Source organism: Altericroceibacterium spongiae (assembly GCF_003610805.1).
Taxonomy (GTDB): Bacteria; Pseudomonadota; Alphaproteobacteria; order Sphingomonadales; family Sphingomonadaceae; genus Altericroceibacterium; species Altericroceibacterium spongiae.
Genome location: NZ_RAPF01000008.1, coordinates 57,672 through 102,702 on the forward strand (window position 1 = coordinate 57,672; position 45,031 = coordinate 102,702).

At 58.5% G+C, this 45,031-nt stretch carries 39 protein-coding genes and 3 pseudogenes (1 of these 42 running past the window's edge); 31 read left to right on the forward strand and 11 right to left on the reverse strand.

Annotation, left to right across the window (positions count from 1 at the left end; genetic code table 11):
• Window positions 1-656, forward strand: partial view of an acid phosphatase gene (gene acpA, locus D6851_RS14170; protein ID WP_120325560.1) — the 3' end only. The gene continues 1,039 nt to the left of window position 1, outside the view; the window shows 656 of its 1,695 coding nt (coding positions 1,040-1,695); the start codon falls outside the window, past its left edge; its stop codon occupies window positions 654-656.
• The gene (locus D6851_RS14175; protein ID WP_120325561.1) at window positions 656-1,666 is read left to right on the forward strand and encodes an NAD-dependent epimerase/dehydratase family protein; all 1,011 of its coding nucleotides are present in this window, start codon (window positions 656-658) and stop codon (window positions 1,664-1,666) included. Before acpA ends, D6851_RS14175 begins: the two co-directional genes overlap by 1 nt.
• Window positions 1,667-1,706: 40 nt before the next feature.
• Here D6851_RS14175 and D6851_RS14180 read toward each other — a convergent pair whose 3' ends face one another.
• Together D6851_RS14180 and D6851_RS14185 are read right to left on the reverse strand one after the other, a co-directional pair.
• Window positions 1,707-2,960, reverse strand: a complete 1,254-nt coding sequence (locus tag D6851_RS14180; protein WP_210210362.1) for a dicarboxylate/amino acid:cation symporter — start codon at window positions 2,958-2,960, stop codon at window positions 1,707-1,709.
• A 124-nt stretch (window positions 2,961-3,084) separates the two neighbouring features.
• Window positions 3,085-4,023 carry a LysR family transcriptional regulator gene (locus tag D6851_RS14185; RefSeq protein ID WP_120325563.1) on the reverse strand — a complete coding sequence of 313 codons (939 nt, stop codon included), beginning with the start codon at window positions 4,021-4,023 and terminating at the stop codon, window positions 3,085-3,087.
• A gap of 247 nt (window positions 4,024-4,270) precedes the next feature.
• Between D6851_RS14185 and D6851_RS14190 the strand changes: the two genes are divergently transcribed.
• The 12 genes from D6851_RS14190 (at window position 4,271) to D6851_RS14240 (ending at window position 21,093) form a co-directional block, all read left to right on the forward strand.
• Entirely contained in the window at window positions 4,271-7,267 is a 2,997-nt protein-coding gene (locus D6851_RS14190; protein ID WP_238474119.1) for a TonB-dependent receptor domain-containing protein, read from the forward strand.
• A gap of 174 nt (window positions 7,268-7,441) precedes the next feature.
• The gene (locus D6851_RS14195; protein WP_120325564.1) at window positions 7,442-9,037 is read left to right on the forward strand and encodes an N-acyl-D-amino-acid deacylase family protein; all 1,596 of its coding nucleotides are present in this window, start codon (window positions 7,442-7,444) and stop codon (window positions 9,035-9,037) included.
• A complete protein-coding gene (locus D6851_RS14200) occupies window positions 9,034-10,461 on the forward strand; it encodes a serine hydrolase domain-containing protein (protein ID WP_120325565.1) in 1,428 nt (475 codons plus the stop codon). The genes D6851_RS14195 and D6851_RS14200 overlap by 4 nt, the downstream gene beginning before the upstream one ends.
• Before the next feature lie 378 nt (window positions 10,462-10,839).
• Window positions 10,840-11,361 (forward strand): RNA polymerase sigma factor, encoded by a 522-nt coding sequence (locus D6851_RS14205; RefSeq protein WP_238474120.1) that lies wholly within the window; start codon window positions 10,840-10,842, stop codon window positions 11,359-11,361.
• Window positions 11,362-11,406: 45 nt separating this feature from the next.
• Window positions 11,407-12,363, forward strand: a complete 957-nt coding sequence (locus D6851_RS14210) for a FecR family protein (RefSeq protein WP_120325566.1) — start codon at window positions 11,407-11,409, stop codon at window positions 12,361-12,363.
• 1 nt (window position 12,364) lies between these two features.
• Window positions 12,365-14,722: a TonB-dependent receptor gene (locus D6851_RS14215; RefSeq protein WP_120325567.1), complete on the forward strand. Its 2,358-nt coding sequence runs from the start codon at window positions 12,365-12,367 to the stop codon at window positions 14,720-14,722.
• A 204-nt stretch (window positions 14,723-14,926) separates the two neighbouring features.
• Complete coding sequence (locus tag D6851_RS14220; protein WP_120325568.1) at window positions 14,927-17,065, forward strand: TonB-dependent siderophore receptor; 2,139 nt, start codon at window positions 14,927-14,929, stop codon at window positions 17,063-17,065.
• 11 nt (window positions 17,066-17,076) lie between these two features.
• Window positions 17,077-18,537, forward strand: coding sequence for a tetratricopeptide repeat-containing sulfotransferase family protein (locus D6851_RS14225; RefSeq protein WP_183030110.1), 1,461 nt, complete (start codon window positions 17,077-17,079; stop codon window positions 18,535-18,537).
• Complete coding sequence (locus tag D6851_RS17810; RefSeq protein WP_183030111.1) at window positions 18,530-18,880, forward strand: iron transporter; 351 nt, start codon at window positions 18,530-18,532, stop codon at window positions 18,878-18,880. The genes D6851_RS14225 and D6851_RS17810 overlap by 8 nt, the downstream gene beginning before the upstream one ends.
• Window positions 18,877-20,424, forward strand: coding sequence for a PepSY-associated TM helix domain-containing protein (locus D6851_RS14230; RefSeq protein ID WP_183030112.1), 1,548 nt, complete (start codon window positions 18,877-18,879; stop codon window positions 20,422-20,424). The genes D6851_RS17810 and D6851_RS14230 overlap by 4 nt, the downstream gene beginning before the upstream one ends.
• Window positions 20,425-20,428: 4 nt before the next feature.
• Window positions 20,429-20,758: a DUF3325 domain-containing protein gene (locus D6851_RS14235; RefSeq protein WP_120325571.1), complete on the forward strand. Its 330-nt coding sequence runs from the start codon at window positions 20,429-20,431 to the stop codon at window positions 20,756-20,758.
• A 5-nt stretch (window positions 20,759-20,763) separates the two neighbouring features.
• Window positions 20,764-21,093: a hypothetical protein gene (locus D6851_RS14240; protein ID WP_120325572.1), complete on the forward strand. Its 330-nt coding sequence runs from the start codon at window positions 20,764-20,766 to the stop codon at window positions 21,091-21,093.
• A gap of 11 nt (window positions 21,094-21,104) precedes the next feature.
• Here the strand turns inward: D6851_RS14240 and D6851_RS17930 are convergent, their stop codons facing one another.
• Window positions 21,105-21,374, reverse strand: coding sequence for a hypothetical protein (locus D6851_RS17930; protein WP_210210370.1), 270 nt, complete (start codon window positions 21,372-21,374; stop codon window positions 21,105-21,107).
• Here D6851_RS17930 and D6851_RS14250 point away from each other — a divergent pair.
• The 4 genes and pseudogenes from D6851_RS14250 to D6851_RS18380 form a co-directional block, all read left to right on the forward strand.
• Window positions 21,342-21,671 carry a type II toxin-antitoxin system RelE/ParE family toxin gene (locus D6851_RS14250; RefSeq protein WP_238474122.1) on the forward strand — a complete coding sequence of 110 codons (330 nt, stop codon included), beginning with the start codon at window positions 21,342-21,344 and terminating at the stop codon, window positions 21,669-21,671. The two genes, D6851_RS17930 and D6851_RS14250, sit on opposite strands and share 33 nt — an antisense overlap.
• Window positions 21,658-21,987: a helix-turn-helix domain-containing protein gene (locus D6851_RS14255; RefSeq protein WP_120325574.1), complete on the forward strand. Its 330-nt coding sequence runs from the start codon at window positions 21,658-21,660 to the stop codon at window positions 21,985-21,987. Before D6851_RS14250 ends, D6851_RS14255 begins: the two co-directional genes overlap by 14 nt.
• Window positions 21,988-22,448: 461 nt before the next feature.
• Window positions 22,449-22,526: pseudogene (locus tag D6851_RS18375) on the forward strand (FitA-like ribbon-helix-helix domain-containing protein); the annotation flags it as partial.
• A gap of 35 nt (window positions 22,527-22,561) precedes the next feature.
• Window positions 22,562-22,756, forward strand: a pseudogene (locus tag D6851_RS18380) (single-stranded DNA-binding protein); the annotation flags it as partial.
• Between the two features lie 308 nt (window positions 22,757-23,064).
• Here D6851_RS18380 and D6851_RS14265 read toward each other — a convergent pair.
• Window positions 23,065-23,310: a hypothetical protein gene (locus D6851_RS14265; RefSeq protein ID WP_120325576.1), complete on the reverse strand. Its 246-nt coding sequence runs from the start codon at window positions 23,308-23,310 to the stop codon at window positions 23,065-23,067.
• A gap of 655 nt (window positions 23,311-23,965) precedes the next feature.
• On the opposite strand from D6851_RS14265, the gene D6851_RS14270 reads away from it, so the two are divergent.
• The 8 genes from D6851_RS14270 to D6851_RS14305 all read left to right on the forward strand — a co-directional run bounded on the left by D6851_RS14270 (window position 23,966) and on the right by D6851_RS14305 (window position 35,686).
• Entirely contained in the window at window positions 23,966-24,259 is a 294-nt protein-coding gene (locus tag D6851_RS14270) for a ribbon-helix-helix protein, CopG family (RefSeq protein WP_183030113.1), read from the forward strand.
• A gap of 243 nt (window positions 24,260-24,502) precedes the next feature.
• Complete coding sequence (locus D6851_RS17575; RefSeq protein WP_147395491.1) at window positions 24,503-24,688, forward strand: hypothetical protein; 186 nt, start codon at window positions 24,503-24,505, stop codon at window positions 24,686-24,688.
• 494 nt (window positions 24,689-25,182) lie between these two features.
• Complete coding sequence (locus tag D6851_RS14280) at window positions 25,183-26,631, forward strand: efflux transporter outer membrane subunit (RefSeq protein WP_120325603.1); 1,449 nt, start codon at window positions 25,183-25,185, stop codon at window positions 26,629-26,631.
• Window positions 26,628-27,704, forward strand: coding sequence for an HlyD family secretion protein (locus D6851_RS14285; protein ID WP_120325579.1), 1,077 nt, complete (start codon window positions 26,628-26,630; stop codon window positions 27,702-27,704). The genes D6851_RS14280 and D6851_RS14285 overlap by 4 nt, the downstream gene beginning before the upstream one ends.
• A 3-nt stretch (window positions 27,705-27,707) precedes the next feature.
• Entirely contained in the window at window positions 27,708-30,467 is a 2,760-nt protein-coding gene (rbbA, locus tag D6851_RS14290; protein ID WP_120325580.1) for a ribosome-associated ATPase/putative transporter RbbA, read from the forward strand.
• Between the two features lies 1 nt (window position 30,468).
• Entirely contained in the window at window positions 30,469-31,596 is a 1,128-nt protein-coding gene (locus tag D6851_RS14295; protein WP_120325581.1) for an ABC transporter permease, read from the forward strand.
• A gap of 57 nt (window positions 31,597-31,653) precedes the next feature.
• Window positions 31,654-32,373, forward strand: coding sequence for an SIMPL domain-containing protein (locus D6851_RS14300; protein WP_120325582.1), 720 nt, complete (start codon window positions 31,654-31,656; stop codon window positions 32,371-32,373).
• A 142-nt stretch (window positions 32,374-32,515) separates the two neighbouring features.
• On the forward strand, window positions 32,516-35,686 hold the full coding sequence (locus D6851_RS14305; protein ID WP_120325583.1) for an autotransporter domain-containing protein: 3,171 nt from the start codon (window positions 32,516-32,518) through the stop codon (window positions 35,684-35,686).
• A gap of 206 nt (window positions 35,687-35,892) precedes the next feature.
• On the opposite strand, the gene D6851_RS14310 is transcribed toward D6851_RS14305, so the two are convergent.
• The 4 genes from D6851_RS14310 to D6851_RS14325 form a co-directional block, all read right to left on the reverse strand.
• Window positions 35,893-36,705, reverse strand: coding sequence for a universal stress protein (locus tag D6851_RS14310; RefSeq protein ID WP_183030114.1), 813 nt, complete (start codon window positions 36,703-36,705; stop codon window positions 35,893-35,895).
• A gap of 197 nt (window positions 36,706-36,902) precedes the next feature.
• Window positions 36,903-37,337 carry a hypothetical protein gene (locus tag D6851_RS14315; protein ID WP_147395492.1) on the reverse strand — a complete coding sequence of 145 codons (435 nt, stop codon included), beginning with the start codon at window positions 37,335-37,337 and terminating at the stop codon, window positions 36,903-36,905.
• A 71-nt stretch (window positions 37,338-37,408) separates the two neighbouring features.
• Window positions 37,409-37,978 (reverse strand): hypothetical protein, encoded by a 570-nt coding sequence (locus D6851_RS14320; protein ID WP_147395493.1) that lies wholly within the window; start codon window positions 37,976-37,978, stop codon window positions 37,409-37,411.
• Window positions 37,971-39,017 carry a MotA/TolQ/ExbB proton channel family protein gene (locus tag D6851_RS14325; RefSeq protein WP_120325587.1) on the reverse strand — a complete coding sequence of 349 codons (1,047 nt, stop codon included), beginning with the start codon at window positions 39,015-39,017 and terminating at the stop codon, window positions 37,971-37,973. The genes D6851_RS14320 and D6851_RS14325 overlap by 8 nt, the downstream gene beginning before the upstream one ends.
• A 317-nt stretch (window positions 39,018-39,334) precedes the next feature.
• On the opposite strand from D6851_RS14325, the gene D6851_RS14330 reads away from it, so the two are divergent.
• The gene (locus D6851_RS14330) at window positions 39,335-39,808 is read left to right on the forward strand and encodes an ATP-dependent zinc protease family protein (protein ID WP_120325588.1); all 474 of its coding nucleotides are present in this window, start codon (window positions 39,335-39,337) and stop codon (window positions 39,806-39,808) included.
• Complete coding sequence (gene rimK / locus D6851_RS14335) at window positions 39,805-40,710, forward strand: 30S ribosomal protein S6--L-glutamate ligase (RefSeq protein WP_120325589.1); 906 nt, start codon at window positions 39,805-39,807, stop codon at window positions 40,708-40,710. The genes D6851_RS14330 and rimK overlap by 4 nt, the downstream gene beginning before the upstream one ends.
• A 94-nt stretch (window positions 40,711-40,804) precedes the next feature.
• Here the strand turns inward: rimK and D6851_RS14340 are convergent, their stop codons facing one another.
• On the reverse strand, window positions 40,805-41,041 hold the full coding sequence (locus D6851_RS14340; protein ID WP_120325590.1) for a hypothetical protein: 237 nt from the start codon (window positions 41,039-41,041) through the stop codon (window positions 40,805-40,807).
• 162 nt (window positions 41,042-41,203) lie between these two features.
• On the opposite strand from D6851_RS14340, the gene D6851_RS14345 reads away from it, so the two are divergent.
• Together D6851_RS14345 and D6851_RS14350 are read left to right on the forward strand one after the other, a co-directional pair.
• Window positions 41,204-41,590 carry an MbcA/ParS/Xre antitoxin family protein gene (locus tag D6851_RS14345; RefSeq protein WP_120325591.1) on the forward strand — a complete coding sequence of 129 codons (387 nt, stop codon included), beginning with the start codon at window positions 41,204-41,206 and terminating at the stop codon, window positions 41,588-41,590.
• On the forward strand, window positions 41,590-42,282 hold the full coding sequence (locus D6851_RS14350; RefSeq protein ID WP_120325592.1) for an RES family NAD+ phosphorylase: 693 nt from the start codon (window positions 41,590-41,592) through the stop codon (window positions 42,280-42,282). The genes D6851_RS14345 and D6851_RS14350 overlap by 1 nt, the downstream gene beginning before the upstream one ends.
• A gap of 6 nt (window positions 42,283-42,288) precedes the next feature.
• On the opposite strand, the gene D6851_RS14355 is transcribed toward D6851_RS14350, so the two are convergent.
• On the reverse strand, window positions 42,289-43,782 hold the full coding sequence (locus tag D6851_RS14355; protein ID WP_120325593.1) for a tryptophan halogenase family protein: 1,494 nt from the start codon (window positions 43,780-43,782) through the stop codon (window positions 42,289-42,291).
• A gap of 124 nt (window positions 43,783-43,906) precedes the next feature.
• Window positions 43,907-44,740 (reverse strand): TonB-dependent receptor domain-containing protein, encoded by an 834-nt coding sequence (locus tag D6851_RS14360; RefSeq protein WP_120325594.1) that lies wholly within the window; start codon window positions 44,738-44,740, stop codon window positions 43,907-43,909.
• 82 nt (window positions 44,741-44,822) lie between these two features.
• Here D6851_RS14360 and D6851_RS14365 point away from each other — a divergent pair.
• Window positions 44,823-45,031 (forward strand): annotated as a pseudogene (locus D6851_RS14365) (transposase); the annotation flags it as partial.

Below are 45,031 nucleotides of genomic sequence, written 5' to 3' on the forward strand. Positions count from 1 at the left end.
GTGCCAAAGGCATCGACTGGGCATGGTATGCCGGTGGCTGGACGGCCGCACTGGAGGGGCATGGCACAAGCGGGGATTTCCCCTCGCGCCCCAATTTTCAGCCCCATCATCAGCCGTTCAACTATTATGCTCGCTTCGCGCCCGGCACCGCGGCGCGTACAAAGCATCTGCGCGACGGCGGAACGGGCGATACAGCACGTACCAACAGTTTCCTGAGGGACGCAGAAGACGGGACACTGCCTGCTGTGAGCTACTATAAGCCGCAGGGAAATCTGAACATGCATGCCGGCTATTCGGATGTGGATTCCGGCGATCGGCATATCGCTGCCGTGGTCGATGCTTTGCGGGACAGCCCGCAATGGGAACGGATGCTGATCGTCATTACCTTCGATGAAAATGGCGGATGGTGGGACCATGTCGCGCCACCGAAAGGCGATCGCTGGGGGCCGGGTACGCGCATTCCGGCGATCATCGTTTCCCCGCATGCCAGACGGGATCATGTCGATCACACGATCTATGACACTGGCTCGATCGCTCGCTTTATCACGCGACGTTTCGGACTCGAAAAACTGCCGGGCCTGATCGAGCGGGAGGAAGCGATGAAAGCAGCCGGTGGTTCGCCACCGGGCGATCTGACCGCCGCGCTGGATATCTGATGCCCACAGCTCTCGTCACCGGCGCCGCTGGCTTTATCGGTTCCTATGTGTGCCGAACATTGCTGGAGGAAGGCTGGCGTGTCATCGGGCTCGACTGCATGTCCGACTATTATGAGGTGGCCTTGAAGGAGCGGCGCGAAGCGACGCTGCAGGCCTATGACGATTACCGATCCGTCCATGACAAGGTTGAGACGCCCGGCCTGCTGATGAGGCTTTTCGCAGATGAAAAGCCCGATGTGGTGGTGCATCTCGCTGCGCAGGCAGGGGTACGTTATTCGATTGAAAATCCGCGCTCTTATCTCGAAAGCAACATTGTCGGCACATTCGAACTGCTTGAAGCGGCGCGCGCTTATCCGCCGCGTCATATGCTGCTGGCTTCCACCTCGTCAGCCTATGGTGCGAATGATGAGATGCCCTATCGTGAAACCGACCGGGCGGACCATCAGATGTCCTTTTATGCCGCGACCAAGAAATCTACTGAGAGCATGGCACATAGCTATGCGCATTTGTTCGATCTGCCGGTCACCATGTTCCGGTTCTTTACCGTCTATGGTCCGTGGGGCCGGCCTGACATGGCGCTGTTCAAATTCACCAAAGCGATTCTCGAAGATAAGCCGATCGATGTTTACAATCATGGCGATATGAAGCGGGACTTCACCTATGTGGACGATCTGGTTCACGCGATCAGGTTGTTGATCGATGCGGTGCCGGTGCGTCCCGAAGACGGGGAGGTGCCGGATAATGACAGTCTGTCGCCTGTCGCCCCTTTCCGCGTGGTCAATATCGGCAATTCGGATGCGGTGCAGCTCACAGATTTCATCGAAGCGATCGAGAAGGCCATCGGCAAAAAGGCGGAACGCAATCTGATGCCGATGCAGCCGGGCGATGTGCCTGCTACCTGGGCGGATGCGACGCTGCTAAAGAATCTCACCGATTATGCGCCGAAAACATCGGTGCCCGAAGGCGTGGCTAAATTCGTCCGCTGGTATCGCCAATATTACGGCGTCTGAGATGAGAAGAGCCCCGATTTGATCGGGGCTCTTTCCGCGACTACTCCACAGCGTCCGTATAATAGACATCCACGTCGATTTCGTCCTCGAGCCGCGCGACCGTAGTCGCGACGGCAAGATCGCCTGTGACGTTGACCACCGTCCGCATCATATCCAGCACACGGTCGAAGGGGAAAATGAAGCCGACGATCAGAGCGGTCTGTTCATTGGTGACGCCGATCGTGCCAAGCACAACCGTCAGCAGAAACAGCGAGGCGGATGGAACCGATGCAGTGCCGACTGACACCAGCGTGGTGGTGAGCGCGATCATGGCATAATCGATCAGATGCAGATCGATGCCGAAAATCTGTGCCGCGAAAATCGTCACCGAGGCCACATAAAGCGCTGTGCCATCCATATTGACCGTGGCGCCGAGAGGCAGGATCGAGGATGCGACCGGTCCCTTCACGCCAAGATTATGCTCGGCGCAGGACAGGCTAACCGGCAAAGTTCCTGAACTGGAAGAGGTCGAATAGGCGACCAGCTGGGCGTCCACGATTCCCTTGAAAAAGGGCACGATCTTCAACCGGCCGATCAGGCGTACCAGCGGCCCATGCACCAGCAGGATATGCAGGAAACAGCCGAGATAGACCGTAACGGCAAGCAGGAAAATATTGACGAAAGTAGAGAAACCGGCGGTTCCCATCACTACGGCGATCAGAGCGAAAACCCCGAACGGGGCGCATTCCATCACGATATGTGTGATCTTGAGCATCACTTCCGCAGCATCTTCGAACAATGTGCCGAGCGTTTTGGCTCTTTCGCCTGCCATCAATATGCCCGCGCCCACCAGAATGGCGAAGAAGATGATGGCCAGAACGTCGCCTTGCGCAAAAGCGGCAAAGGGATTGTCCGGCACAATGGAAAGCAGCCTTTCTGTGAGGCTGACTTCGCCTTCGAATCCTTTGGGATCGACCCCGATCAGTTCCACGCCGATGCCGGGCCGGATCAGCGATGTGACAACGATGCCGATGATGATCGCGAAGAGCGTGGTCATCAGGTAAAGCGCAAAAGCCTTGATCCCGATGGAGCCAAGCCGTTTGGGATCGTCCATGGCGACAACGCCCGCTACCAGCGTGACGAAGACCAGCGGCACCACCAGCATTTTGATGAGTCTGATGAAGAGATCGCCGATCCACTGGATCGACGTGATCGAATCACCGGCCACTGCGCCGACAACCGCCCCCAGCACCAGCGCAGCCGCAATGCGCTTCCACAAGGTAATGGCGAACCATTTCTGCATTATGCTCGTCACGATATTCCCCCGGGAATGTCAGCCTGCGGGGCTGCATTCCGTATGATGTGATCATTCCGGCCTTGGGTCAGGCAAGCCTGCACGCAGGGACAGAACGGATAGTTACGAAAGGCATAGATCATGGCTATGCCATCTCCTGACCGGTGAAGCGGGAAGCGGCCAGAGACGGGTGCAGGGCGCCGCTCTCCTCGTCCAGCACCTTGCGGAATGTGGCGATGAAGCGCCGCACCTGACTGGCAGGGCCGCTATCTTCCAGCATCATACCGGTGACCGGAAAGCGGATCGGATTGGCCAGTGAATAGATCTGCACATCCTCGCCGCGAAAAAAACGTGCCGTAAATTCGTCTACCACCGCCACACCGACACCCTCTTTCACCAAAGCAAGAGCGATATAATAGGTGCGGGCCGTTACCACTTCATGCGGTGCAATGCCGTGGCGGGTAAATTCGGCATCGAGCAGATCGCCCGAGGGGCCGCTATCGCGCAAACCGATGAAATCGATCCCGTCCAGAGCGGTCACGGGCAGGCTGGTTTCCGATCCGAATCGGCCGCGCGGAGCGACGATCTGCAACTCGCCGGTCCCGAATGTGATGGGCGTCAGCCGGGGCAGGGCGGCCCCGCTATACCCTATGGTGAGATCGCATTCGCGTTCGTAAAGCGCGCGGGCCACATCCTTTGAATGCAATGTGGTGATCTCGAACGACATGTTCGGTTCGATTTTACGAAAGGCGGCAATGGCGCGCGGGGCAACGGACAGACCCAGCGAAGGGAGCACGGCAAGCCGCAAATGGCCGCCTTTGCGCGCTGAAATATTGCGTGCCGTGCGGCTTAGCGTTCCCATACGCGAATAGACTTCGGCGGCGTCGGTAAACAGTTCATGCGCTGCTTCCGTGGCGACAAGGCGGCCTTTTACGCGCAAAAACAAAGGGTAGCCGAGCTGATCCTCGGCATGGCGCAGCACTTTGCTGACCGAGGGCTGGGATACATTGAGCGCACGTGCAGCGGCACTGATCGAACCGTGCACATAAACGGCGTGAAAGACTTCAACATGGCGCAGACGCATGGGTTACTCTAACTATACCACAAAGAAGACGTGTCCAGTGCAACCTGCCTCACTCCGTCAATTTTCACCACTCTGTATCCAGAGGCTATAACGCAAGGTTATGGATGCAAGAACAACGGGAAATTGATCGTATGTAACGGATGCCGAATAGTTTCCGTGACAAAATGAGGTCAATGGCGATGGGGGCTATTGACCGGGTGCCGCCGATGATGCGGTGGCACTCACAAGAGAGCAAGGGGTTAGCATTATGGTGCATGGCACATGCAGCAAGGGATTCAGGTTCACATTATTTCTTTCGGCCAGCATGGGTGCGATGGGCGTCGCCCATGCGCAGGAGGCCGTGACCGGGGCCGATGAGGACGGGCAGGACGCCATTGTCGTCATCGGTTCGCAGATCAAGAATTCCGCCGTGGCGGGGACGCTGCCTGTGTCGGTTGTGGGGCAGGACGATATCGATGCGATTGCACCCAGTTCGGTCGCCGATCTGATGCAGGCCCTGCCAGCCAATGGCACGATGAATTTCAATGGTACCGATACGGTGGGCGGCGGGGTTCACTCGGCGCGCGGTGACGTGGCTTCGGTCAATCTGCGTTCCATTGGATCGGGCAATACGCTGGTTTTACTGAATGGCCGCCGTCTGGTGCAGCATCCCGGTTTCCAGACCGAGGATTCGGTGCCGGTCACCACGGTCAATATGAATGCTGTCCCGATTACGGGAATCGAGCGGGTAGAAGTGCTGCATGACGGTGCCGCCGCTCTTTACGGGTCCGACGCGGTCGCAGGTGTCGTGAATACGGTTCTGGACGATAAATATGAAGGCATGGAGCTGGGCGGTGAATTCGGTTTCGCCGAAAATACCAGCAAAGAGCGCTATCGTCTCAATTTTCAGGGTGGCTGGGGCTTCAATGAAGGCCGCAGCCATGTGACGCTGGCTCTGTCTTATTATAAGGCGACCATGCTGGAAGCCACAGAGCTTCCCTATGCTGCCAATGCGGATCGGCGCCCTCTCGTAGAAGATACCGAGTTTGCCGGCGATACGAGTTTCGACAATCGGTCGATCAGCACGCCCTGGGCGCAGCTGGTCGCTTCGCAGGCAGTGGACGGTCTGACCAGTTCGGGCGGCGCATTCCACTTTCAACCGGTCGGCATGTCGGGTTGTACCAGCGGCAATCTGGGTAACGATAGCTGTATTGCCAGCGGCACGGTGCAGCGGGATCTGCGGTATAATGTGAATCAGTCGCGTACCATGTCGCCCGGTGTCGAGCGCGGCAATGCCTTTGCCACTTTCACCCATGATTTGGGCGGGGCGGAATTCTATGCCGAAGGCGGCTATTATCGCGCCCGGACCAAGGAACACCGCGCCGAAAGTTCCAAACTGACCTCGGCCAATTTCACCGTCTCCAGAGACGCATACTGGAATCCCTTCGGCGCGGTGGGCAATCCCAACCGTATTTCCGGATTCGATATTCCTGCGGAAGGTCTCGATCTCACTCTGGAACGCTATCGTGTGATCGATGCCGGTTTCCGCGACATTCAGGTGGATAATGAAAGCTTCCGGATGCTCGGTGGTTTCCGCGGAGATCTGGGGGACTGGAGCTGGGATACGGCAGCGCTGTATTCCGAGGCGACGACCAAGGACATCACTTTCGATCGGGTGAGCAATTCGCTCTTTTCTCAGGCGATCAATCGCACCGATGACAGTGCTTATAACATCTTCAATGGCGGCGATCCTGACAGCCCCAACTGGGGCGATGCGACGCCCAATCCGCAAAGCGCGATCGATTCCTTCCTTGTCGATGTGAAACGTAAGGACAAAACATCGCTGGCTCTGGCCGATTTCAAAGTGTCCAATGGCACTTTGCTGGCTTTGCCGGGCGGCGATCTGGGTGTTGCGGCCGGTGTCGAATGGCGTCGCACATCCTATTCGGACGATTATGATGACCGGCTCGACGGTACAATCAACTTCATCGATTCGGTCACCGGCGAACTGGGCAATGTGTCCGATGTCATGGGATCCAGCTCTCAGCCCGATTCCAGCGGCAGCCGCAATGTCCTGTCAGCCTTTGCCGAACTGGCCGTGCCGATCGTCAGCCCCGATATGAATGTGCCGCTGATGCAGAGCCTCAATCTGCAGGTGGCCGGGCGTTTCGAACATTATTCGGATGTCGGCGATGTGTTCAAACCCAAATTCGCGGCTAGCTGGGAAGTGGTCGATGCCCTGAAATTGCGTGCTTCTTATGCGGAAGGCTTCCGCGCCCCCAATCTCGAACAGCTTCACAATCCACTATCAACCCGCGTATCGACCGTGATCGACTATTATCGCTGTCAGGCAGCGGTGAATAAGGGCGATATTCCGACGCTGGCGGGCTGTTCGGGCAATGACAGTGTGGAAGAGCTGCGTTACGGCAATAGTGAGCTGAAGCCGGAAACCAACACCTCCTACAGCTTCGGGGCCGTGTTCACACCGCTGCGCAATCTCACTTTCACGGCCGATTACTGGCATATCGAACAGCGCAATCTGGTCGGTCTGTTCGGTGCAGAAAACCATGCCGCGCTCGATTATGCGATGCTGGCTTCGGGTGAAGGCCCCAATCCTAATATCATTCGTGCCGATGTGACGGCCGACGATATCGCCTATTATGCCGGTAGCGGGCTCGATCCGCTGGGCGGCATCGTGCAGGTGACCGATCTGTTTACCAATCTCGACAGCCGGGTGACCGAAGGGCTCGATCTTGGCCTGTATTATGCGCTGCCCGATACGGGAATCGGACGGTTCGATTTCAAGCTGAACGGCTCCTATCTCATCAAGGCCAATCAGGGCCTGTCCGCGCAGGCTGAACAGATCGTCGATGTGCTGGGCGATGCGGTCAATCTCGAAGCCGTGGGCGATCTGATGGAGCTCAATGGCCGCCCTGAATGGCAGGCTTCGGGCACAGTGACATGGCGCAGCGGTAATGGCTGGGGCGCTGGCCTGTTCGGGCGCTATGTCGGGAAATATTACGACACCAGCGTCACGCAGAACGAGACCGGCGCTTTCTGGCCGGTCGATGACTGGTTCACTATGAATGCCTATGTCCAGTATCAGTTGCAGGATGGTGCACTGGAAGGTTCACGCGTGCGCCTCGGTGTGCGTAATTTGCTGGACAGCGATCCGCCGCTCGTCGATGCAACCTATGGCTATGATGCCAGCATGCACAGTGCGGAAGGGCGCTTCTTCTACGCGTCGCTTCTCGCGAAGTTCTGATGCAATCGTGCCCGGAAGGATGCCGCTCCCCTCATTGGCATCTCTTCCGGGCCAACCCATTCGGGTCTGGCATGCTGTCGCGTCTCTTTGCATGCCGGTCCGGTCCCAGGGGCCGCATCGTTGCCCGGCGGTGCGGCCTTTCCCTTTTGTCGATTATTGAGGAACCGCGCCGCCATGATGAAATGTCACCGCCTTGCCGGGCTTTCGCTTCTTGCTCTTGCTATGGCGGGATGCAGCGGCGAGAACGCAAAGGAAGTCGATCTCGTTATTCGCGGCAATCAGATCATTACAGGCGCTGAGGACAGCGACACACCCCAAAAAGGTGTGCTGGTGGTCGATGACGGCATCATTCTTTATGCCGGGGCGGAACTGCCCGATGAATATGATCCGCAGCGCGAAGTGGATGCAGGCGACGATATTGTCGCGCCCGGCTTTATCGATGCACATACCCACGCCTGTGACGATTTCGGGGCAGACAATTCCAATCTCAACTATCTGACACAGGGTGTAACCACAGTGTTCTGCGGCAATGATGGCGGCGGACCGACCGCTATCGAAGATACGCTGGCAGGCTATGAGCAGACCGGGCTCGGCAGCAATGTCGCTTTGTTCGTCGGCCATGGCACGGTGCGTCGTGCGGTAATGGGTGAGGAAGATCGCGCCCCTACGCCCGATGAGCTGATCCGGATGGAAAAGCTTGTCAGCGATGGAATGAAAGAGGGCGCTCTGGGCCTGTCCACGGGCCTTTATTATGCGCCGGGCGCCTTTGCCAAAACCGATGAGGTGATTGCCCTGTCACGCGTGGCGGCGGCATATGGTGGGGTGTATGACAGCCATATCCGCGATGAAGCGAGCTATGGGGACGGGCTGATCGCCTCGATCGAGGAAGTGATAGATATTGGCAAGGGCGCCGATATCCCGGTCCATATCGCGCATATCAAGGCGCTCGGCACCGATGTTTGGGGCAAGAGCGCCGATATCGTGGCGATGGTGGAAAAAGCCCGTCAACAAGGGGTGGACATCACAGCCGATCAATATCCCTGGAAAGCATCGGGGACATCGGTAGGCGGTGCGTTGTCGCCGCGCTGGGTGCTCGCCGGCGGGGAAGAGGAGTATCACGCAAGGTTGCGCGATCCTGCCCAATTGCCACGCATTAAGCGCGAAATGACCGATAATCTGCGCCGGCGGGGCGGGGCAGCAAGCCTGCTTATCACCGATCCCAAACGCCCTGAACTGCGCGGCAAGACGCTGGCCGACATCGCGAAAGAACGCGGCACACCCCCTGTCGAGACGGCTATCAATATCATCCTGACCGGTAATGCCAGGGTGGCGAGCTTCAATATGGATGAAGCGGATATGGAACGGTTCGCGCAGCAGCCCTGGGTGATGACATCGTCGGACGGAAGCACTGGCCATCCGCGCAAATTCGCCACATTCCCGAAGAAATATCGTGACTGGGTTGCGCGCAAGCCAGTCCTGACGCTGGGCGAGTTCGTGCATCGCAGCAGCGGGCTGACCGCCCAATGGTTCGGCCTGACCGATCGCGGTACGCTCGAACAGGGCAAAGCTGCCGATATCGTGATATTCAACCCTGAAACCTATGCTCCGCAAGCCACTTATTTGGAGCCGAAGAAGCTCAGCACCGGCGTTGACTGGCTGGTGGTGAACGGTCGCCTTGCTATCGATGAAGGCGAACCTGCCGATCTCAAAGCAGGGCAGGGGCTGCGCAAATCGGTCAGGGGAGAGAATGACGGGGAGGTGCCTTCATGACACAGCCTGTCTTTATTCGGCTGATTTTGGGGGCAGCGCTCATGCTGCCGCAGGTCGCCGCGGCACAGACACCGGAACAGCATGACACTGCTATCCAGCGGATTGTCGGCGATCCTGAGGATATGACGCAACCGGGTTGTGCGGCGGGGGTTTTCTCCCATGGTGAGCCGGTCTGGATGGGGGCTGGCGGCGCAGCTGATCTGGCAACAGGAGAAGCGCTGACGATCGATAGTCGCTTTTATGCCGGATCGCTGTCCAAACAGTTCACTGCGCTGGGCATTATGAAGCTGGTCGAGGCGGGTAAAGTCGATCTGGATGCCGAGGTGCAGACCTATATCCCGGATTTTCCGCATTACGATGCGCCGGTCACGGTGCGTATGCTGCTCCATCATATTTCCGGTATGCGCGATGCTTTGGGCCTGATGCGTATGGCCGGTGTGCCGGACCTGTCCAAGAGCGATCTGCGAACGGCGCTGCAATTGCTGCATCGCCAGAAAGCGCCCGATTTCACGCCCGGCACGCACTATTCCTACAGCAATGGCGGCTATCTCTTGCTGGCGGATATTATCCAGCGCGCTTCTGATATGCCCTATCAGGATTATATGCGCGAAACCGTGCTCGATCCCTTGGGCATGACGCGCAGTTTCTTCCTCGCCGCTCCGCCGCCACCCGGTACGATGGTGCATGGCTATAAGGCGAAAAACGGAAAATACGTAGTGCAGGACGATTTCCCGAGCTTTAGCGGATCGGGCGGGCTGGTCACCTCGATCCGCGATCTGGCCCGTTATGAGGCCGATCTGGCGGGTGGAAATATTGTCTGGATCGCGCAAACCCGGCAATTGATGCTGGCGCCCGCCTATTTCACCAATGGCGATATCGTGCGCGAACAGCACGGCCTCGTCTATGCCTCGGGCATTAAGCTGGGCAAGCGGCAGGGCCGTGACTGGATGATGCATACGGGCGCCTCGTCGACCTTCAAATCCGCCTATGGCCGATTGCCTGAGGAAGGGCTTGCTATCATGCTGATGTGTAATCGCAGCGATGGCGCCCCTTCCGATCGTATGGATGCGATAGCCGATCTGCTCGCTGGTCCGCCACCTGCACCCACGACAACCGAAAGCGATAAGAAGGGTAGCGAAAACAACGCGATACCATTTCAGGCCGGGCTGCCTGAAGACGGGCGCTATCATTCGGATGAGCTGAATGTCGATTACCTGCTGCACCGCAGGGGTGAGGGCGTGGATGTGCAGATCCTGTCCGCCTGGCCGGGCCATGAAGATCCCGCGGCAATTCATCATTTTCTACCCGATGAGCACGGTATTCTGCGCGAGGGCAGTATGAGCATTGTCCCGGCGGAAAACGGCGCGGGGTTCGTTGCCGGGCGCGGCAAGATCCATGGGATTAGGTTTCTGCCGAAGGATTGATGTGTCGCGTTTCACCGTCGGGCAAGTGATTTTTCGTAAGACAAAATGACCGAGGGTTTTCGCTTTCGAGCTATGATGCAAAATGTTGCGCAGGCCTGAAACCAAGAAATTCTGCGGGTTAGCGAGATTTTACGCACACATAATGTTGCAAAAAACACAACATGAAGTGCATTTTTCTCGTTTGTTGTCCGGCGCTGTCTGCTCCATATGGAACGGGCCTTTCAGGCATCCTCTCCCAAAACTATTCAGCCCGGTCTTTTGGCCGGGCTTTCTTTTTGCCCGCTTGCTTTTGCGAGCGAATAGCAATCGAATGGGTTCCTTCTTGCCCCGGAGAAATCTATCTGAGGGGAAGGGAGCAACCGAATCCGGTTTTTGAAAGTGTCTGAGAAAATCCCTTCGCAAGGTCTTGAAAGCGCCTTTCTGGCCAGTCGGGAGCGTTTACTGCGCTTCCTTGTCGCGCGCGGGGCGGGCGATTCGGCGGAGGATCTGTTGCAGGAATTGTGGATCAGGGTTTCCAATGCGCGCAGCGGGCCGGTGGCGGCCCCGGAAAGCTACCTTTTCGCCATGGCTAACCGCCTGATGATCGACCGCTACCGTACTGTAAAACAAGCGGAAAAGCGCGATCGCGATTATAGCGAAGCGAGCGGAGGCACGGTGCCCGGCATTTCCGATGCCCCCTCTGCAGAGCGGCAGCTTATGGCGCGGCAGGAGGCGATACTGGTGGCGCGGGAACTCGAAAAACTGGGTGAAAGGCCAGCGGCGATTTTCCGCAGACACCGGGTTGACGGGCTCCCGCAAAAGCAGATTGCGGCGGAATTCGGGGTCAGTATCAGTACGGTGGAGAGTGACCTCAGAAGAGCCTATCGGGCGCTGAGCGCACTCAAGGAGAGCCTGAAATGAGGCTGGCGGTGGTTGGCTCCGTCTTACGGTCAGGAGGCCCGTATTATGGCGCATGACAATTCGATTCGCGAAGAGGCGATTGGCTGGGCCGTGCGCACGGGCGATCCGGCTTTTGCCGATTGGGACGATTTCACCGAATGGCTCGAGCGTAATCCGGCCCATGCCGCAATTTACGATTCGGTGATGGCGCAAATGGATGAGGCGGCGGAGGCGCTGCCCGCTCTTCCGGCCCAGGCCGATAATGATGAAATTGCGCTGCCCCGGCAGAACGGCGATCCCGCCGCGCCAGCCACCACCCGGCGGCGCTGGCTGGGCGGGGGCATCGCGCTGGCGCTGGTCGCGGCGCTGGGCAGCGTTGGCCTGTGGCAGATGCAAAGCGGGCCGCGCGTGATCGAGACCGGGCCGGGTGAAATCCGCATGGTCGATATTGACGATGGCAGCCGCATTGCGCTGGCGGGCGACAGTGCGATCCGCCTCGATGCCGATCATCCGCGCCAGGTCACGCTGGAGCGCGGACAGGCACTGTTCACCGTAAGGCATGATGCAAGCCGCCCCTTCGAAGTCGCGGTCGGAGCAGACCGGCTGCGCGATCTGGGCACCGTTTTCGATGTCCGGCTTGTCGATGGCACTTTACGTGTGGCGGTTTCCGAAGGCGCGGTGATGTTCAATCCGGACGAACAGAAAGTGCCGCTCTCGCCCGGCCAGCAACTGACCAGTGAGAGCGGTTCGGCCGCCTATCGTGTGGCCTCTATCCCGCTCGCGCAGGTGGGTGAATGGCGCGAAGGGCGGCTGACTTTCAGCGATGCCCCGCTGCGCGATGTCGCCGCCGATCTGTCGCGCGCAACCGGCCAGACTTTCACTGTCACCCGCAATATGGCCGGGCGACGCATTTCGGGCAGCGTGCTGATCGATCCTGTGCGGGAGGACCCGGAAAGCCTCGGGCCGTTGCTGGGCGTAAAAATCGTGCCCGCCGTTCAGGGATGGAGCATTCAGGCACCCTGACATGCGCTTTTTCCCCGCTGCCCCTTTTTGTTGTCTGGCCGTGGCGGTTGCCACGCCTGCCTTTGCGCAGAGCCATGCAGTGAATGTTCCGGCGGGCACGGGCAGCGCGGCGGCGATGGCTCTGGCGCGCCAGACCGGCACCAGCATCGTGCTGGCCGACCCTTCGCTGGCGCAGAAGAATGTGCCTGCCATTCGCGGAACGCTGTCGGCCGATGCGGCGGTGAAGCGTCTGGCGGCGCTGCTCGGGGCAAAGCCGCTGCGTGCCGGGCCTGCCGGATGGCGGCTCGTGCCCGCACCGCGCCGGATCGCCCGGCCCGGCAGAGCGGCCCCGATTGCTGCGCCGCCCCCGGCCAGAGCCGCGCCGCTGCCGCCTGCGCCCGATATTATCGTGCTGGGCAGCAAGAGCGACCGGCAGCTGAAGGATTATCCGGGGCAGGTGGCGATTATCTCGGGCGATGCGCTGCGTTTCGGCGGCGTGGGCGGGACCGAGAAGATCATGCAGCGCGTGGCCAGCATTTCGTCCACCCATCTCGGTTCGGGCCGCAACAAGCTGTTTATTCGCGGCATTGCCGATAGCAGCTTTACCGGGCCGACACAGGCCACGGTGGGGCAGTATTTCGGCGATTTGCGGCTGAGCTATAATGCCCCCGATCCCGATCTGCGCCTGTCCGATCTGGAGCGGGTCGAAGTGCTCGAAGGGCCGCAGGGCACGCTATACGGGGCAGGCTCGCTCGGCGGGATCATCCGTCTGGTGCCCCATCCGCCGCAAATGGGCGCTGTCAGCGGATCGGCCATGGCGGGCGGATCGCTCACCCAGCATGGTGCACCGGGCGGCGATGCCAGCCTGACCGCCAATCTGCCGCTTAATGACGACACGCTGGCCTTGCGCCTCACTGCCGATGCGGCGAGCGAAGGCGGCTATATCGACAAGCCTGTGCTGGGCCGCAGCAATGTCAATCGCACCGATATTCTCGGTGGCCGGGCCAATCTGCGCCTTGCCGCGGGCGATGGCTGGACGGTGGATCTGATCGGGCTGGGCCAGACGACCGAGGGGCGCGATAGCCAGTATGCCGACCGCCATGGCCCGCCGCTGACGCGCGGCGCGCGCGTGACCGAAGGTTTCGATGCCGATTATGCGCAGGGTCAGATCGTCATTTCCGGCCATCTGGGGGACTGGCAGCTCCGATCCTCCACCGGCATCACCCGCCAGACGCTGGAAGAGCGCTACGATGCGACCGAGCCGGAGAGCGATCCGCGTCTGTTCACCCAGTCCAACCACACCGATATGGTCGCCAATGAAACCCGGCTATGGAAGCCGCTGGGTGAGCGCTGGGGCGCAGTGGCGGGCTTCAGCTACACGCATAACACCACAGAACTGACTCGCCTGCTCGGCACGCCCGGCGCCGAAGAGGCGGTGACCGGGGTGGAGAACGGGCTGGAGGAAGTGACTCTCTACGGCGAGGCGAGCATCCGTCTGGCACAAGGGCTGGTGGCCAGTGGCGGCGGGCGCTTCACCCGCTCACGCCTGACCGGCGAAGGCGAGGATGTCGATCCGAAAATGGCATTGATGATGGCCGCCATCACCGAAAAGCGGCATCAGACAGCCTTTCTGCCCTCCGCGGCGCTCAGCGCCCATGTGCTGCCCCAAACCACGCTCTATCTGCGCTATCAGGAAGGGTTTCGCCCCGCCGGTCTCGCTATTTCAGGCAATTTCGTCGGCCGCTTCCGCTCCGATCATGTGAGCACGCTGGAGCTGGGGGCCCGCCATGGCGGGCCGGGGCGCCCGGTCGAGCTGGGGGCGAGCCTTTCCTATACGGACTGGGACAATATCCAGGCCGACTATCTCGACAATGCCGGGCTGCCGAGTACCGCCAATATCGGGGATGGCACAATCTGGTCGGCCACGCTGGATGCCGCACTGGCGCTGGCCCCGCGCTGGCGGGTGGAGCTGGGCCTGTCTTATAATGACAGCCGGGTGAGCGAACCGGCGCCGCTGCTCTCCGCCGCAAGGCTGACACAGGTGCCCAATATCGCCAATATATCGGGGCGGATCGGCATGGATTACAGCCATATTTTCGCCAATGGGACGGTCCTTACGGCAAGAGGCTGGGCCAGCTATGTCGGCCATTCGCGGCTCGGCGTGGGGCCGGAGCTGGGCGGCAAACAAGGCGATTATCTCGATACCGGCCTTACTGTCAGGCTGGGCCGCGGCCCTTACGGTGTGACGCTGGGCCTGACCAATCTGCTCGATGAGGAAGGCAATCGCTTTGCCCTCGGCACGCCCTTCACGATCGGCCGTGAACAGATCACTCCCCTGCGCCCGCGCACCCTGCGGATCGGTTTCGACGCGGCATTTTGACCGGACCCGATCCTTTCTGGCGAGATGGAAACAGAAAGGGGCGGAAATAGCGTCACTGACGGCCAGCACTTTTCCAACATAATCAGGTGGATGAGAGCGGTAAGGGCACGCATGATCCACGAAGGTATACTTATATATTGCAAATGACTCTCAGTATACTTATCCAGCCCTCTTCATGGAGGCGGTTCAAAAGGGGGAGTTTGCATGAGCGGAAATCGCACAGCGGCAAGAAATACGGCATTGATGAGCATGACGGCCATGGCGAGTATGTCTGCGCCAGTCATGGCTCAATCGGTGTCATCCGCCGAAGATGAGAGAGAAATCATTGTCAGTGGCGATCGTTTTCAGAACTCGCTGATTAACCGGTTGCCGATCGAGCCGCAGGAACTGCCGTTCTCGCTGGACATCGTGGACAAAACCAAAATGGATGAGCGGGGTTTTATCAACCCGCTGGACATTCTGGAAACGCTGCCGAATGTCGTGCGCAGGCAAACCCAGAACCTGCCGACCGGCGGTTCCTATTTCATCCGCGGCCTCTATGCCACGGTTCTGACCAATAATCGCCCCGAGAACGATAGCCGGGGAGCGGGGCGGCGCGATGCGTCGCAGATCGAACGCTTCGAAGTGGTCAAAGGCCCCGCTTCGATCCTGCTGGGCCCCGTCATTCCGGGCGGCGCGATCAATCAGGTCACCAAATCCCCGCAGAATGACGATTTTCTCAATATTACCGCGCGGGGCGGCAGCTATGGCACCTATCGTCTGGAAGGCGATGCCAATGCGGGGGCGCTGCTGGGATCGGATGTTCTGAGCGGCCGGATCACGCTCGCTTACGAGGACCAGCAGACACCGCAAAAGCCCGAAAAGACCGAGACTTTCTCGGTACGGCCCGTAATCGAAGCCCATTTCAGTGACCGGACCCGTGCGCAGGCCTCGGTCGCTTATACGAGACGGGACAGTGTCCCCGGTTCGTCATTTCCCGTGAATGCGGATGGCAGCGTTCCCGATGTCTTCGATGCCAGGACCTTTCTCGGTGTTCCTGCAGAGCAGCTCGGCGAGGATATTTATGTCGACGCCGAGTTTCAGCACGAATTTCTGGACGATCTGAAGCTTGTCATGCGCGGCAGTTATCAGGATTCGGATTTCGACTATCAGACGAGTCAGGGTGCTGAGAATTACGTCGGCGGTCGCGGTTTCGGCCCGGACGATACGATGGCCTATGTCTATTATTCGCACGGCTATCGGGACACGGAGGTCCTGTTCGGCGATATTCAGCTTGTCGGCGGTTTCGACGCCTTCGGGCAGCGTCAGGATCTGGTGATCGGAGCCTCCGCACAACGGACCGAATTCGACAGCCAATGGGCTTTTGGCGGCCAGCTGGGCGTTGTCGACATCAATGATATCGATGGCGCGGTTTATGGCGTACCCGACTATAGTACACCATTATCCCCTTACAGCGACCGGAAGGACCGTCTCTATTCGGTTTATGCCGAAACGAATCTCCGCCCTGCAGACCATCTGACGATTGTGGCCGGCATTCGCTATGACGATTACGAGGTCACCAGTTTCGTCACGGATGTCTCGACACCGACCGACGATGTTACTTTCCGCATCGGGGCAAGCTATGAATTGCTCGACGGTCTCAATGCCTATGCCAGCTATGCGGAAAGCTTCATCCCGCAGAGCGGAACGACGCGCAATGGCGATGCCATCGAGCCGGAAAGCGCGACGAATTATGAAATCGGCCTGAAAGGGGCGGTATGGGACAACCGGCTGACCTTCACGGCAGCGGTTTTCTCCCTGACCCGCCAGAATGTGGCGACGGCCGATCCGAACAATGTTCCGGGGCAGCCTGCTTATGTCGTCCCCACAGGCGAGCAGAAACATGAAGGCTTCGAGATCAGTGCCGGCCTGAAAGTGACACCGGCGCTGAAACTGGAGATTTCCTACGGCTATGTCGATGCGGAAGTGACCGAGGTCATCAATGCGAATACCGGCCAGGATGTCGGCGATCCGGTCGCTCTCGTCCCCTCGCATACATTCAGCGCCTTCGGGTCCTATACCGTACAGGAAGGAGCGCTTCAGGGCTTGCAACTGGGCCTCGGCGCGCGGGGCATATCCCGGCGGCCCGCGCCGCGCTTCGGTCTGGAATATGGGGGATACACGCTGGTCGATGCGCTGATCTCTTATCCGGTATCGGACAGGATGGACCTGCAACTGAACGCGCTGAATCTTCTGGATAAGAAATACAGGGAAAGCGTGGGCTATGCGAATGGCACGCCAGCGACCGGGCACCGCTTCGGCAATCCCCGGACAGCCTATGTCACGGCGCGCCTGCGGTTCTAGCCGCCATGCCTGTGGCCGGCCGCGATCTGTATGAGAAAGGCGTCGCCTGCGAAAAAGCAGGCGACGTTTCCGGCGCGTTCGAGGCTTATCGCCGCTCGGCAAAGGCCAGCCCGCGCGTTGCGGCGCCTTATGTGGGGCTGGCGCGCATTCTCAGCGACAACCATCAGCGCGGTGAAGCCATCGCCTGCCTCCACCGCGCCGTCGCCTGCGAGCCGGAGAGCGCAAAGATCCGCATCCTTCTGGGGCGCATGCTCACTCAGGACGGCAGGCTCGACGAGGCCCGGGAGCAGTTCGCCCATGCGCTCCGCCTCGATGAGCAGGCCGAAGGCGCGGCGGTCGGGCTTGCCGGAATCTTCGAATATCTTGGAGACCGCATGGCAGCCGCCGGGATATATCGCCATCTGCTGGATGCGGTGCCTTGCCATGCCGAAGCGCTGGCCGGTCTTCTCGGCGTTGCAGAAGGCGACGCGCTGGAAGCGGCGCTGACCACCGCCCATGAATGTTTGCGCATGGCGTCCGATGCCGATGCCGCGCTTATCGGCTATGCGCTGGGCAAGGCGCTGGCCGGGCTTCACCGGCATGACGAAGCTTTCGCCGCATGGGCCGCCGCCAATGCCGCGCGCCGGCGAGAGGCGGGGGCGTTCGATCGTGCAGGGTTCGACGCGCGGATCGACAGGCTGATCGGGATTTTTTCAAAGGATTTCTTTGCGGCGCGCCGGGGCTGGGGCGATTCCTCCGCCCGTCCAGTGTTTATCGTCGGCCTGCCACGCTCCGGAACGACCCTTACCGAGCAGGTCCTGGCCGGCCACGCGCAGATTCATGGGGCGGGCGAGCTCGATCTGCTGACCGATATGGCCACCGGCACGCCCGACCGCCTCGGCCGGCCCGACCCGGCCTGGCCGGAAACGGCGCCGGAGCTGGAGCTGCATCATATCGCCGCCATTGCGCACGATCATCTGGAGCGGCTCGATGCTCTGGCTCCAGCAGAAGCGCTGCGGGTGATCGATAAGCAGCCGCTCAATTTCTGGCATCTGGGGCTGGTGATGCTGGCCTTTCCCAATGCCCGCATCATCCACTGCAGGCGCGATATCAGGGATAATGGCCTGTCCATTTTCGCCGAGGACTTCACGCCCGAGCAGCGCTGGGCGACAGACCTTGGCGATATCGTCCATTACTGGCGCGGTTACCGGCGGCTGATGGATCATTGGGCTGCGGCAGGCGATTTGCGGCTTATCGATATGCGCTACGAGGATCTGGTCCGCGATCTCGAAGGGCAATCGCGGCATCTGCTCGATTTTCTCGGGCTCGACTGGGACCGTTCGGTCCTGCATTTCCATGAGAAGGATCGGGCCGTGCAGACACCGAGCCGCTGGCAGGTGCGCAAGCCGCTCTATAATTCATCGAGCGGTCGCTGGCGGGCTTATGAAGGCCAGCTCGGTCCGCTCATCGCCGCAGCGGATGACCATGGTTAGGGCCATAAGTCGCCTGCGTATCGCCGCTCGCGTGCTGGCTGCGATCTTCGGTGCCTATGCGGTGACGGCGGGCATGACAGCGCTCATCGCGGTGCTGCTGGTTCGGATCACCGGTGTTTCGCGCCCGGATGCGCTGATGGCTGGCAGCATGATCGGCTATTTGCTGTTCGCCCTCCTGATGCTCTGGTGCTTTGCCGAGCGGCGTCTGGCGCGTGTGTGGCTCGTGCTGCTGGGGGCGGCTCTGGCAAGCCACCTCCTCGCCATGTGGACCGAACCCACCTTACCGGTGAGCGGGCCAGTGGACGGGCCAGCGGATGGGCCGGTGACAGGAAGCGCATCTTGACCGCGCCTGCCAGCCCTGACGATCCCGGCGGCCTGCGTCTGGCGCTTAACTGGTTCCACACCTGGTTCGGCCTCTTCGCCGGTGGATTGCTGTTCCTGATTTTCTGGACCGGTACGCTCGCTGTATTCGACCGTGAGATCGACCGCTGGATGATGCCGGATACCCGCAAGGCGCAAGCGCCGGAGATTTCCGCCGACAAGCTTGTACCCATCGCGCAGCAACTCGCGCCCGATGCGCGCAACTGGACGATCACCCTGCCCGATGAACGCATCCCGGTTGCGCAGATCATGGCGACGCCTGCCGATGGCGCGCCGGTTAGCCGCTATGTCGATCCTGAAAAGCTGGAACTGCTGCCGGATCAGGGCACGCTGGGCGGAGAGCGCTTTTTCTATCCCTATCATTTCAGCCTGCACATTCATGCCTTCGGGACCGGGCTGATCCTCTGCGCGCTGGCGGCGGTCATCATGGTGGCGCTGTGCATCTCGGGCGTTGTCATTCACCGGAAGATCTTCGCCGATTTCTTTACTCTGCGCATCGTCCGCAAGCCACAGCGCACCACGCTCGACCTGCATAATCTCTCGGGCGTGCTGGCACTGCCTTTCCATCTGATGATCGCCTTTACGGGCATCGCGATTTTCACCTATACTTACCTGCCCAGCGCGCAGATGATCGTCTTCGCCAGCGACCCGGCTGCGGCAAGCGGTGGCTGGTTCGGCCGGCCGGCGGCGGGCGAACCGGATGGGCCGCTCGTCCCGCTCGACATGCTGCGCGACAAGGCGGCGGCGCGCTGGGGGGGTGACCGTCCCAAGGTGCTGCGCGTGTTCCATCCGGGTGACGCCAATGCTTATGTGGAAGTTCAGCGACCAAGCGCGCGCACCATTTCCTACCGCAGTGGCACACGGGCGTGGTTCGATGGTGCCAGCGGAGAGTTTCTCGCCGCGACGCCCTATACCGGGACCATAGCGGCCTATGAGTTTCTCTACGGCATTCATGCCATTCAGTTCGATCACTGGACACTGCGCTGGCTCTACTTCCTGTCCGGCCTTGCCGGTTGCCTTCTGATCGCCACCGGCATGCTGTTCTGGGCTCAGTCGCGGTGCAAGCGGCATGAGAAACAGGGGCAGCGAAGTGCCCGCATGGTCGAGGCGCTGTGCGCGGGTCTGACATCGGGCCTGCTGATAGCAACACTTGCCTTTTTCATTGCCAACCGTCTGCTGCCGCTTGATATGGAAGGACGGGCGGCAATGGAGGCCTGGATATTCCACATTGTCTGGACAGGGGCGGCTCTTCACGCATTCATTCGCCGCGAAACAGTCTGGGCCGAGCAGGCATGGGCAGTGGCGGGAGGATGCCTGCTGGCCCTGTTCCTCAATGCCGTGACCACCGGCGATGCCTTGCCCCTGGCGATCATGCACGGGCTCTGGTCCACGGCAGGCGTCGATCTGGTGCTGTTGGCCAGTGCCGCAATAGCCGTTTGGGCTGCGCTCAAACTTGGCAGACGTCACGCCCGGAAGTGCAAGCCTGCAATGCGAGCGACAGGATAGAAGGATGCAAGATACACTGCTGCTCTTTGCTGCTTTTGTGCTGGCGACACTGGGATTTGCATTGCTGGCCTTGAGCCAGAAACAGCATTGGCGGCGGCTGCGCCCTCATATTTCGACAGGGCCGCCGAGATGGTTGCGCCCGGCAGGCTGGGTCTTGCCGGGTCTGGCCGCTGTCCCGGTGCTGATCCGAGACGGATTGGCCTTTGGCTTACTGCTTTGGGCCGGTCTGCTCACTGTCTCGGCAATACTGATTGTCGGGGCCGTGCTTGTTTTGGATAAGCGGGCTGGAAAGTCTGATATGGAGACGCGTGATGCGTCCCTAACTGAAAGGTAATCCCGATGATTAAATTCAAATTACCAGCCTTGTTTCTCTCTATCGCAATGTTGGCGGCTTGTGGCCAAAGCGGCAGCGAATATGTCGGCAAATGGGTCAGTACCAAGAATGAGAAAAACACCATGGTGATCGACCGGAATGGCGACGGTTTCATGGTGCGCATTTCGGAAACCAGCTTTCTGACGGGCAAGCCGCGAAACAGGAACTTCCCGGCGACTTTAGAGGATGGCCTGTTGCATTTTTCGGTCGGTATGGGCGAGGTCACATTAGCTGTGGACGAAGCGACAGGCCATCTGACTGGCGGCAATGCCGACTATAAGAAACAGGATGAATAACCGGTTTTCGGTCACTCGGTGATGGTCGCGTTAGCCACGGCGATATCCACCATGAGTTGGCTGTCGGGATTAGAGAGAGCACCATATTTGACGGCGTTGGTAGCGAGTTCGTGCAGAAGCAGTGCTAGTGACGTCGAGGCGTTAGCACCCACGGTCGCGTCGCACTGCGCGACGGTGGGCACGTTATCGAGGCAGCGCAGCGCATCTACGCCAACCGCTGGTTCGCCAAGTTCGCGGCAAAGGAAAAGATCAGCGATGCCTCGCTTGCTGATGCTGTGCATCGGGCCGAGTCCGGCCTGATCGATGCCGATCCTGGCAGCGGCCTCATCAAGCAGCGCATCTCGCGCCAGGGTGGAGGAAAGTCCGGCGGCTATCGCTCGATCCTGATTTTCCGTTCAGGCGAGCGAGCCATATTCGTGTTCGCCTTCGCCAAGAGCGACAAGGCGAACCTGAGTGCGGCGGAGCTGAAGGTCTATCGCAAGGCTGCCAGCATCATGACGGAACTGGGCGATGACGAGATCGAAACGGAAGTTAATGCAGGCCGATTGGTTGAGGTGAAAGACGATGAGCAAGGTTAAGGCAAAGACATACAAGAGCGAGGCGATGGCCGCCGTCCACGAGATGATGGAGGGGCTTCACGACGCGGGCAGCATCGACAAGCGCACCATGCGCGAGTTCGATGAAGCCTGTCTTGCGCCTGCTCCGGTTCTGTCACCGGACGAGATCAAAGCGATCCGCGAAGCGGAGCATGTCTCGCAGCCAGTCTTCGCGCGCTATCTCAACGTGTCGAAGAACCTCGTGTCGGACTGGGAGCGCGGCGCGAAGAAGCCCGGAGGTCCGGCTTTGCGGCTGCTGTCGATCATTCAGCGCAATGGGCTGGGTGCGGTTGCATGACAGCGCTGGGCCGCTAGCCAGCCTGATCCGCCAGGAAAAGCGGACGGTCGGCTCCCAGGCCCGTCAAATCAGGCCCGGAGCGACCGACTAGGGCGCGTAGCTGGCAAACTATGAAAGCAGGAGGGAGCCGCTTCTCGACGAACCTCCCAAATTCCTTTGACGATGAGGGGAGGCCATAGCCCGCATTCTCAAAGCCCGGAGCGGTGCGCGACCACGTTACGAGGGCCGGAAGTGTCCGTGGAGCGATCCTCTTTCGTACAGGGACCCCGCTCGTTAGGCGGTTCGTTTGCAATCGGTCCTTTTAGAACCGTCAACCACGTCCGCTGTGAAACGCGAAATTGCGTGTTGTCATCGAGCGCCAATTCGCTCTGTCAACCTAATACGGAAAAGATCTAATTAAGTTGATAATTCGCACCGGACTGATAGCATTATTTAAATTTGCTATCACATAGAGGCGCATCATGCCAGCTTTGACCGTTCGCAACCTTCCCGAGGAGGTTCACCGCGCGCTCAAAGCGCTCGCGGCCAAGAACGGCAACAGCACCGAAGCGCAGCCTATCGGGGCGACGATGGCGAATGGGTCGAGAAGGCAATCTGGAATCGAGTGCCAGTTTTCGGCAAGCAACGGGACCGCGCGGCAAAGCTCAACACCGGCGATCAGATCTATGTCGAAGGCGAAATCGGGCGCACCAGCTATACGAAAGACAACGATCGCGTCTTCGTCACCAACCTGAAGGTCTTTCGCTTCGGGGTTCTCTCCCGGAAATAACCGGGAAGGCCTGCCCCGGCCGCCCTATATATTCAGAGACTATTGAAGGAGCGAAACGGGGCAGGGCGAGGGCAGAAAGCGCGGTGCCATGGCGGCGGCAAGCTCTCGCTCCCGCGCGGCCCTTCGGCCTTGCGGAGCATCGCCTTGCCCCGCCGCCTGCCGGGCTCGCTTGCGTGCGCATCCGGACGGCCTTCGCCGCCCCGATGCATAGCCAATCCCGCCTGCCGCGCGGCTGAAACAATGAAGGGTCTGGACCCCCTTCCTTCGGGGTCCAGACCCTGACAAATCACAGGCACTATTATCTATATTTAAGCCGTTAAGAGCTGATGCTCATTGTCCGGTTTTTCCTGCATCGATATCACCTTATCAGGTGATATCTCGGCCGCCTTTTCAAGTATCAAAATCGCGCGCTCAATCCCGATCTTGCCAACTGCTTTGCTGAGCTGCTTTTCCTCTTCTTCACGGCGTTTCTGCTGAAGTTTTTTCTTGCGATCTCGCAATTCCTGTTCGGCCTTACGAATGGCTTCCTCTTCGCGTTCGAGTTTCGAACTCATACGGACTTCGAGTCATACTGATGTTGTTCCCCCTGGAATGATCTTAACGTGCCCTTCGATCCTTTTTTGCAAGTCCGTCATAAACGACGAACATTGCAAAAAAGGATCGAAGTTACCCACCGGGCTACGCCAGCGTGATAGGCGCGCTTCGCCCCATGGATAACTTTGATCCTTCACGATCAGGCAGCACCAGTTGATTGGTCGAAAGCCCTGGATTGCGAGGATCAAAATGACTGCCTTTCATGGATTGAATGACTGGCCATCCGGCCGGCCATGCCTCTTTTGTTGAAGGGCTCGTTCAATCGAAACCAGGGTTACGATCGACCGAGGAAAGGCAGGCGTCCCAGTCCCTGATTGACAAGCACACCCTATACGGCTGCCCCGTGGGCTAAGATATTGGTTTAAAACGAAAGAGGCTTTACCGCCTCGCGATGCTTTAAAGCATACACTCGACATACAACTTGATGCTATTTAGCATCGTGTTGTATTTTATGGCGCAAATACAGTAGTATACGTGTAGGCGATATGCCCTCACTCGCTCTTGGCCGACGATGTTAAATAGCATCACCAGCTATTATATAGACATGAAAAGCCGAAGCTGGTAATCACTCTCTCGCGATATCCGAACCAGACTCTTTTTATGGAGTTTGGTTTTATGAAAAACACAAAGCGTATTCAAATTACGCTGCGCCTTGATCCGCAAACCATGCGTGAGATTGAGGCGCTTTGCCGTGAAAATGAGCAAAGTGTTTCCGATGTTTGTCGGTCATTGATCAACGCAGGCCTGCCATTTTACAAGAACAAGACTGGCGTGGATTTGAGCCGGGTACTCCTGCTGCTCGAAACGATCTATCTGACTATGACTTTGCATCTCCAGGAGGATGAGCCAGAGCTCTTCGCACGTATCGATAAACTGGCCCGTTCGCATGTGGATGAACATCATGCGTAAGGACATCCGGTTCAGCAACAAAGCCCTCACGTTGCAGCATCGTTCCGCACGCGGAAAGGTAAAGCGAAACGCGAATAAATTTACGCGTGGATCACAGCTCTTCAGTCACGAAATGCGCATGATCTGGGCGGGCCTTCGAGTACCCTTTTACATATGGTGTGCCACTTTCGTTATCTCGCTCTGTGGCCTCACCTATTTCTATCTCGCCAATCACGAGGCACAACTCATCATCCGGCTGTGCAAATGGCATGGATGAAAGCGAAGAATACCCTCATCGCTTCAATCGTCACTGCCTGTGTCATTTGCATTCCTTTTACGCTCTGGTTTTTCAATTTTTCGACCCGCCGCGGGCGAGACATTCTGACCGAACGTCATGAGCGCGGCGCTGCAAATGGCGATATGGGCATCTCGAAAATCCATGGTGTTTGATGGTGCCGGGTGTTCACTGTCTTTGGTTTGCAAAGGAGCCAGTGATTGAAGGGGCGCCGGGGGCCCTCTGATCTTTCGAACCGCTAAGAGGCGTTGAGAGCAGCGCAGGATCTGGCAGCGGTGGTGGACTTCGCGATTTTCTCTGAGGCTGCGGGGCGGCGCTGAAACCCGCGCGGCAAAGGCGGACACCGGCCTTTGCCCCTGTTCTCATGCTCAGGATTTCGGCTTTGCGGGCGCTGTGATGGCTATATCTGCATCCTTTCGTTCACTTGGGCAAAGGAATTGAACCGTCAATAAGGCAGATAATCTTTTTTCTTCAATACCTTGTGCATATTTTACTGCAAAAATGTCGCATGGATGCCATATTTTTCAGGTTGCTAATGGAGGTTTTCCGGATAACCTGATTCTGTTTGCCGATTATTTCTTTAGTGATGCTTTGTGAAAGGGTGATGGAGCTGTTCCAAAACACGCATAACATTGCCCGCACAGGAAAAATGGAAAAATCACATTGGACTTTCCTTGGAGCGGTCACTGTGATTTTTCTCACAACCGGCTGCTCTTTTGCTCCGGATTATACCCGCCCCAAGCAGCCCGTCCCCCTGAAATTCGAGAATGCCCAGTCTCAAGGAGCCTCGATTGCCGGGATCGGTTGGCGAGACTTCTTTCGGGAAGCCGAATTGCAGCGCCTTATCGACCAGGCGCTCGCTCATAATCGTGACATTCGTATCGCGGCAGCCCGGGTGGAAGAAGCGCGCGCAAACTGGCGCATCGAGGGGGCCCCGCTTTATCCGCAGCTTGATGCAGTGGGAACCGGAACGCGCGGGCGCACCTTGTTTACGCTCCCGGGTGCCGGCCTTTCACCAGTCGATACGCGCCAGATCAGCGCGCAACTGAGTGCCAGCTGGGAAATAGATTTCTGGGGGAGACTGCGTAATCTGCGCGATGCTGCAAGATGGCAATATCTGGCAAGTGAGGAATCCCGCCGGGCAGTCGCGACCGATCTGGTGGCACAGGTGGCCAATGGCTACCTGCTTGAACGGGAATATCAGGAGCGTGAAGCGCTGGCGCAACGCTCGATTGAAACGCGCGAAGACTCGCTCAGGATCATGCGGCGACGTTATGAAGTGGGTTCCGGTTCCAGGCTCGATATGGCTCAGGCGCAGATTCTGCTGGCGCAGGCCCGAACGACTTTGCAGTCTCTCCAGCAAGACCGGGCAGTTAATCGTAATGCGCTGGCTTTGCTTGTTGGACGTTCTGTGGAAATCGGGCCCGGATCGCTCCGATTGACAGAAGAACGGCAGGATTTCGCCTTGCCGCCGGGATTGCCCTCTGACTTGCTCGTTAACCGGCCAGATATTGTCGCAGCAGAATATCAGCTTCTGGCCGCCAATGCGAATATTGGGGCGGCGCGGGCTGCGTTTCTGCCGAATATCAGCCTGACGGGAGCCTATGGTACGATGAGTGACGAGCTCGACGGCCTGTTTTCCGATGGCAGTGAAGTGTGGAGCTTTACCCCGACACTCAGCGTTCCCCTATTCAATGCCGGAAGGCTGCAGGGCAATCTGGAAGGCGCCAGAGCCCGTCGCGATCGTGCAGTGGCAGAATATGAGCGCACGATTCAGGTGGCCTTTCGCGACGTTTCGGACGCTATGGTGCGCCGGCGGCAATTACGGCGCCAGGTCGATACAACGCGGGAGCTGCTCGAAGCCCAGCGCGAGCGGGCAAGACTGGCACAATTACGTTTTGACAGCGGGCGCTCCGCATATCTGGAAGTGCTCGATGCGCAGCGGGATCTGTTCAATGCCGAACAAACTCTCGTGCAGTTAAGGCGTGCAGAGATTGCCAGCGTCGTAGCCCTTTATTCGGCTCTCGGCGGCGGTTTCGCAGCGGTGCCGGATGCGACTATCGAGCAGACACAGGCAACTGGGGAAGAGCAGCAATGAGGCAGGTGACACGAAAAACCTGGATTGTCAGGGGTGCTATTGCAGTGCTTGCCATAGTCGTTGCTCTGATTATCTGGCAGGCAACCCGGCCTTCGGGACTGCCTGAGGGCATTGTGAGCGGGAATGGCCGTCTTGAAGCGGTCGAAATCGACGTTTCAGCGAAATCGCCCGGACGTATTAAAGACATTATGGCCGATGAAGGCCAGCTGGTGAAGGCAGGGCAGGTCGTTGCCCGAATGGATGTAGCGACGCTTGAAGCGCAATTGTCGGAAGCCGAAGCCCAGCTCGCTCAGGCGCGCAATTCGGTCAGAATCGCTGAGACACAGGTGATCCAGCGTGAAAGTGAGCATGCCTCTGCGCTTGCCGTGGTGCAACAACGCGAGGCGGAGCTGAATGCTGCGCGCAAACGTCTCCGGCGATCGGAAATACTCGCTCGTGAAGGGGCCACCCCGCAACAGGAACGGGATGACGATCAGGCGACGGTGCAGGGCTCCGAAGCCACTGTGGAGGCAGCCCGTGCCCAGCTGGCTGCGGCGCAGGCGGCTATCGTGGTAGCGCGTAGTCAGGTGATCGGTGCGAGGTCAACGGTGGATGCAGCCCGGGCTACGATTGAGCGCATTAAATCCGATATTGCAGATAGTGTCTTGCGGGCCCCCCGTGATGGCCGGGTTCAATATCGTGTGGCGCAGCCCGGCGAAGTCGTGCCTGGTGGCGGACCTGTGCTCAATCTGGTTGATCTGACCGATGTAACCATGACGTTTTTTCTGCCGGAAGTGGTGGCCGGGAAAGTGGCGATCGGTAGCGAGGCACGTCTGATACTCGATACGGCGCCCGATTATGTGATACCTGCAAAAATCAGCTTTGTGGCCGATGTCGCGCAGTTCACGCCCAAGACAGTAGAAACCGAGAGCGAGCGGCAGAAGCTTATGTTCCGGGTAAAGGCGCGGATCGATCCGGATCTTCTCCGTCGTCATGTGCAACGTGTGAAAACTGGTCTGCCGGGCATGGCTTATGTGCGGGTCGACCCCGATACTCCGTGGCCCGATGAACTGGCAAAAGTAGTGGAAGAATAGCTGATGTCAGATCAGCACCCGCGCGATCAGACGGAGCAGGTTGTCCGTATTGCCGGGATTAGCCATCATTATGGCAAGACACAGGCGCTGGATGATTTTACGCTGACTATTTCTGCTGGTCAGATGATCGGTTTGATCGGCCCTGACGGGGTAGGCAAATCCAGCCTCCTTGCACTTATCTCCGGTGCACGGGCATTGCAGACAGGCCGGATAGAAGTCTTCGGTGGCGATATTTCCGATCATACGCACCGCAATGCTGTATGTCCGCGCATTGCCTATATGCCACAGGGACTGGGTAAGAATCTGTACCCGACCTTGTCGGTGGAAGAGAATTTGCAATTCTTCGGGCGACTGTTTGGTCACGATGCGCTGGAACGCCGCCGGCGTATTGACGGATTGACACGCAGCACAGGACTGGACCCGTTTCTGTCACGACCGGCAGGGAAATTGTCGGGCGGGATGAAGCAGAAGCTGGGACTATGCTGTGCGCTTATTCACGATCCTGATCTCCTGATCCTTGATGAGCCAACGACAGGTGTCGATCCACTTGCTCGATCCCAGTTCTGGGATCTGGTTGCCAGTATTCGACATCAGCGCCCGCATATGAGCGTTATCGTTGCCACGGCCTATATGGATGAAGCACAAGGTTTCGACTGGCTGGTGGCCATGGATGACGGAGCCATTCTTGCGACGGGAACGCCTGCTGAACTGCTGGAACGGACGGGGCAGGGCACCCTCGAAACAGCTTTTGTCGCATTACTCCCGGAAGAGCGTAAGCGTGGTCATGAACCGGTTACAATTCCGCCTCTGGAAAACGATGATCAGGACATAGCGATCGAAGCAAGCGAACTGACGATGCGCTTCGGTGATTTTGTGGCGGTAGATCATGTCAGTTTCCGCATCCGCCGCGGAGAGATCTTCGGGTTTCTCGGGTCGAATGGTTGCGGCAAATCGACAACGATGAAAATGCTCACGGGCCTGCTTGCTGCAAGCGAAGGAGAGGCCTGGCTTTTCGGGCGCAAAGTGGATGCGAATGACATCGCTACGCGGCAACGGGTCGGCTATATGAGTCAGGCCTTTTCGCTTTATAGCGAATTGACGGTTCTGCAGAATCTCGAATTGCATGCCCGCCTTTTCCACGTACCAAAGGATGAGATCCCGCAGCGCGTCGAAGAAATGATAGAGCGTTTCGGTCTTGCTTCGGTGCGCGATGATTTGCCTGAAAAGCTTCCGCTTGGCGTAAGGCAGAGGCTCTCTCTGGCCGTTGCCATGGTGCATAAACCCGAATTGCTGATCCTTGATGAGCCCACTTCCGGCGTGGATCCTGTTGCCCGCGACTCTTTCTGGCGGTTGCTGGCCGAATTGTCGCGTCGCGATCGGGTGACGATTTTCATTTCGACTCACTTTATGAATGAGGCGGAGCGATGCGATCGTATTTCGATGATGCATGCGGGCCAGGTGCTCGATAGCGATGCACCCGACAAGCTTCGGGAAAAGCGTGGCGCCAGCACATTGGAAGAAGCCTTTATCGGCTATTTGCTCGAAGCTGCCGGAAAATCGGCGGATGAACAGCATGAAGACACATCTATGCATATCGAAAGCGATTCCTCAGAACCGGTGAAGAGAGGTCGCTTCTTCAGCCTTCAGCGTATGGTGAGCTATGTCTGGCGCGAAGCGCTGGAGTTACAGCGCGACCCGGTGCGCGGGACACTGGCATTGGTCGGGTCGATTATTTTGCTGCTCGTTATGGGCTATGGCATCAGCACGGATGTCGATAATTTGCATTATGCGGTGCTGGATCGTGATCAGAGCAGTGCAAGCGCGCGCTACCAGCTCGACATATCCGGATCGCGCTATTTTATCGAACAGCCGCCAATCACCGATTATGAAGATATGGACCGGCGATTGCGCAGTGGTGATCTGGCGCTGGCGCTTGAAATTCCGGCGGGTTTCGGCCGGGATCTGACACGTGGAAGAGATGTGGCCATCGGCGCCTGGTTTGACGGCGCAATGCCGCAGCGTGCGGAAACGGTGCAGGGTTATATTCAGGGCATGCATCAGCATTGGCTGGCCGAGCAATTGCGTATGCAAGGGGGGCTAGACAGCAATTCTGCCGGCAATGTCTCGATCGAAAATCGTTTCCGCTACAATCCCGATGTTGAGAGCCTTCCCTCCATGGTCCCCGCGGTGATCCCGCTGCTGTTGTTGATGCTTCCAGCCATGCTGACAGCGCTTGCCGTGGTGCGGGAGAAGGAAATGGGATCGATCATCAATCTTTATGTGACACCGGTCACACGATCTGAATTCATGCTCGGTAAGCAACTCCCTTATGTCGCACTGGCCATGATGAACTTCGCAGTCATGGTAGGTATGGCTGTATTCCTGTTTGATGTGCCGGTGAAAGGCAGCCTGTTGACACTGACGCTGGCAGCCCTGCTTTTCTGCATCACGGCAACAGGTATGGGGCTGCTGGCTTCCGCTATAACCCGCAGCCAGATTGCGGCGATGTTCCTGGCCATGGTGGGAACATTGATCCCGGCGGTTACCTTCGGCGGAATGATCGATCCGGTGTCGTCTCTGGAAGGGATCGGCCAGCTGATCGGCCAGATTTTTCCGGCAAGCCATATGTTCACAATCAGCCGGGGCGTATTCAACAAGGGCCTCAATTTCAGTGACCTTGTGGGTTCTTTCTGGCCGCTCTTGCTGTCTGTCCCGGTGATCCTTGGTTCCTCTATAGTCCTTTTGAGCAGGCAGGAGAGCTGAGATGAAATATAAGTTTCTCAATATCTACCGCCTTGGGGTCAAGGAATTGTGGAGTTTGTGGCGCGATCCGATCATGCTGGTCCTGATCGTCTTCACCTTCACTTTTTCCGTTTACAGCTCGGCTTCTTCCATGCCTGAAACATTACACAATGCGCCTATTGCCATTGTTGATGAAGACCGCTCGCCTTTGTCGCAGCGAATAGTATCGGCTTTCTATCCGCCGCAATTCATGCAGCCGGTTATGATTGCACCGTCTGAAATCGATCCCGGAATGGATTCGGGTGTCTATACTTTCGTGCTTCACATTCCTGCCGGATTCCAGCGCGATGTGCTGGCGGGCAGGACTGCCGAAATTCAGCTCAACACTGATGCGACCCGCATGACGCAGGCTTTTACCGGCAGCGGCTATATTCAGCAGATAGCGCTGGGAGAAGTCGAGGAGTTTGTCAGTCGAACCCGCAACCGGCAAAGCTCGCCAGTCGAGCTGGAATTGCGGGCACGGTTCAATCCTACGCTCGATAAGTCCTGGTTTGGCGGACTTTCCCAGATCATTAACCAGATTACCATGTTGTCCATCATTCTGACCGGTGCGGCCCTTATCCGGGAGCGTGAGCACGGGACTATCGAACATCTGCTGGTTATGCCTGTCACTTCTGCAGAAATCATGTTGTCCAAAATATGGTCTATGGGGCTTGTCGTTCTGCTCGCCTCGTTTCTGTCGCTGAAACTGGTCGTTCAGGGTATGCTCGATGTGCCGGTTATCGGTTCGTTGCCGTTATTTTTCACTGGCGCCGCCCTGGTTTTGTTTTCGACCACATCGATGGGGATTTTTATGGCAACGCTGGCGCGCAATATGCCGCAATTCGGTATGCTGGCTGTGCTGGTGCTCTTGCCGCTCCAGATGCTCTCCGGCGGCACCACACCGCGCGAAAGTATGCCGGATATCGTGCAAGATATCATGCTGGCGGCCCCAACCACGCATTTTGTGGAACTAGGGCAGGCCATTCTGTTTCGCGGGGCGGGATTTGATGTGGTCTGGCCGCAAATGCTGGCAGTCACCGTAATCGGCGGGGTCTTTTTTATCATTGCGCTTTCCCGTTTCCGTAACACCATTTCATCAATGGCCTGATCCGTTCATTTCCTGTCTTTCCGGGCTCAGTTATAAGGCATGAAAAGGGAGTGGAGCATGACGCGCGATATTTCGGATTCTCTTCGGTGGTACGGGCTGGCGGCAGCAGCGATTCTTGCTGTCGGTCTGATGGTGGGTGGTTATCTGCTCGGCAACGGTCTTGTCCGGGCGCGCCATGCCGACCGGTCGGTGACGGTGCGCGGGCTGGCCGAGCGCGACGTGACGGCCGATCTTGCCACCTGGACGCTGACCTATTCCGAACAGGGTACCAATTTGCAGCAGGTGCAGGCCAGTATCGACCGCGATACGGCCACGATCCGCAAATTCTTCAGCGATCTGGGCATTCCCGATGAAGCGCTGCAACCGGCAGGGGCAGGGGTGAACCAGTCTTTGCGCAACGGTGTGCAGACCGTCACCATCAATCAGCGGTTGCAATTGCGCACCACCGATATCGCCAAAGCGCGCAAGGCGGTGGCAAGCCAGTTCGATCTGGTCCGGCAGGGCGTGGTTCTGCAGGAAGGTTCGGGGATGGAATACAGCTTTACCAGGCTGAATGAAATCAAGCCGGAAATGGTTGCTGAAGCCACCCGCGATGCACGCGCCGCCGCCGAACAATTCGCCAAGGACAGCGATACGCAGGTAGGCGGTATCAAAAATGCCACGCAGGGTTATTTCTCCGTACAGCCGCGTGATGGCGACGGGGGCGGCTACGGTGTTGCCGACACGCCTTATAAAAAGGTCCGTGTGGTCACGACGGTGAATTTCTATCTCGACTGATCGCCGCGCTTGACGCCTATCATGTGTGTTTGAATCCGGTGCCGTGCTCCTTTTTTGGAGCACGGCATTATTTTTGCGATTTTTCCAAGGCTGATCGCATCTGCCTCCGTCCTCACAGACAAAGGATATGGAGGGAATTTTCATGCGTCACTATCTGCTTGCCACCTGTGCCATTGCCGCTTTGTCGCCTGCTCTGGCGGTTCCCGCCCTGGCGGAGACCGTTTCCGAAGATGTAACTGAAACCCTGCGGACCTCGACTATCAAGGATGGGGCACCCGATTTCATCACCATTGCCGAAGGTGCTTCGGTCACGCTCGAAGACGGGGTGGCCGTCTGGCAGGACAGCAATCACGATGTCACCAATGAGGGCACGATTGCAATCGAGGATGGCGATCCGGGCAGTACCGGCATTTCGTCCACAGCCGGGGCGCAGGGCACTATCGAGAATAGTGGCACCATCACGGTGGATGAAAGCTATGAAGGTGAAGACAGCGATAATGACGGCGATCTCGACGGGCCATTCGCTGTCGGGTCGAACCGCGCTGGTATCCGCACACTGGGCGCGCATGAAGGCGATATTCTCAATAGCGGCACTATCGCGGTAGAAGGAAAGGATTCCTTCGGGATCGTGCTGGGCGGTGCGCTGACCGGCGATCTGTCCAATACGGGTGATATCAGTGTAGTGGGTGATCGCAGCGTGGGCGTGCAGACAGGCGATATTACCGGCGATGTGACACTGGGTGGATCGATCGGCGCGCAGGGTGAAGACGCGATGGCGGTGCATCTGGGCGGCGATGTGACCGGCGCGGTGACTGTCACCGGCGATCTGGCTGTTACCGGCTACCGCAATACCAGCGCACCTTCGGATACGTCCAAGCTCGATGCCGACGATCTGTTGCAGGGCGGCCCGGCGCTGCTGATCGAAGGCGATGTGACCGGCGGGGTGCATATTGCCGGGGCTTCTGGCGAAGGCGAGGAAGCGAGCGAGGCGGCCAGCGTTATTTCCTATGGTGCGGCGCCCGGTGTACTGATCGGCGGCACTGAAGGGGCGCTCACGCTCGGCCCGGTGGCCGATAATGGTGATGCGTTCGGGCTGGTGGTGGACGGTACGGTCGAAGGGCGCGGGGTCTATGCCGGCGTTTCTGCCACCGGTCTGCAGATCGGTGGACGCGGCGGCGCGGTGACTGTCGCTAACGGGATGAGCGTTGGCGGTGGGATCGGCGCGAATTCGACCGATGCAGCCGCTACCGCGCTCCATATCGGTAATGGTGCGAGCGTGCCGGTGCTACGTGTATCGGGCGCGCTGGCGGCGGTGAGCGGGAATAGCGATACATCGCAGGCCACGGCGCTGCTGGTGAATGAAGGCGCTACCGTGACCACTATTCGTAACAGTGGCAGTATTTCGGCCGAGACCGGCGCCAAAGGCACTGCTCGGGCGATCCATGACAAAAGCGGGACGGTGGCGCTGATCGAAAATAGCGGCAGCATTGCAGCGAGCGGCGCCGGGGAAGGGCGCGCCATCGCCATCGATCTCTCCGCCAACGCCTCGGGCGCGACGATACGTCAGACCGAAGTGGCCGAAGATGTCGAGGCCCCTTCGATCACCGGCGATGTCCGTTTCGGCAGTGGCAACGATGTGTTCGAAGTGGCTGACGGCACGGTAACGGGCAATGTCGCTTTTGGCGCGGGGGATAACCAGCTTACGCTTTCAGGTGATGCCGAAATGGCGGGCGATGTCACTTTCGGTTCGGGTGCAGATGCAATGAGCCTTACCGGACAATCGGTCCATCATGGCACGGTCGATTTCGGCGGTGGCGCCGATACGCTGAATATCGGCGGCGACGCCGTTTTCACCGGCGGGCTGGCAAATGCAGGGTCGCTGGCGGTGAATGTCTCGGGCGGGCAGTTCAATATCCATACACCGTCTTCCATCGCTTCGCTCGATATGGGGGAGAATGCCACGCTCGGCGTGTTGCTCGATAAGGAGGAGGGTGCAGGCACTTTGCTCAATGTGTCGGGCAATGCCAGCTTTGCCGGAGGCGCGACGCTGGCGCTGCAACTGGCCGATGTAAGCGACGCCGAGGGCCGCTATACCGTGCTGCAGGCCGGATCGCTCGACGGACTGGACGGGCTCGAAACCGATACCGCTCTCATCCCCTTCCTGTTCAAAGCAAGCATTGCCGAGGATGCGGGGGCCAATCAGCTTGCCGTGGATATCGCCCGGCGCGATGCGCAGGAACTGGGCTTTAATCGCTCGCAGGCCACCGCTTACGATGCGATTTTTGCCGCTCTTGGCGAGGATGACGAAATCGGCGGGGTGTTCCTTGGCATTACCGATGGCGATCAGTTCCGCGACACGGTCAACCAGATGCTGCCCGATCATGCGGGCGGCGCTTTTCAGGGCATCAGTCTGGGCACGCGCGCTTTTATCAGGCAGCTCGCCGATCCGCATAATCCGACTTATGAGATGGGCGGGCTCGACATTATCGTCAGCGCCGCCGGATGGGATCTTAACAAGGATCAGGGCGAAACGGCGGCTTTCGACGAGGGCGGCCTCGGCTTCTCGCTGGCGGCGCAGAAGGATATCGGCTTCGGGAAACTGGGCCTGTCGGGCACCTGGCTGTGGAACGATTATACAAGCGGCGGTGACGATAATCGCATAACCTCCGATACGTATGAACTCGCTGCCTTCTGGCAGGGCCAGTGGGGCGGCATTGCGGCTTTCAGCCGCGCTTCGATCGGGACGGTCAATTTCGATGGCCGGCGCAATTTCCACGGAATGGATGGCAGCGACCAGATCGACCGTGAAGTTTCGCGCAACTGGGACGGCACGATGATGTCTTTCAGCGGCGGCGTGTCGGGTGAAGGCGGTGGCCGGATGTTCTTTTTCCGTCCGGCGCTGAGCTTCGATTATATCCGCCTCGAAGAAGACGGCTATAGCGAAACCGGTGGCGGCAAAGGCCTCAATCTCATTGTCGAGGACCGCACCAGTGACGAATTTGCTGTAAATGGCAGCATGACTGTGGGTGTCGATCTCAAGGGAACGACCAATCAGGCGACAGGCTGGTTCCGGCTCGAAACCGAGGGTGGCTGGCGTGAAATTGTCGGCGGATCGCTCGGCGCGACCACCGCTCATTTCGAAGATGGGGAGCGGTTTACGCTGGAGCCCGAGCAGGTCGACAGTGGCTGGTTCGCCCGTCTGCGCGCCGTTGGCGGCGCCAGCAATTACAGCTTTACGGGGTCTGTCGGCGCAGAGGACCGGCTCGACGATGTGGCCTTGACGCTGCGCGGATCGGCGCGGATGCGTTTCTGACCCGCGCAAAGCCATGGCGCTGTTGGATTTTCGCGACCGGCCAATGATCCCGTCGGTCGCGAAAATCGCCCTAGCAGCCGGCCGTGCCATGCGGGGAGCCGTGGTATGGCGACGGGCCGCCCGGTTCCCGGCCACTCCGCCCCCCCAAGCGAGGCCGGGAACCGGTTAGCCGGGCAGATTAGACGGAAAGAGCTGTTCCCTTCCGCTCAATGGCAGAGGAACAGCGGCACCTGGACGTTGCTGAGCATTTCCCTTGTCACCCCGCCGAATACGCGCTGGCGCAGGCGTGACTGGCCGAAAGCGCCCATCACGATCAGACCCGCACCCTTGCTCTGAGTAAATTCATTGAGATCGGTCGCCACCGATTTCGATGTGTCTTCGAGCTTCGTGACCTGACTGGCAATGCCATGATGCGACAGGAATGTCTGCGCGGCTTCGGCCGCAACATCGTAATCCGAACTGCCCGCTTCATGGCTGGTGACGATATCGACCGAAGCGGCTTTGGCAAGCAGCGGCACGGCGGCACGCAATGCGCGTGAACTTTCAGAGGTGCCTTTCCATGCCACGACAGCAGGTGCGGTGACATCGAAAGCGCTGCTGCTTTGCGGCACCACCATTACCGGCGTCTGCGTTTCGATGGCGAGTTCGCCCGGCAGCGAGGAATAGCCCGGTTCGCCGGTTTCCTCGTCACACGCGCCAAGCAGCACCAGATCGCTGAGACCTGCCTGCTGGAAGAGACGTGTGACGACCATGCCTTCCTGCTCCATCCAGTCCCATTCGACACCACTATCGGCGAGCTTGCCATTGAGCGTTTCATGCATCCGGGCGGCATTGCTGCGCTGTTCAGCGGCCATCTGGGCGATTAGCGTGCCATAGACGTCATTGGGCATGAAGAATTCGTAAGGCGTGGCATGCAGGCAGGTCAGATGCCCGTCAAAACTGCGCGCCAGATCGACGGCGACTTTCAGCCGCGCATCCAGACAGGAATCGTCATGCACATGAACTAGAAAGGAACGCATAGTGAGTCTCTCCTCTTCATTTTCAACAATCATACAGAACAGAACATGACAGGCGACGATTGACCAGACCCGATCAGAACTATCTCTGTAGAAGCGCGACAATGATAGAGATTTTGCAGCATTGTGTCTTTGCTATGGAGCAATTTACCTGCCGCAGCCTTCATTTCCGGTAATCGCTGATGGGAGAGAGGCTGCAATTACTTGTTTCGGCAGAACAATTCCGATTTGCGCAATTCCAGCTCGGCCTTTTCGCCTTCCTGCAGCACCGCGCTGACCTGCCCTTTCGGCGTGCCGAGGCCGACATTGGCCGGACCGTCTATCTCGCATAATACGCCTTCATTGATCGAATGGCAGGCATTTTGCAGCCGCTTATATTCGGCAGCATCGCTTTCATCCACCGGATGAATGGAAAAGGATACCATGGCCGAGCCGCCGAACAGCGTGGTCCACAGCCCGCCCAGCATATTGACTCGCCATTCGTCACCCGGCCCGGCTTGCGGCCCTGCCGAACTGGCCCGCGTCTGATCCATCGCCAGATCCGGCCCGATCCTTTCGCAAAAAGTATCCGAAGCGGCAAAGGCAGGCGCAGCGGTGAAGAGAAAGAGAGCGGCCATTGCAGAATAATGTTTCATGAAATTCTCAGCCTGCACGCGAAGGGGAAGAAGGTTTTCCGGGCAAAATGTGGCACCCCTCAGGGCCAGCTCTAATGGCCGCTGCCGACATTGATCCCGACCGTAAAATCGTTACCCAGCCCTTTTTTACCGGGTTTGTCATCTGACTTTTCGATTTTTGCGGAAGCCTGCTGAAGCTGCGCCAGATTCTTTTGCAGACGGGCTAGTTCCGTGCGTGAAGATGAGGCAGCCTGCTTATAGGCTTCGCGCTCATTTTCGGCGCGAGCGAGGTCGGATTGAGTATCCTGCAGATCTTTTCGGGTTTCGGCCAGGTTCTCCTGCGTTTCGGCCATACTGTCCCGGAGCTGTTCGACGAGCGCCTGCTGTGTGTTTCGTTCCTTCTGCCATGCCTCTTTTTCCGGTGAAGCCTCGGGCTGTTCGCGTAGAGGTTGGGCCTGAATTTCGGGTTCGGCTTCCGGTGGCTTGTCGTCCAGCGCAGCCAGATCGGTTGCGCGCGCCGAAGCGGGCATATGGCTGGATGTGGATTGCATCATTGCGAACATCGACAGGACGAAGATCAGCACCAGTAGCATACTGGCCAGCGCATCGACAAAACCCGGCCATAAATCGAGATCCATCTGTCTTGAGCGCGATCTAGCCATTGGCAATCGCCTCCCGCGCGGTCTGTCCCTTATTCTCTTCGATATGCTGTGCGGCGCGTTGCAGCGCTTCGGAGAGAATTTCGTCGGGCGGGCGATGCTGGCTGCTGGCAATCAGCGCTTCGATGGTTTCGAGCCGGGCCAGCGCTTCTTCCATCATCTTGCCCTGAAGCTGCTGGACGGATTCCGCCAGCCTGGTGAAATCCCGGGCAAAAGGCTCGAGCGACTGGGCTTGCGGGGCATCGGTCAGGCGTGCCGCTTGTGTGGCCAGCGCCCGCTCGATCGTATCGACCCGCGAAAGCGCGGCTTCGAGACGCGTGGCCAGAGCATCCTCCCCCGCAGGCTGCGATCCGTAACCGGCCGTGCGCAGCGATAGCCATTCTTCGAAATCCTCATGAAACCGGTTCTGGGCGTGGCCGACCTGCAAATTCAGGAAGCTGAGGATCAGTGAGGTCGAAAGCCCCAGAAGCGACGCGGAAAAGGCCATGCCCATACCCTGCATCGGCCCCTGCAATCCGGCGCGCATCCTGTCGAAGGCTTCGGCCGGGGGTAGTCCTTCCGAACCCACCGAATTGATGGCTTGTCCGACCGATCCGACTGTGTGAAGCAGACCCCAGAATGTGCCGAGAAGGCCCAGAAAGATCGCGAGCCCCATCATATAGCGCAGGCTTTCGCGCTGTTCGTCGAGCCGAGAGCTGAGCGAATCGAGCAAAGTGCGATCGGTCACCGGCGTTGGAGGATGGCGCAGCAGATTGGCTGTCGCGGCGAGCAGACGCGGTGGATGTTCGAACGGCCCGCTTTCGGGATGCTGCGCATTCACCCAGCGGCTGACCTGTGTGAGGCGCCAGGTCAGCAGCAGCGAATAGGTCAGGCCGAGAACCAGAATAGCCACAATAATGATATTGAGAACGAGATTATGGGTGATGATCGGGATCAGTCGCGGGCTGAGAAAGGCGAGCAACAGAAGTACGATAATTTCGAAACCGAGGACCCGGTGAAGATAGCGCTTCAGATTATCGACGCGAAATAAACTTTCTGTCACGATTGTCCCCCTCAAATTGCACTGACTGCGCAATTCGCTGCAACGCAGCGTAGTTTGATCGGTGCGGCACTCATTATTTATATGCGTTACAAAGCGTTATTCACTGCTAAAACATATAAATAACTAAGTAATACAATAATTTAATTTGTATTGTATTTCGAATCATTCGATTTGAAGAGAAGGCTATAGTTTTGCTGCACTGCAATCATGCCTATTGAGGCGAAGCGGCCTTCCGGAGGGACTGGCTGTTTTTGCGGAATATCGGGAGGGTCATTATCCTGCTTCCGCGAATCCGTTGCGGCGGTTAAAAGCGCAGCATGACACATAAACCCGGCGCGGGAATGACCCTTATTGGCTGGCGCGAATATGCCGGGCTTCCTGCTTTCGGGATCCGCCATCTGCCTGCCAAGATCGATACGGGCGCCCGCACCAGCTCGCTTCATGCTACCGATATTGCGCTGTTCCAGCGCGAGGGCGAGCCGTGGGTACGGTTTCGTCTGGAGGATGGGCAGGGGGAGGCATTTTGCGAAGCCCCGCATGTTGCCCGGCGGGTGATTACCAGCTCCAACGGGCAGACGCAGGAGCGGCTGATCGTGAAAACCGATCTGCAATTGGGGCCTGAGCGATTCCGGGCCGAATTCAGTCTGGCAGACCGGTCGGACATGCAGTTTCCGCTGCTGATCGGACGCACCGCCCTGCGCCGCCGTTTTCAGGTCGATCCGGGCCGCTCTTTTCTTCTTTCGGACCTCGCCATGGCGCAAGAGGATCCGTTTCAGAGTTCTGTATCATGAAAATCGCCATTCTGGCGCGCAATGCAAATCTGTATTCGCATCAGCGTCTGGCCGAAGCGGCGCGCGAGCGCGGCCATGAGGTCGATATTCTCAACACATTGCGGGTGACGCTCAACATCACTTCGCACCGACCAGAAGCCTATTATAATGGTGAGAAGCTGGAGCGTTACGATGCCGTGATTCCGCGGATCGGCGCTTCGATCACCTTTTACGGGCTCGCCGTTTTGCGACAATTCGAGATGATGGGGGTTTGGCCGCTCAACGAAAGCGTGGCTATCGGGCGCAGCCGTGACAAATTGCGCAGTATGCAGCTTCTTGCCAAAGCCGGACTGGGGCTGCCCGTTACCGCCTTTGCGCATGATCCCAAACAGACCGACGATGTGATCCGCATGGTCGGCGGTGCACCGGTGGTCATCAAACTGCTCGAAGGCACACAAGGGATCGGCGTGGTGCTGGGCGAAACCGAGAAGTCGGCCAAATCGGTGATCGAGGCTTTTCGCGGCGCGAATGTGAATATTCTGGTGCAGGAATTCATTAAGGAAGCGGGCGGCACTGATATCCGTGTGCTGGTGGTGGGCGGCAAGGTGATCGCTGCGATGAAACGCACAGGCGCGCCCGACGATTTCCGTTCCAACCTCCATCGCGGGGGCAGTGCCGAGCTGATCCGCATCACGCCCGAGGAAAGATCCACAGCGGTCCGCGCCGCGAAGCGGATGGGGCTCAATGTTTGCGGTGTGGATCTGCTGCGCAGCAATCACGGCCCGGTCATCATGGAAGTGAATAGCTCACCGGGTCTTGAAGGAATCGAAAAGGCCACCGGCAAGGATATTGCCGGGACCATTATCGACTTCATCGAAGCCAATGCCCGGCCCGGCAAGACGGCCACGCGCGGGCGGGGTTAGGGCCGGGGTTTAAAGATCGGGCCCGGAGCAGCAATGCGAAGAGACAGGGCCTGCGGCTATTACCTTCAGGCCCTGTCTCATTTGCTGAGTAGCCTTAACTTTCCGCCGGAGCCGGTGTTTCGGCGCTATCTTCGGGCAGGGCGTTCATATCCGTATCGTTATCGGTGGTTATATCGCCGGTCGTATCGTCCATCATCGGTGTGGCCATTGTGTCGCTCTCTTCTTCCGGATGGCTGACTGCGACGCTTTCCTTGGCCGCTTCTTCGGTGCGGTCGCAGGCGCTGAGGCTGGTGGCCAGAGCCGCCATGCCGATTATCCAGACAATTTTCATTACGTCACTCTCCTGTATCAGACAGTTCCTTCCCCTGATGTCAGTCTATCAAAAGCAAGCTGCTGACCAAGGACAAAATCAATCAGGAGAACCATGTATGAAAATCAGTCCTTATTGAAATATTGTGTAATATATATACATTGGGGGTAAAGGAGATAGTCGATGGCTTCTGTGCTTCCCTCATCCATGCCCAACCGCAAGGATCTGACCGGTCCGGCTCTGCGGACTTTCTTCAATATTGCCGATAAATGGGGTCTGAAGGAAGCCGAACAAATGCGTCTGCTCGGGCTCGATAACCGCTCCACTTTCCAGTCATGGAAAAGGGGCGCGGTTGCGGCCATTCCCAAGGATGCGCTGGAGAGGATTTCCTATGTGCTGGGTATTTACAAGGGGCTGCATATATTGCTGCCACGCAGCGCCGATGAATGGATACGCAAGCCCAATACTGCCGCACCGTTCGGCGGACGGCCTGCAATCGAACGTATGGCCAGCGGCAATGTCGCTGATCTCTATGTGGTGCGCCAATATGTGGATGCGCAGCGCGGCTGATGACTATTCCGCAAACGGACCTGCACTGGCACCCGTGTTATCGCATCATTCCCAGTCGTTTCCCTCCCATCGCCTTGTTCGAGGATGTGGCCGACCCTGAGGATCTCGAAGCGGTCTATGCGCTGGAGGCGCTGACCAATGACCGTCTGCGCGAAGAAGCGGGCAATCTGCGTCTCGTCCCGCCCGAAGACCGTGTGTCGGGCCCCGGCACATCCCCGGTCATGGCGGCCTTCACCCATCTCAATCCGCTGGGCGACCGGTTTACCGACGGGACTTACGGCGTGTTCTATGCCGGGCGCACGCTGGCAACGGCGATTGCCGAAACACGCTATCACCGGGCCTGCTTTCTGGCAGCTACCGCCGAACCTGCGCAGGATATCGATATGCGCGTCTATGCGGTGAACTGCACGGGGACGATGCACGATATTCGCGGGTGCCGGGCCGAGCGGCCGGAACTGTACCACCCAGAGGATTATGGCGCGTCGCAAAATTTCGCCGCCCGGCTACGCGATCAGGGAGCAGATGGGATCGTTTATGACAGCGTGCGTTTCGAAGCGGGCGAATGCGTGGCGGTCTTCCGTCCCCGCCTGCTCAGCCATTGCCGACAGGAGCGGCACTTATGCTATGTCTGGGACGGGAAGACGATCCGCGATGTTTACGAAAAGCGGATGCTGGACGAGCCCGGCGGGTAGCAAGGCTCAGAGCCGCTGATCCGCCGCGCAGGTCTTGTCGATGAAATAATCATGGCAGGGCATTTTACGCGCGGCCTGCGCCAGATAGGCCCGGCGCTGTTTCATAAGGTTCGTCAGCCTGTCTGGGGGTATCATATCGGCTCGCGGATCGTAGGCGCGGGGTAATACCCCTTGACCGATTAGCACCGACACCCAGCTCGGTTCCCGATGCGATTCCATATCATACAGTGCGATATGACCTGAAGCGCCCCACAAAGCGAGCTTGTGTTGGAGAGTGTCGGGCAAATCCATCGCCGCGACATGACGCCAGAACGGTTCGCTGCGGCATGACCGGCAGTAATGCGCTATAATGAAATCGCGTATCCGTTCATATTCCAATGTGGTGCGGCGATTATATTCGTCTGCCAGAGCCGGTTCGGGCTGTCTGCCGGGCAGCAATTCGATGATCCGCGCGGCGCCGGTCTGGATCAGTTGCAGGGCCGTAGACTCCAGCGGTTCGAGAAAACCCGCCGCAAGGCCGATGGCAATTACATTCCCTTCCCAGAAGCGTTCCCGCCGGCCGGGTGTAAAACGCAGCATCCGCGGTTCACCCAATGCTTCACCCTCCAGCCCGTCGAACAACCGGGCCGTGGCTTCGTCATCGGACAGGAAGCTGCTTGCATAGACATGCCCGTTACCGGTGCGATTTTGCAGCGGGATGCGCCATTGCCACCCGGCTGTGCGCGCTGTGGAACGGGTGAAGGGTGTCAGCCGTCCTGCCCGCGCACTCGATATGGTCGCGGCCCGGTCGCAGGGCAACCAGTGGCTCCAGTCCCGAAAGCCCACATTCATGGCCCGCTCCAGTAAGAGCGATGCGAAACCGGTGCAGTCAATGAAGATATCGCCTGTGATCCGCTGTCCGTCCGCCAGATCGAGATGGGTGACGAAGCCGGTCTCCGAATGCCGGGCTGCGTGAAGGATGCGCCCTTCTACCCGTTTGACGCCGTGTTTTTCGGCTATTTTGCGAAGATAGGCGGCATACAGGGTCGCATCGAAATGATAGGCATGGCGAAATTCAGCCGCCTCGCCCTGCATGGCTTCGTGCGGTGCAAAACGATCCTGTGAAGCGGCGGCCCAGGGCATTGACCAGTCGTCGAGCGGCGGGATGGTGTTATCCTGCCGGTGGAGGCGCAACCAGTGATGATGCGGAGAGAGTGCGGCAATCGGTTCTCCGTAATCGCCAAAGCCATGGAAATGGCGCCGGCCGGTTTCGCCCCAGTCGACAAATTCGATCCCGAGTTTGAATGTCCCGTTAGTGGCGGCTACGAAATCGGGTTCATGAATATCCAGCAGCCGGTTGAGCTCGCCAATGACCGGCACGGTCGCTTCGCCTACGCCGATGATGCCGATATCCTCGGATTCGATCAGCGTGATCCGAGTGGAAGGGGCGGAGAGGTAGCGTGAAAGAACAGCCGCAGTGATCCAACCGGCTGCGCCGCCTCCGGCAATAACATAATGCATAGGCTGTCTCCCCTCCCATAATCCTCCAATCTGTAACGCTCCGATTACGGTTGCAGGTCAGTCGGGGTGGTAAAAGGCCATTCCCGGTTCGGGAGGGAACCGGGAATGGCAGGGAGGAATGGGTTCAGAACCGTGTGCGGACCACGAAAGCCACCCGGCGGTCGGTTGATGTCCAGCTGTAACGCGGCTTCAAATCGGGGTCGCCGACCTGCAGATAGGTCTTGGAGGCCAGCAGATTGGTGCCTTGCACACCGACCTTGAGATGATCGTTGACCTGCAGGAGGATGGAGGCATCGAGCTGCCCGTAATCTTCCGACCAGACTGGGTAATTGATGTTGGCCGCTGAGGTGGTGAGCAGATAGCTGGAGCGCCAGTTATAAGCTACACGTGCTGAAACACCGTATTTTTCGTAAATACCGGCGACATTATAGGAATATTTGGACATCCCTTCGAGCGGCAGATCCAGTCCCGCATTTTCGGTCTGGTTGGGATCGAACACATTGACTGCCGTATTCTTGCCGCCTGACGAATCCACCAGGGTGAAATTGCCGGTAAAACCGAGCCCGCTCAGCGCGCCCGGCAGAAAGTCGAAGAACTGTGTATAGGCCAGTTCGAAACCTTTGATTTTGCCCTTGGAACCGTTGGTTTGCCGGGTCATGGCGAAAGTGACGGTTTCACCATTGCTGGTATAGCTCTCTTCGCTGATGCCGGAGAAGATATAGTCTTTCAGCTCTTTGTAGAACAGGCCCAGTGTCAGGCTGTTCGCACGGCCGAAATAATACTCCATACTGGCATCGAACTGCTTGGCCTTGGTGGGCTTGAGATTGGGATTGCCCGAAGAACCGGTAAAGGCCGTGACCGCCCCGTTCACACCCGTGCCGTTTGGCTGGCCATTCTCGTCGAAAGAGAAGTTCAACGATGTATAGGGGTTAAGCTGGGCAAAGCTTGGCCGGACCATGGCTTTAGGCTCAGGACCTATTAAATTGCTTGCGTGGGGTATGATTGGTTGATTCAATGGTAGTGTCGAGGAGGCGCTGCCGATGGATGTACCGTTTTTGTTGAGCCGTGCGCAGCTGCGCCGGATTGAGCCGTTTTTCCCGCTGTCGCATGGTATCCCGAGGGCGATGATCGGCGGATCGTGTCGGGGATCGTCTACGTCATCAAGCATGGGCTGATGTGGCGCGATGCGCCCAAGGGTTATGGTCCGCATAAGACGATCTACAACCGGTTCGTTCGCTGGAGCCGCCTT

Bases quoted from the DNA above. Each gene is read 5' to 3' on its own strand.
- D6851_RS14175 (WP_120325561.1), top strand. From the start codon at position 656: ATGCCCACAGCTCTCGTCACCGGCGCCGCTGGCTTTATCGGTTCCTAT.
- D6851_RS14185 (WP_120325563.1), bottom strand. From the start codon at position 4,023: ATGCGTCTGCGCCATGTTGAAGTCTTTCACGCCGTTTATGTGCACGGT.
- D6851_RS14190 (WP_238474119.1), top strand. From the start codon at position 4,271: ATGGTGCATGGCACATGCAGCAAGGGATTCAGGTTCACATTATTTCTT.
- D6851_RS14195 (WP_120325564.1), top strand. From the start codon at position 7,442: ATGATGAAATGTCACCGCCTTGCCGGGCTTTCGCTTCTTGCTCTTGCT.
- D6851_RS14200 (WP_120325565.1), top strand. From the start codon at position 9,034: ATGACACAGCCTGTCTTTATTCGGCTGATTTTGGGGGCAGCGCTCATG.
- D6851_RS14210 (WP_120325566.1), top strand. From the start codon at position 11,407: ATGGCGCATGACAATTCGATTCGCGAAGAGGCGATTGGCTGGGCCGTG.
- D6851_RS14215 (WP_120325567.1), top strand. From the start codon at position 12,365: ATGCGCTTTTTCCCCGCTGCCCCTTTTTGTTGTCTGGCCGTGGCGGTT.
- D6851_RS14220 (WP_120325568.1), top strand. From the start codon at position 14,927: ATGAGCGGAAATCGCACAGCGGCAAGAAATACGGCATTGATGAGCATG.
- D6851_RS17810 (WP_183030111.1), top strand. From the start codon at position 18,530: ATGGTTAGGGCCATAAGTCGCCTGCGTATCGCCGCTCGCGTGCTGGCT.
- D6851_RS14235 (WP_120325571.1), top strand. From the start codon at position 20,429: ATGCAAGATACACTGCTGCTCTTTGCTGCTTTTGTGCTGGCGACACTG.
- D6851_RS14240 (WP_120325572.1), top strand. From the start codon at position 20,764: ATGATTAAATTCAAATTACCAGCCTTGTTTCTCTCTATCGCAATGTTG.
- D6851_RS17930 (WP_210210370.1), bottom strand. From the start codon at position 21,374: ATGCACAGCATCAGCAAGCGAGGCATCGCTGATCTTTTCCTTTGCCGC.
- D6851_RS14255 (WP_120325574.1), top strand. From the start codon at position 21,658: ATGAGCAAGGTTAAGGCAAAGACATACAAGAGCGAGGCGATGGCCGCC.
- D6851_RS14265 (WP_120325576.1), bottom strand. From the start codon at position 23,310: ATGAGTTCGAAACTCGAACGCGAAGAGGAAGCCATTCGTAAGGCCGAA.
- D6851_RS14270 (WP_183030113.1), top strand. From the start codon at position 23,966: ATGAAAAACACAAAGCGTATTCAAATTACGCTGCGCCTTGATCCGCAA.
- D6851_RS17575 (WP_147395491.1), top strand. From the start codon at position 24,503: ATGGCATGGATGAAAGCGAAGAATACCCTCATCGCTTCAATCGTCACT.
- D6851_RS14280 (WP_120325603.1), top strand. From the start codon at position 25,183: ATGGAAAAATCACATTGGACTTTCCTTGGAGCGGTCACTGTGATTTTT.
- D6851_RS14285 (WP_120325579.1), top strand. From the start codon at position 26,628: ATGAGGCAGGTGACACGAAAAACCTGGATTGTCAGGGGTGCTATTGCA.
- rbbA (WP_120325580.1), top strand. From the start codon at position 27,708: ATGTCAGATCAGCACCCGCGCGATCAGACGGAGCAGGTTGTCCGTATT.
- D6851_RS14295 (WP_120325581.1), top strand. From the start codon at position 30,469: ATGAAATATAAGTTTCTCAATATCTACCGCCTTGGGGTCAAGGAATTG.
- D6851_RS14300 (WP_120325582.1), top strand. From the start codon at position 31,654: ATGACGCGCGATATTTCGGATTCTCTTCGGTGGTACGGGCTGGCGGCA.
- D6851_RS14305 (WP_120325583.1), top strand. From the start codon at position 32,516: ATGCGTCACTATCTGCTTGCCACCTGTGCCATTGCCGCTTTGTCGCCT.
- D6851_RS14310 (WP_183030114.1), bottom strand. From the start codon at position 36,705: ATGCGTTCCTTTCTAGTTCATGTGCATGACGATTCCTGTCTGGATGCG.
- D6851_RS14315 (WP_147395492.1), bottom strand. From the start codon at position 37,337: ATGAAACATTATTCTGCAATGGCCGCTCTCTTTCTCTTCACCGCTGCG.
- D6851_RS14320 (WP_147395493.1), bottom strand. From the start codon at position 37,978: ATGGCTAGATCGCGCTCAAGACAGATGGATCTCGATTTATGGCCGGGT.
- D6851_RS14330 (WP_120325588.1), top strand. From the start codon at position 39,335: ATGACACATAAACCCGGCGCGGGAATGACCCTTATTGGCTGGCGCGAA.
- rimK (WP_120325589.1), top strand. From the start codon at position 39,805: ATGAAAATCGCCATTCTGGCGCGCAATGCAAATCTGTATTCGCATCAG.
- D6851_RS14340 (WP_120325590.1), bottom strand. From the start codon at position 41,041: ATGAAAATTGTCTGGATAATCGGCATGGCGGCTCTGGCCACCAGCCTC.
- D6851_RS14345 (WP_120325591.1), top strand. From the start codon at position 41,204: ATGGCTTCTGTGCTTCCCTCATCCATGCCCAACCGCAAGGATCTGACC.
- D6851_RS14350 (WP_120325592.1), top strand. From the start codon at position 41,590: ATGACTATTCCGCAAACGGACCTGCACTGGCACCCGTGTTATCGCATC.
- D6851_RS14355 (WP_120325593.1), bottom strand. From the start codon at position 43,782: ATGCATTATGTTATTGCCGGAGGCGGCGCAGCCGGTTGGATCACTGCG.
- D6851_RS14360 (WP_120325594.1), bottom strand. From the start codon at position 44,740: ATGGTCCGGCCAAGCTTTGCCCAGCTTAACCCCTATACATCGTTGAAC.